Annotated in this window: 34 protein-coding genes and 2 pseudogenes (1 of these 36 cut by a window edge); 24 read left to right on the top strand and 12 right to left on the bottom strand. The window is 28.6% G+C overall.

What is annotated here, in order from left to right; translation table 11 throughout:
- Positions 1-207: 207 nt before the first annotated feature.
- The 5 genes from CLSA_RS18160 to CLSA_RS18140 all read left to right on the top strand — a co-directional run bounded on the left by CLSA_RS18160 (position 208) and on the right by CLSA_RS18140 (position 5,405).
- Positions 208-1,881 (top strand): GH3 auxin-responsive promoter family protein, encoded by a 1,674-nt coding sequence (locus tag CLSA_RS18160; RefSeq protein ID WP_022748665.1) that lies wholly within the window; start codon positions 208-210, stop codon positions 1,879-1,881.
- 657 nt (positions 1,882-2,538) lie between these two features.
- Positions 2,539-2,730, top strand: a complete 192-nt coding sequence (locus CLSA_RS18155) for a leucocin A/sakacin P family class II bacteriocin (protein ID WP_022748664.1) — start codon at positions 2,539-2,541, stop codon at positions 2,728-2,730.
- Positions 2,731-2,814: 84 nt separating this feature from the next.
- Positions 2,815-3,147, top strand: a complete 333-nt coding sequence (locus CLSA_RS18150; protein WP_022748661.1) for a bacteriocin immunity protein — start codon at positions 2,815-2,817, stop codon at positions 3,145-3,147.
- 23 nt (positions 3,148-3,170) lie between these two features.
- Positions 3,171-3,707 (top strand): PedC/BrcD family bacteriocin maturation disulfide isomerase, encoded by a 537-nt coding sequence (locus tag CLSA_RS18145; protein ID WP_022748658.1) that lies wholly within the window; start codon positions 3,171-3,173, stop codon positions 3,705-3,707.
- Between the two features lie 372 nt (positions 3,708-4,079).
- Positions 4,080-5,405 carry a glycosyltransferase gene (locus CLSA_RS18140; RefSeq protein WP_022748654.1) on the top strand — a complete coding sequence of 442 codons (1,326 nt, stop codon included), beginning with the start codon at positions 4,080-4,082 and terminating at the stop codon, positions 5,403-5,405.
- Between the two features lie 231 nt (positions 5,406-5,636).
- On the opposite strand, the gene CLSA_RS24145 is transcribed toward CLSA_RS18140, so the two are convergent.
- Positions 5,637-5,774 (bottom strand): TRIC cation channel family protein, encoded by a 138-nt coding sequence (locus CLSA_RS24145; protein ID WP_022748651.1) that lies wholly within the window; start codon positions 5,772-5,774, stop codon positions 5,637-5,639.
- 67 nt (positions 5,775-5,841) lie between these two features.
- Between CLSA_RS24145 and CLSA_RS18130 the strand changes: the two genes are divergently transcribed.
- From CLSA_RS18130 to CLSA_RS18090, 11 genes and pseudogenes are all read left to right on the top strand, one after another.
- Positions 5,842-6,651, top strand: coding sequence for a DUF2935 domain-containing protein (locus tag CLSA_RS18130; RefSeq protein ID WP_022748647.1), 810 nt, complete (start codon positions 5,842-5,844; stop codon positions 6,649-6,651).
- Positions 6,652-7,142: 491 nt separating this feature from the next.
- Entirely contained in the window at positions 7,143-7,766 is a 624-nt protein-coding gene (locus CLSA_RS18125) for a class I SAM-dependent methyltransferase (protein ID WP_022748644.1), read from the top strand.
- Positions 7,767-7,862: 96 nt separating this feature from the next.
- Complete coding sequence (locus CLSA_RS18120) at positions 7,863-8,312, top strand: MarR family winged helix-turn-helix transcriptional regulator (protein ID WP_022748641.1); 450 nt, start codon at positions 7,863-7,865, stop codon at positions 8,310-8,312.
- A gap of 362 nt (positions 8,313-8,674) precedes the next feature.
- Entirely contained in the window at positions 8,675-13,015 is a 4,341-nt protein-coding gene (polC, locus tag CLSA_RS18115) for a DNA polymerase III subunit alpha (protein WP_022748638.1), read from the top strand.
- A 1,726-nt stretch (positions 13,016-14,741) separates the two neighbouring features.
- Complete coding sequence (locus tag CLSA_RS18110; protein ID WP_022748631.1) at positions 14,742-22,616, top strand: non-ribosomal peptide synthetase; 7,875 nt, start codon at positions 14,742-14,744, stop codon at positions 22,614-22,616.
- 171 nt (positions 22,617-22,787) lie between these two features.
- Positions 22,788-25,238: pseudogene (locus tag CLSA_RS24655) on the top strand (condensation domain-containing protein); the annotation flags it as partial.
- Between the two features lie 240 nt (positions 25,239-25,478).
- Positions 25,479-26,792 (top strand): annotated as a pseudogene (locus tag CLSA_RS24650) (non-ribosomal peptide synthetase); the annotation flags it as partial.
- A gap of 246 nt (positions 26,793-27,038) precedes the next feature.
- Positions 27,039-28,466 (top strand): condensation domain-containing protein, encoded by a 1,428-nt coding sequence (locus CLSA_RS24645; RefSeq protein WP_442855442.1) that lies wholly within the window; start codon positions 27,039-27,041, stop codon positions 28,464-28,466.
- Between the two features lie 226 nt (positions 28,467-28,692).
- Positions 28,693-29,373, top strand: a complete 681-nt coding sequence (locus CLSA_RS18100; protein WP_022748621.1) for an MBL fold metallo-hydrolase — start codon at positions 28,693-28,695, stop codon at positions 29,371-29,373.
- A 300-nt stretch (positions 29,374-29,673) separates the two neighbouring features.
- Entirely contained in the window at positions 29,674-30,048 is a 375-nt protein-coding gene (locus CLSA_RS18095) for a CopY/TcrY family copper transport repressor (RefSeq protein ID WP_022748616.1), read from the top strand.
- A gap of 3 nt (positions 30,049-30,051) precedes the next feature.
- Positions 30,052-31,896, top strand: coding sequence for a M56 family metallopeptidase (locus CLSA_RS18090; protein ID WP_022748611.1), 1,845 nt, complete (start codon positions 30,052-30,054; stop codon positions 31,894-31,896).
- A 291-nt stretch (positions 31,897-32,187) separates the two neighbouring features.
- Here CLSA_RS18090 and CLSA_RS18085 read toward each other — a convergent pair whose 3' ends face one another.
- Positions 32,188-32,697, bottom strand: coding sequence for a hypothetical protein (locus tag CLSA_RS18085; protein WP_022748604.1), 510 nt, complete (start codon positions 32,695-32,697; stop codon positions 32,188-32,190).
- Positions 32,698-33,905: 1,208 nt separating this feature from the next.
- On the opposite strand from CLSA_RS18085, the gene CLSA_RS18075 reads away from it, so the two are divergent.
- On the top strand, positions 33,906-36,377 hold the full coding sequence (locus CLSA_RS18075) for a GxGYxYP domain-containing protein (RefSeq protein ID WP_022748600.1): 2,472 nt from the start codon (positions 33,906-33,908) through the stop codon (positions 36,375-36,377).
- Positions 36,378-37,746: 1,369 nt separating this feature from the next.
- Here the strand turns inward: CLSA_RS18075 and CLSA_RS18070 are convergent.
- Positions 37,747-38,781: a sensor histidine kinase gene (locus CLSA_RS18070; RefSeq protein WP_022748596.1), complete on the bottom strand. Its 1,035-nt coding sequence runs from the start codon at positions 38,779-38,781 to the stop codon at positions 37,747-37,749.
- Positions 38,774-39,451 (bottom strand): response regulator transcription factor, encoded by a 678-nt coding sequence (locus CLSA_RS18065; RefSeq protein ID WP_022748592.1) that lies wholly within the window; start codon positions 39,449-39,451, stop codon positions 38,774-38,776. Before CLSA_RS18065 ends, CLSA_RS18070 begins: the two co-directional genes overlap by 8 nt.
- 396 nt (positions 39,452-39,847) lie before the next feature.
- Here CLSA_RS18065 and CLSA_RS18060 point away from each other — a divergent pair, with 396 nt between their 5' ends.
- The 3 genes from CLSA_RS18060 to CLSA_RS18050 all read left to right on the top strand — a co-directional run bounded on the left by CLSA_RS18060 (position 39,848) and on the right by CLSA_RS18050 (position 44,741).
- On the top strand, positions 39,848-41,185 hold the full coding sequence (locus tag CLSA_RS18060) for an efflux RND transporter periplasmic adaptor subunit (RefSeq protein ID WP_022748588.1): 1,338 nt from the start codon (positions 39,848-39,850) through the stop codon (positions 41,183-41,185).
- A 12-nt stretch (positions 41,186-41,197) separates the two neighbouring features.
- Positions 41,198-44,299, top strand: coding sequence for an efflux RND transporter permease subunit (locus tag CLSA_RS18055; protein ID WP_022748586.1), 3,102 nt, complete (start codon positions 41,198-41,200; stop codon positions 44,297-44,299).
- A 232-nt stretch (positions 44,300-44,531) separates the two neighbouring features.
- The gene (locus tag CLSA_RS18050; RefSeq protein WP_041716347.1) at positions 44,532-44,741 is read left to right on the top strand and encodes a hypothetical protein; all 210 of its coding nucleotides are present in this window, start codon (positions 44,532-44,534) and stop codon (positions 44,739-44,741) included.
- 611 nt (positions 44,742-45,352) lie between these two features.
- Here CLSA_RS18050 and CLSA_RS18045 read toward each other — a convergent pair.
- The 8 genes from CLSA_RS18045 to CLSA_RS18015 all read right to left on the bottom strand — a co-directional run bounded on the left by CLSA_RS18045 (position 45,353) and on the right by CLSA_RS18015 (position 52,534).
- Positions 45,353-46,798: an MDR family MFS transporter gene (locus CLSA_RS18045; RefSeq protein WP_022748582.1), complete on the bottom strand. Its 1,446-nt coding sequence runs from the start codon at positions 46,796-46,798 to the stop codon at positions 45,353-45,355.
- 361 nt (positions 46,799-47,159) lie between these two features.
- Positions 47,160-47,597: a MarR family winged helix-turn-helix transcriptional regulator gene (locus CLSA_RS18040; RefSeq protein ID WP_022748579.1), complete on the bottom strand. Its 438-nt coding sequence runs from the start codon at positions 47,595-47,597 to the stop codon at positions 47,160-47,162.
- An 89-nt stretch (positions 47,598-47,686) separates the two neighbouring features.
- Positions 47,687-47,827, bottom strand: a complete 141-nt coding sequence (locus tag CLSA_RS23215) for a hypothetical protein (RefSeq protein ID WP_155738332.1) — start codon at positions 47,825-47,827, stop codon at positions 47,687-47,689.
- A gap of 966 nt (positions 47,828-48,793) precedes the next feature.
- On the bottom strand, positions 48,794-49,999 hold the full coding sequence (locus CLSA_RS18035) for an MFS transporter (RefSeq protein ID WP_022748575.1): 1,206 nt from the start codon (positions 49,997-49,999) through the stop codon (positions 48,794-48,796).
- 16 nt (positions 50,000-50,015) lie between these two features.
- A complete protein-coding gene (locus tag CLSA_RS18030) occupies positions 50,016-50,450 on the bottom strand; it encodes a MarR family winged helix-turn-helix transcriptional regulator (RefSeq protein WP_022748572.1) in 435 nt (144 codons plus the stop codon).
- A gap of 407 nt (positions 50,451-50,857) precedes the next feature.
- Positions 50,858-51,079 (bottom strand): hypothetical protein, encoded by a 222-nt coding sequence (locus CLSA_RS18025; protein ID WP_140395241.1) that lies wholly within the window; start codon positions 51,077-51,079, stop codon positions 50,858-50,860.
- Between the two features lie 111 nt (positions 51,080-51,190).
- Positions 51,191-51,655 carry a GreA/GreB family elongation factor gene (locus CLSA_RS18020; RefSeq protein ID WP_022748568.1) on the bottom strand — a complete coding sequence of 155 codons (465 nt, stop codon included), beginning with the start codon at positions 51,653-51,655 and terminating at the stop codon, positions 51,191-51,193.
- A 192-nt stretch (positions 51,656-51,847) separates the two neighbouring features.
- Positions 51,848-52,534, bottom strand: a complete 687-nt coding sequence (locus tag CLSA_RS18015) for a DNA alkylation repair protein (RefSeq protein ID WP_022748565.1) — start codon at positions 52,532-52,534, stop codon at positions 51,848-51,850.
- Between the two features lie 169 nt (positions 52,535-52,703).
- On the opposite strand from CLSA_RS18015, the gene CLSA_RS18010 reads away from it, so the two are divergent.
- From CLSA_RS18010 to CLSA_RS17995, 4 genes are all read left to right on the top strand, one after another.
- The gene (locus tag CLSA_RS18010) at positions 52,704-53,258 is read left to right on the top strand and encodes a sigma-70 family RNA polymerase sigma factor (RefSeq protein ID WP_022748562.1); all 555 of its coding nucleotides are present in this window, start codon (positions 52,704-52,706) and stop codon (positions 53,256-53,258) included.
- Positions 53,259-54,461, top strand: coding sequence for an anti-sigma-I factor RsgI family protein (locus CLSA_RS18005; protein WP_022748559.1), 1,203 nt, complete (start codon positions 53,259-53,261; stop codon positions 54,459-54,461).
- 328 nt (positions 54,462-54,789) lie between these two features.
- Positions 54,790-55,767: a glycoside hydrolase family 18 protein gene (locus tag CLSA_RS18000; RefSeq protein ID WP_022748556.1), complete on the top strand. Its 978-nt coding sequence runs from the start codon at positions 54,790-54,792 to the stop codon at positions 55,765-55,767.
- Between the two features lie 388 nt (positions 55,768-56,155).
- Positions 56,156-57,671, top strand: partial view of an AAA family ATPase gene (locus CLSA_RS17995; protein WP_022748553.1) — the 5' end (the start) only. The gene runs 4,394 nt beyond the window's last position; only the first 1,516 of its 5,910 coding nucleotides appear in the window; the start codon lies at positions 56,156-56,158; its stop codon lies off the right edge, out of view.

The following is a 57,671-nucleotide window of genomic DNA, read 5'->3' as shown; positions in this document are numbered from 1 at the left end:
AAGCATAAATCTAATTCATAATTAGTTTGTTTATATAACAAATTTAAGCAATAGATAACTAATAAGTTGGTCCATTGCTTTTTTCAAATACAAGGAAATTATGATAAATCTAAATATAACTCTAATCTCAAAGTTTTTTATGTATATAACAACTTTGAGGTTTTTTCATATATTAGCCATAGAGAAATAATTAGGACGTGTTTTATTTTGAGTATAATAAGTAAAGTACTTTCCAAAATTTCAATAGAAGGAGGGAGGATAGTTGAAAAAAAGTTTAATAGAATAACAAAAAACTGCGGAAAAGTAAATGCAGAGGTGTTATATAAAATATTAAAGCAAAACTGTAAAAGTGAAATTGGAGAGAAATTTGATTTTGAGCATATTAAGTCTATAAAGGATTTTAAGGAACAAGTTCCATTAACTGACTATGGTTATTATGAAAATTATATAGAAAGAATGGCGAATGGAGAAAAGAATATTTTAATAAGTGATGAGATAGATTATTTTGGACATACATCAGGTACCACAGGAAAGCAGAAGTTAATTCCAGTTACTAAGCGAAGTAGAAAAATTGCTTCAAAGTATATGGCTTTGCTTGTTAATAAATTTTCTTATAACAACTTTAAAGAAAATTGGAATTATGGTAGAGGTCTAATGATAGCTGATATAGTTATGACAACATATACAAAGGCTGGAATTCCAATATGTTCAGCTACTTCTGGAGGGATGAAGGGCATAAAATATATATTACCACATATATATACTTCACCAATTGAAGTTATGAAAATAAAGGATAAGGAAGCAGCATTATATCTCCATTTATTATTTGGATTATTAGAAGTTAGACTCTTATATATAAGTGGAGTTTTTATCTCAAATGTTTTAGACTTATTTAGAGTTTTAGAGAGCAGATATCAAGATTTAATAACAGATATAAGAAAAGGAAGTATAAATAGAAACTTAAATATTGATGAAGACGATAGAAAGAATTTAAATAAGTTTCTTTCTCCTAATGCAGGTAGAGCAAATGAATTGGAAAGTGAATTTAAAAAAGGATTTAAGGGTATAAGTAGGCGAATATGGCCAAGTATGTGTTATATTGCAACTGTAGATGGAGCAAACTTTTCCATATATGATGATAAAGTAAATTATTATACCGATTCATTGCCAATTTATTCTCCTGCTTATGGTTCAACTGAGGCTATGATAGGTATTAATCCATATGTAAAGAAGATAAGGTATGTAATTACTCCAGATACAGTTTTTTATGAATTTATTCTTATTAACGAAGAAAATGAAGAGAGTAAATGTACATTTTGTTTAGATGAACTAAAAGTAGGAGAAAAATACGAAATAGTAGTTACTAATTATGCGGGACTTTATAGATATAGAATTGGTGATGTTATTAAAGTAGTGGATTTTTATAACAATACCCCAGAAGTTGAATTCCTATATAGGAAGAATCAAGTTTTAAATATGGTTGCTGAAAAGACTAATGAGGAGCAGTTAACTAGTGCAATAACAAATACAGTAAAAAAATTAAAATTAAATTTAGTAGACTACACTACAAGGGCAGATAATTCAATTACACCAGGAAGATATATTTTTTATTTTGAATTTAAAAGTAGTTTATCTGGTCATAATATTGGAGTGTTAGAGAAAACACTAGATAGTGAATTAAGAAAATCAAATTTAGCTTATGATAGGGCTAGAAATAATAAGAGATTAGGAATGGTTAAAGTAATACCTTTGTCACCTGGTAATTTTAATTTGATAAAAGAATTTTTGTTTAGCAAAGGAGTATCTAAAAATCAAATTAAGATTCCAAGAGTTATAAATAATAATGCAAATATATTGAATATTATAGATAAGCAGCTTTAAATGTGACTTATGTGATGATGTACTGAAAGAAGCTGTATTTTTTCGGCTACACTTTGGACATTTTTTAACTTCTGCTCTGAGTTCAATAACTTTAACTTTTATTTTTGGTATATTGACAACTTGTTGGATAATATGATTTTCTGGAATTAAATCCTGCAAAGACTCTCCATATATCACATTCATGAACTTGTGTATTTGTATTTCATCAGGATTATGATTTAGTTCAAGTGTAAGTTATTCATGACCTTTTTGGGCACCAGGATTTTTACATGATTTAGTTATTAAACTTTTAGTTTTCTTTGTAAATCCATCTGTTGATGGAGGCTTACTGCTAATATAAAGATATTTTTTTAAAAAGTAGTAATAAAATCAGATTTAAGGTATTTTAATAGCTTAATAGTTATATTGTTTTTATACTTCATACACTATATTGGATAAAATTTCAATATTATTAGCATTAAACGTACACTTTATGGAATAAAAAAAAATTTTGGGAATAAGTAGGATCGTACTATAAATTATTTCCATTTAAGTATAGTTTTGTACGTTTGGTTCTGTAAATATTTACTTTATTTCATTATTATGTAAAAATATAATTGTTAGTAGCTGAATAGTTACTAATGTTAAACTATAATTTTGATTAAGGAGATGTTAACAATGGAAAAATTTACAATGCTTACAGATGCAGAAATGGAGATTATATCTGGAGGTAAGTATTACGGTAATGGCGTTAGCTGTGACGACAATGGATGTACTGTAGATTGGGGTAAAGCTTGGAATTGCGGTGTTAATAGATGGGCTGCAGCAGCTGCTACTGGTGGAAAAGGCGGAGATATTGGTAATTGCTAAACACTTACTTTAATATTTGATGTTGATGAGGGATTGGAGATTTAACTTCTATCCCTTATTAATTTATAATGGGGGAAATCGTGAATGAAAAAGAAAGAGGATGAACAAACAGCAATTAGTCTATTTGATACTTTTAAAAGATTGATTTTGGAGAAAAGTTTACAAGATGACATATATTGCCAGATTATAGAAGTTTTAAATCTTGCAATTAAACGCGTTGCAAATGAAAGCCAAACACCACAACTTGAGGCACGATCAGTATTTCAAAACATTCACACAATATGTTTTGTAGATAAAATAAAATTAAATGCAGAAGAAGCTGATGTTCTCAAGAAGATAGACCAATTCTCACATTCTAAAGGGATTTGGGGAGAAATGAATACTTTGAATATTTCAAATATGTGGCTTGGCAAATAATATTAGTAAGGAAGTAAAATTATATGAAAAAAAGAATGATTTTTGCGGCTACTTTAACACTTATGTGTAGCTTTTTTGTAGGTATTGGAGGTAATGCAGTTCATGTTTATGCAGCTACTCAACCAATATCAAGCGAACCAATAACTTTAAGTCAAACAACAGCTACTATAACAGAATCTGATTATGAGAAGAACATCAAGGGTGTAAATCGAATATCACTAAAAAAATATTTGTCTAAGGTGAATAGTGGCAAAAAGTTTATTGTCTTTATTGGCTTTAAACAGTGCTCACACTGCAGAAAATTTTCTCCTATAATGAATCAGTTCTTAAAAAATGTTAATCAGCCAATATACTATTTAGATTATGGCCCTACTGGTGCATTTAAGAACGCATCACAAGAAGAAAAAAACGATTTTTACAACACTTTCACCAAACCATATAAATTTCTTGGTTCTCCAACAGTTGCTCTTTTTTCAAACGGAAAAGTAGTTTCAATGACAGTTGGTGATGACACTACTCTAGCTGATTTGAATCAACTGGTTAGCGATGGTGAAAAATAACTATCAGTTCTCACTTTCACAGATCAAAAAGCCGTTATTATATACCGGCTTTTTTATTTTATATAATTTCTTATATTTATTAGAGCAAGTATTATTTTGAATAGAGCCTTGAAATGTACAACATATTTTCAGTAGTTAATACTCAATCAAAATCAAATAATATTGACTTTATCATATTAATTCGATCTCTATAATATTTCACCATAAACTACTATTATGTATGAGTATCATACTATAAATACATTTATTTATAGAAAAAGAAGTTGCAAATAATAAATTGACATACATTTTATGGCATAATATTCTAATAATATAATAGCTAAGACGAGGAAGATATATAATTTAAATTGGGATGATATTGGAGGGAAAAGTATGGAAATGAAAAAAAGTTTAAAAATTGTATTTTCAGTTATACTTTCAGATGCAGGAGAAGCAACTCGTTCAATAGAAATTGCAGATGGAATTAGAAGTCTTTGTCCAGAAGATTACGAATTAGATGTGATTTTTTTATCTACAGGAAGTACATTTGAAGAAAAAGTAATTTCAAATGGATTTAAGATTCATAAGTGTTCACCATCACTTCCAGGAGTAGGATTTCGTGAAGATTTTAAAACTACAGAGACTAATATTATAGGAGATGTACAACTTGCAGCTGAATTGTTAAAAGGTGAAATAGATGCATTTGAGGAGTTGAAACCACATATTGTTATTCATGGATTTAATCCTATAGCAGGTCTTGCAAGGAGGATGGTTGAAAAGCCAATACCAGGAATCTGTTATATGCCTACACCCTTCCAAAAAGATGTGTATCTTACTACACTTATGAAAGATGTTCCAGATAATATTAAGTTTTTGACATACCTTCCTTTGTGTTTTCGCAAGGCAATTATGAAATCAATTCCTAAATCTTTAAAGCTAAGAGTTCCAGCTTTTGTACAATCTAATATTATTGAAGCTCTTAAGGAATTTAAGTGGGAGGGGGAACCAGTAAAAACTTTGTTTGATATGCTTAAGGCAGATTTAACAATAATAAATGATTTTGAAGAATTTAATAAAGATCATAAGCTCCCACAAAATTTTAAAGTTGTTGGGCCATTATATGCACCTGCAGCTAATGATGCACAAGTAGATGAGAATATTTTAAAGATTTTTAATCATGAAAATAAAAGATTAAAAATTTTTTGCACTCTTGGGAGTTCTGGGGATAAGGAATATTTATTTGAAGCGATAAAAGCTCTTACACAAGGAATTGGGAAGGAATGGAGAGCTGTAATTTTAGCACCGCCATCTGTATGTCCAATTAATGAAGCAAAAGAATGTGCAGGGGATAGTTCTAATGTTTATATAACAGATAAATTTGTACCAGCACCTTTAGTAAATGGTCTTGGTGATGTAGTTATATCTCACGGTGGTCAAGGAACAGTACAAACTGCTATTGCAAGTTGTACTCCAATTGTTGGGTTTGCAATGCAGCCAGAACAACAAATAAATCTAGATAATGTAGCTATGAGAGGTGCGGGAATACGTATACCGAAGCATAGATGGAATGTAGATAATATACAATCTGCTGTAAAAACTATAATTAAAGAACCTTCATATAAAGAAAATATGAAAGTTTTGGAGAAAGCATTACAATCTACAGATGGAAAGAAAAATTCAGCTCAGGCTATATGGAAATATATATTAGATGAACTATAATATTATTTCAAAGTATAGTATAGAAAACTTATGTTTTAGACTTATGTGATGAACAACTAAAATTATAGATAAGCTTTCGGTCAGTTACCACATAAGTCTATTTTTTATTGATAAAAGTTAATTAATAACTGGTAGATTAATTTTTTTCATATAGCAAACCATTCTTGTTGAAAAAATAGCTACTAATGATATATGTTGAGCAATGTGAGTACCGACTATAGGATATAAACATCATAGTAATAATGAGTCAATAATACCTGCAACACAATAAATATCAGTTTTAAAAATTTCGGGTTTTCTATTGGTAATTATATCTCTAAGCATTCCACCACCAAAACCAGTTATACTTGCAGTAAATAAAAAATGCATTAATAGTGTGTCATCATATCATATATTATCATAAACTGATAAAGAAAAATTGTTTTGGAGGATTCAATTGGAACGTGATAATATTAAGGAAATTGCACTTTTTGAGCATCATTTTTGGTTACAAATTTTAGGCGATCATTCGAGATTTATTTTAAATGCACTTTCACCAAATGAAACATTTTTTATTGATGAAGCTAATAAATTCATTGATATATTTGATAATTTATTAGAAAAATCTAATAATAAAATTTCTGATGAAGATATTTCTAGGTTAAATTATGAATCATATTCTGCTGCAATGAATATTAGAAAATTAAAGTTATCTATTATTGCTAAACATATTGAAGGGAAGATTAATATAAGCCTTCCTCCAACATTTATGAATCATATGGTTAATGAATTGGAAGAATATATTTTTATTTTAAATGATTTAATAAATGGGAAAAAACCTTGTTATAGAGATATTCATCTTCACTTGCTTTGGTTACCTGACGGATCAGGTCATGCTTCAACATTAGCAGATAATTTAGATATGACAGAGAAAAAATTAATTAAAAAAGCAAAAGTATATTCAAAGATGTTTACTAACTTTTACTTAAAGGCAAAAGAATTTAGTGGATATACAAGGACCGGTATTATTGAATTTCCAGCATTGAAAAAACTTGATGCAGATGTTGATGAAGCAATGAATTATTTTAAAGACTTTTTAAAAAAGTTAGAGGAATATATTTTAGAAAAGCAAGTTCTTGGCGTAATATCGCCTTTAACTACTGACCATATGTTTAGAGAAGAATGTTATTATTTAACAAAACTTTCGATGGTTTCGGATACAAAACCACCAGAGTGTGATCCAACAAAACCTAGAATTAAAGTGTAAGAAAAGAATATTAATAAATAACTTGTAATTTAGACTTATGTAATAATTAACCGAAATAATGGGAATTCTTTAGCTCGGTTGCTAGATAATTCAGCTGTGGATTTCTAACAGCAGAAGTTGTCCCATTCTTGCATGCTCCTTAAACAAGTTGAGGACAAGCGAGAATAGAACAACTTCTGCTGAAGAAATCCTACAACTAAATTATCAACGCAACGCTACGCAAAAGAATTCCCCTTATTTCTAGTATGGAAATACATTCTAATTATAAGTTTAATTCTTAAATTGGATATCTATAGAAGATGTGATTAAACAAAATTTTACAATAATCAAATTGTTATAAATTAATATGTTAATTAGCTATTTCTTACATAATTTGTTGCATAAAATAAATTATTTAATAGTTGATTTTTACTTTATATGGTAGTAGTATATCAGTATAGTACGAATATCGTACTATACTGATATGGAAATATTATTAGGGAGATGGTTATATGCAAAATAATAAGAATATTTTTAAAGAAAATTCAAAAATAAATTATAATAAACAAGCTGAGTTTTATGATGAACGTGGTGATGGAAAATTTGTAGCTCCAATGTATGGTGAAATTATTAATAGAATACTGATTGAAAAACCTAAAAAGTTATTAGATGTTGGATGTGGAACTGGAAATGTATTAATGAAATTGAAGACAAATGAAGAAGTACAGTTATATGGACTAGACATCTCAGAAAAAATGATTGAAACAGCTAGGAAAAGACTTGGAAATAAAGCTGAATTAAAAGTAGGGGATTCAGAGAATATGGCATGGGAAGATAATTTTTTTGATGTTATTGTTTGTAATGCATCGTTTCATCATTATCCAAATCCAGAGAAAGTTTTGTTGGAAATGAAAAGGATGCTGAAGAATGATGGTACGTTAATTATTGGAGATCCAACTGCACCCGTAATTTTTAGACCAATTATTAATATATATTGCAAGGTTTCCAATAATGGTGATTACAGAATATATTCAAAAAGAGAAATTGAAGAACTTTTAATGAGATGTGGCTTTGAACCTATTAACTTTAAAATGATTAATTGTAAAAGTTTTGCTATTAATGCTAAAATAAAATAAGGCACATGAAAGAAAATAACAAGTCGAAAATGTCACAAGTATTTGTTATTTTCTTTAATGTGCCTAATAAATATAAACAAGTTTTGGAGTGAAGATATGGATAAAGAATGCAAAAGACAAATAAATGAATTAAATATACTTTGGCATGAGATGTTAATGAAATCTAACTATAAGGATATCCAATCAAAATATTCTAATATACAAGGTCTAAGTACTAATGAATTGACTATAATTAAAATTATCTCGCAAAAAGAAGAGGTTATCATAAAGGATATTTTAGAAGTATTAAATATCCCTAAAAGTACATTGACGAGTATAATAGATAAATTAGAAAAGCATAATTTTATTATTAGAGCTATTAGTAAACGAGATAGACGTTCTTATAAATTGGAACTTACACAAAAAGGAAAAGAAGTACAAGATGAACACATTAGATTTGAAGAAGAAGTGTATGGAAAGATAATGACTTCATTAGATACTTATGAAGAAAGGGAAGATTTCTTAAAACTTATAAGAAAGATTGCGGCTAATATTTGTTGCCGATAATTACCAAAGCATATATATGAAGAAAAATTGTTATGGGTCTTGATGATATTGTTTGATTATGAGAAAATAATCAAATGGTATAAAAATATTTCGTTAAATTACTACATAACTTTAAGTCATAAGTTTTTTACTTGTACTTTTTAGAAAGGAATATATTTAATATCTATTTTATAGATGTAAGCAGCCATAAGCTTAATCTATGTAATGCGTAATCAAGAAAATAATAGACCAATATTCTTGTTTGTTTTACATCATACTAAGTTGAATATTTGGTTTATTATTTTCTTTGATTGTGCCTAAGTATTAGGCACAATCAAAGAAAGAACATGCTAAAAATTTTTAAAAGAGGGTTAAGGATTATAATGAAAAAAGTAAATGAAATTTTTAGTGATTATGAATGTGATGGAAATATAAATACTGCGGTTGTACAATCTGTAACTTTGCGTAAAAAAACTAAAGTTTTAGAAATGGAAATTAGCTCAGATAAATACATTGAAATGATAGAGCTTGAGAGTTTTAATGAGTTTATAAAGCAAAGATTTTCATTAAATGATTCTAAAATCGCTATAAAGTATAGTGATGGAATAAATATAAGACCCATAGAAGATGAATTAAAAAATATTGTATTGCTATTGGAAAATAAGTATCCTGCTTTAAAGGCAGTGCTGAATAAAAGTGAATATGAAGTAGTTGGAAATGCTATAAATTTTAATTTTAAGGTTCCAGCAGCAGGTTTTTTGAAAATCATGGAATATGATAAAAAAATAAATGCGATTATAAAAAGTTTCTATGGTACTCAATATAAAATAAACTTTGTTGATAAGATAAGCAGTGAAGAATTAGAAAAGATGGCAGAAGATAGGCGTGCAAAGGAAGCTACGTTTATAAAAGAAATTAAAAGCACACAAAGCGTGACTGTTTCTGAGCCAGTTAAAAAAGAGGAAGAAAAGAAACAGGAAATAAAAGCCGAAGGTGATGGAAAGAAAGGAAATCCATTCTTAATTTTAGGTAGAAGTGCTAATATTAAGGACCCTATAGTGAAGATTAATGATATAACACCTGATGAAGGAAGAGTAGCTATAGAAGGGGAAATATCAAATATAGAAGCAAAGGAATTAAGAAGTGGAAAAATGTTAATTTCCTTTGATTTATATGATGGTTCAAATTCCATGACTTGTAAAATATTTTGTAAGCCTACTGAATATGATCAAGTATTCTCTAGAATTAAAAAAGCTAAAGGACTTAGGCTTGTTGGAAATGCAGGTTATAGTAATTTCTCTCATGAAGTTGAGCTTATTGCTAATATTGTAATTGAGACACAAGGAATTAAGAGAATTAAGAGGATGGATAATGCAGAAGTTAAGAGAGTTGAACTTCATATGCATACACAAATGAGTCAGATGGATGCAATGACAAGTGCTGGTGATCTCATTAAAAGAGCCATGAGCTGGGGAATGAAATCAATAGCTATAACTGATCATGGAGTGGTTCAATCATTTCCTGAAGCACATAAGCTTCTTGGAAGAGATAATCCAGATATGAAAGTTATATATGGAGTTGAAGCTTATTTAGCCCCAGATAAAAAGCCATCTGTAACAAATATCAAGGGACAAAGTATTGATACAACATATTGTGTTCTAGATTTAGAAACTACAGGATTCTCTCCAGTAACAGAAAAAATTACTGAAATAGGAATCATGAAAGTCAAGGATGGAAAGGTAATAGATAAATTTAGTACATTTGTAAATCCTAAAAAGCCAATTCCATTAAGAGTTGTTGAAGTTACCAATATAACTGATGATATGGTAAGAAATGCTGAAACTATAGATAAGGTATTTCCTAAAATGCTTGAGTTTATTGAAGGAAGTGTTTTAGTTGCTCATAATGCTGAATTCGATATTAACTTTTTAAAGCATAATGCAAGAGTTTTAGGTCATGACTTTGATTTCACTTATATAGATACATTGACTTTAGCACAAGATATTTTCTATGATTTTAAATCTTATAAATTAGGAAGAATTGCTAAGAATCTTGGGATAAAGGTGGAGGTTGCTCATAGAGCTCTAGATGATGTTGATACAACTGTTAAGGTGTTTAACATAATGATTGAAAAGCTTAAGGAAAGAGGAGCACAAACTATTGAGGATATAGAAGTATATGCTTGTGATGAGGAATCTAAGAAGGTAGCATATAAGAAAGTTAAAACTTATCATGCAATAATATTAGCAAAGGATTATGTAGGATTAAAGAATTTGTATAAGCTTGTATCATATTCTCATTTGGATTATTTCTATAAAAAGCCACGTATATTAAAGAGTATGTATGAAAAATATTCTGAAGGTTTAATCCTTGGTAGTGCGTGTAGTGAAGGTGAATTGTTTAAATCAATTCTCTTAGGGAAATCAGAAGAGGAAATAGAAAAGATTGCAAGTTACTATGATTATTTAGAAATTCAGCCTCTAGGAAATAATGATTATTTAGTAAGACAAGAGCAAGTGCCAAATAAAGATTACCTAAAGAAAATTAATAAGAAAATTATAGCACTAGCAGACAAATTAAATAAACCTGTAGTTGCAACAGGCGATGTTCATTTCATGGATCCTGAAGATGAGATATATAGACGTATAATGGAAGCGGCGCAAGGATTTAAAGATGCAGATGATCAAGCGCCATTATATTTAAGAACAACTGAAGAGATGCTTAGAGAATTTGATTATTTAGGAGAAGAAAAAGCTTATGAGGTTGTAGTTACAAATACTAATAAGGTAGCAGATATGTGTGAGCAAATTAGTCCTATTTCACCAGAGAAGTGTCCACCGCACATAGATGGTTGTGAGCAGACAATTAAAGATATTGCATATGAAAAGGCACATGAACTGTATGGAGATCCTCTTCCAGAAATAGTTCAGGCTAGGCTTGATAAAGAGCTGGATTCAATTATAAAAAATGGATTCTCAGTAATGTATATCATCGCTCAAAAGCTGGTATGGAAATCAAATGAAGATGGATATTTGGTAGGATCCAGAGGATCAGTTGGTTCTTCTTTTGTAGCAAACATGACTGGTATAACAGAAGTAAACGCACTTCCTCCTCATTATAGATGTCCTAAATGTAAATATTCGGATTTTGAAGATTACGGTGTTTTAAATGGTTTCGATTTACCTGATAAAGTATGCCCTGTTTGTGGTGAAAATCTTCATAAGGATGGAATAGATATACCATTTGAAACATTCCTAGGCTTTAATGGAGATAAAGAGCCCGATATAGATTTAAACTTCTCAGGAGAATATCAGGCAAAAGCCCATAGATATACAGAAGTTATCTTTGGTAAGGGTACAACATTTAAAGCTGGAACCATAGGTACTATAGCAGAAAAAACAGCCTTTGGTTATGTGAAGAAGTATTATGATGAAAGAAACCGTCCAATAAACAAGGCAGAAACAATGAGAATAGCAGCAGGTTGTACGGGTATAAAAAGAACTACTGGACAGCATCCAGGAGGAATAATAGTTGTTCCAAAAGGACGTGAAATATTTGAATTTTGTCCAGTGCAGCATCCAGCAGATGATGCTAATTCGGATATTATAACAACACACTTTGATTATCACTCTATTGACCAGAACCTTTTGAAGCTGGATATACTAGGGCACGATGATCCGACAGTTATAAGAATGCTTCAAGATTTAACAGGGGTTAATCCACATGAGATACCTATGGATGATAAGGCAACTATGTCTTTATTCTTCTCTACAGAAGCTCTTGGGGTAACTCCACAGCAGATAAATTCGCAGGTAGGAACGTTTGGAATACCTGAGTTTGGTACTAAGTTCGTTAGAGGAATGCTTGTAGATACAAAGCCAACAACTTTTGCAGATTTGTTATGTATATCAGGACTTTCTCATGGTACAGATGTATGGCTTGGAAATGCTAAGGACTTAATTGACAATGGAGTAATTACTAGCATAAGTGATGCCGTATGTACAAGAGATGATATTATGGTTTATTTAATTAAAAAAGGACTTCCACCTAATACTGCATTTAAAATAATGGAAACTGTCCGTAAGGGTAAAGCATTAAAGGAACCTAAATTCCCAGAATATGAAGCAATGATGAGAGAGCATGATGTGCCAGAATGGTATATAACATCATGTAAGAAGATAAAATACATGTTCCCTAAGGCCCATGCTGCAGCTTATGTAATGATGGCCTTCAGAATAGCCTGGTTTAAGGTTCATATACCTAAAGCTTATTATGCAACATATTTTAGTATTAGAGCAAAGGCCTTCGATGCAGAATTTATGATTTTTGGAAAAGAAAAAGTTAAGGCAAAAATGCAGGAAATTCAAGCTCTTGGAAATGATGCAGGTCCTAAGGATAAGGATATGTATGATGATTTAGAGATAGTTCTTGAAATGTACGAGAGAGGAATTAGATTCCTGCCAATTGATTTGTATAAATCTAAGGCTACAAGATTTCAAGTTGAAGAGGATGGAATAAGACCGCCGATAAACAGTATATCAGGTATGGGAAATGTGGCTGCAGAAGGTATAGCTAATGCTGCTAAAGAAAAATCATTTAATTCCGTAGATGACGTAAAGAAACGTTCTAAAATAGGAAATGCAGCTATAGATTTACTAAGAAAATTTGACTGCTTAAAGGGACTTCCTGAAAGTGATCAGATGAGCTTTTTTGATGGACTTTAGATTTATGTGGAACTAACCGAAAGAAAGAGGGACTATTTTACTCGGTTGCTATATAATTTAGCTGTGGATTTCTTCCAGTAGAAGTTGTACCCATTCTTGCATGCTCCTCAAGCAAGTTGAGGACATGCAAAAATGGAACAACTTCTACTGAAGAAATGCCTACAGCCAAATTATCAACGCAACACTACGTGAAATAGTCCCTCTTTCTTTCTGGAGTTGAATATATTTCAAAGATAAAATCTAGCTCGTAGTTTGTTTATCTATATAATAATTAATAAGGCACATTCAAAAAAATAATTCAAAATATCAAAATATAGTTATAAAAATAGCAGATTCAAGGTGAAGGTTTGCCTTGAGTCTGTTATTTTTTGATTTAATCAGGTTATTTAAATTGCTATATTTGTGTTATTGAAAAATGATGTAATGAGTATCTGAAATGGTTACTTTTTAATGCACTAAAATATACATATAAAAATGAAAAGATTATAACAGCTTTATTTGATTACAATCTTCTCATTTTTTGAATTTAGGATAAAAATTGAAATGACTTGGAATAAAAGCTATAGATGAACTTATTAGTATATAAATCCATCTATAGCTCTTTAAATAAAGAAAATAACAGTTTAACTCACACCAATAAAGATACCTTAATATCTAATTATAATCTTTCGACTATAATTAAACAGTTCACTACCAATATTGATACTTTGTTCAACTACATAAGATACTTACACGACCATATATAACCTCACGGCTATATATGATTATTACATCACCAAATGCAATCTTAACTCGACACTAAAAAATAAGTTGGAATCCCATTATAATAAATATTAAATCGACTATAATAAGACTTTTCCTAACTTTATAGAATCTATCATCACTAAAATATAAGACTTTAAACTCATATAGAAGTTCTGAAATATACATCATTTTGTGATATACATCTTTGCTCACTGTTAAGTTCTTTATGATAGTAGAATACCACGAAATAGAAAAGTTAATACCATGAAATTAATGGAAAAACAATTAATTATAAATAATAAGCAGATAATAAAATTTTAAGATTATTTGTTTATTTTTCACAAGGAATCGCCAAATAATTGATGTGACATTTCAATTGTGTGGCGATTTATATTTTTAAGTTAAAAAGAAATATCACTTCTAATTAAGATTTAATCATTTAGAATATATTATTAAAAATAAATATATTATGTAAAGTATTTGCTTTTAATGATTCATTTTATATGTTTAGAGAAAAAAGCATGTATTTTGATTTAATATTATTATATAATGTGGAAAATCTCAGACGGGGTGCACATTTATTTTTGGGGACTATTAGGCAATTATGTCGAGTAGATACATAATGTGCAAAATTAACTATTTTTATAAAATAATTGTTTTTTTATCAATCCAATGCAAGTTGTTGTATATCGTTAAACGCCTTAAGGTCATTTTATATAGAATTTTATTGAAATAACTTCAGGCGTTTAATTTAGGTACGTGAAAATAAATAACAAGTCCAATTTGCCATGAATATTTTTCATCAGGCGAGGAGGCAAATTGCCCTCATATCGGGCCTATTAGGTCAATTTGTCGGCGTAGCATGATGGAAAATAGGTTGGAAAATGGACTTGTTATTTATTTGAATGTGCCTCATATAAAAATTTTTCTAAATTTAATGCATAAGTAAGTAAGTAATATAATAAAAAGGAGTGGTAAAATCATGTCTGAAAATCAAAGTGTGAATGTTTTAAAAGAAGAAAACCTATATCCATTAACATCATATCAAAGGGATATTTGGATTCAACAATGTTTATATCCAAATAGACAACTCTATAATATTGGAGCAAATTTTGTTATTGAAGGAAGTATAGATTACGATATATTTCAGAAGGCTATTAATATTTTAATTAAGGGAAATGATGCCCTACGAATAAATATTATAAAGAAAGATGACCAATATTATCAAAAAATTCAGCCAGAATTAAATTATCATGTTGATTTTCATGATTTTTCAAAAGCGAAAGATCCAATAAAAGAAAGTTTAGAGTGGATTGAAAATGAAACTATAAAATTATTTGATATGTACAATAATTTTTTATTTAAGTTTAGTTTATTAAAGGTTAATGAAAATTTATTTTATTGGTTAATGATACAGCATCATGTAATTACAGATGGATGGGGATGCTATATTGCAATGAGCAAGGTAGTTGATATTTATAACCGTCTTATAGATGAAGATAATTTAAGAGATGTAATTTTAGAAGGAAATATAAATGAACAGAAAAGTAATTCTTATATCAATTTTATTAGAGATAATATAGATTATTTGAAATCAGAGAAATATAAAAAGGATGCTGATTTTTGGAAAGAATATTTTAAAGAAGTACCTCAGCCTTTTATAAATAGAAGTGCTAAAAAAATACAAGGAACAATTACAAGTTCACGAAAAAAACTAATAGTAAAATGGGATGTATATGAAAAAATCGTTGAATATTCAAAGAAAAATGGATGCTCAACATTTCATTATATGTTAGGAATATTATATATGTGTTTTAGCAAGATATATGATAAGAATGAGTTGGTTATAGGAATACCTATACTAAATAGAAAAAATGCAGAACAAAAAAATATGTTGGGGCTTTTTGTAAATCTAATTCCTTTAAAGATAAGTAGTGATAAAAATGAGAGCTTTGATTCAATTTTAAATAAAATAAAAAAAGAGCTATTACGATGTTATAGACATCAAAAATTTCCTTTAGGTGAAATTTTTAAATTAGCTAATAGTGATTCTGAAAATAAAAGAAATATTTTTGATATTACCTTATCTTATGAAAAATTTGATTTTTATAAACGATTTGCAGGTCATAAAACAGTTACACATGCCTTAATGAATAAGAGTGAAGAAAATGCATTAGCTATGTTTGTAAGAGAGTATGCTGATGGAGAAGATGTAGAAATAGATTTTGATTATAGATTTGATGTATTTGATTCAAATTTTCCTATTGAAAATGTTATGTCATATTTCAAGATTTTACTAGAAAGTGTTGTGAATTATCCTTGCAATGCAATATCTCAATTTGAAATATTAAGAGATGAGGAAAAACAAAAAATACTTTATGATTTTAATGATACAAAAGCTAATTATTCAAGAAATAAAACAATGCATCAATTATTTGAAGAGCAAGTAGAAAAAACACCTGATAATTTGGCAGCTGTATTTGAAGGAAAAGAAATAACATATAGAGAGTTAAATGAAAGAGCAAATCAATTGGCAGTTTTTCTTAAGAAGAAAGAAATAAATACAGGTACGCCAGTCGCCATAATTGTTGAACGTTCTATGGAAATGCTTATAGGGGTAATGGGAATATTAAAATGTGGAGGAGCTTATGTACCTATAGATCCTAAATTCCCTATAACAAGAATAAAAACAATAATAAAGAATAGTAATATTTCTTGTATTGTGACACAAGGTGAACAAATTGAACTTATAAAAGAATTACAAAAAGAAAATAATGATATAAAAAGTGTAATTTGTATTGATATTCAAGAAGATGAGAACTTTGAAAATGAGAATATTGTGACAGCAAAAGAACTTGTAAATCTTCCAAAAGAAAACTTAGGTGAATTAAGTACTTCAGAAGATATAGCTTATATAATATATACTTCTGGCTCAACAGGAACACCAAAGGGAGTAGTTATAAAACATAAACCTGCAATAAATTTGATTGAATGGGTAAATAAGAAATTTAACGTAGGTGAAAAAGATCAAGTATTATTTGTTACCTCTTTCTGTTTTGATTTATCAGTATATGATATGTTTGGAATTTTAGCTGCTGGAGGTTCTATAAGAATTGCATCTAAGGATGAGGTTAAGGATTCACAAAAATTACTTAATATTATTTGTGAAGAGCCAATTACTTTTTGGGATTCTGCACCAGCAGCACTTCAACAGCTTGTGCCATTGCTTCCAAAAGACAAGGAAGTTGTTAAGAATGGTAAGTTGAGATTGATTTTCCAAAGTGGAGACTGGATTCCAGTCACCCTTCCAGGAATAATGAAGAAAGCTTTTCCAGGTGTAAAGGTAATTAGTTTTGGTGGAGCAACAGAAGCAACAATATGGTCAAATTATTATGAGATAGAAAAAGTAGATCCTAATTGGATAAGCATACCATATGGAAAGCCTATTCAAAATGCAAAGTATTATATATTGGATTCTAATTTAAATCCATGTCCAATGGGAGTAGCTGGAGATTTGTATATTGGAGGAGAATGTTTAGCTGAGGGGTATGCAAATGATTTAAAGCAAACAGAGGAAAGATTTATACCAAATCCATTTGTACAAGAATGCAATGAAAAAATGTACAAAACAGGAGATATGGCTAGATGGATGCAAGATGGTAACATGGAATTCTTAGGTAGAAAAGACCATCAAGTTAAGATAAGAGGCTACAGAATAGAAATTGGAGAAATAGAATATCAATTGTTGCAACATGAATCTATAAAAGAAGTGTTTGTTATGGCAAGAGAAGATGAAAGTAAAAATAAATATCTTTGTACATATATAGTAGCAGAAGATGAGTTGACTGTAGCAGAATTAAGACAATACTTATCACATTTATTACCAGCATATATGATTCCTTCATATTTTATACAAATTCCTAATATGCCAATAACAAGTAATGGAAAGATAGATAGAAAGGCATTGCCTATGCCAGATGGAAGTTTAAATACTGGAAAAGTGTATGAAGAACCTACAAATGAAATTGAAGAAAAATTAGTACATATATGGAGAAAAGTTTTAGGAATAAATAAGTTGGGAATTAATGATAACTTTTTTGATCTTGGTGGAGATTCATTAAATGCTGTAAGAATCATAGCAGCAATAAATAAAGAGTTAAATGTTGAAATTTCATTAAGAGATATGTTTGATTTTAGTGAAATAAAAACATTATCAAAACAAATTCAGCAAAAAAATAAAACTGAATTTAAGTTAATAGATGCTATAGAAGAAAAAGACTATTATGAATTATCTTCTGCACAAAAAAGGTTATTTGTTATAAAACAATTTCAAGATACAAGTATAAATTATAATATGCCTTCTGTAACTATTATTGAAGGAAAACTTGATACAGAAAAGTTTGAAAATGTGTTTAAAGAGCTAATAAAAAGACATGAGTCATTAAGAACCTCATTTGAGATTATAGATGGAATTCCTATGCAAAAGATCTATAAAGAAATTGATTTTAAGATGGAGTTTATTGAAAAAGATGAAAAAGAACTTGAAAGTATAATAAAGCAATTTTTAAAACCTTTTGTGTTAAATGAACCTCCACTTTTAAGAGTGACTTTAGTGAAATTAAAAGAAGAAAGATATGCTATGCTTTTAGACATTCATCATATAGTATCAGATGGAGTGTCTATGGAAATTTTATTAAAAGAAATTGGATATTTATATGAGGGCAAAAAATTAGACGAATTAAAAATACAATATAAAGATTTTTCGGAATGGCAAAAGAAGTTTTTTACAACAGAAGCTGCTAAAAAGCAAGAAGCGTATTGGTTAAAAGAATTTTCAGGAAAAATACCAGTGCTTAATATGCCAACAGATTATCAAAGACCATCAGAGCAAAGTTTTGAGGGAGATAAAATAAAGTTTAGATTAGATAAGACAGTGACAGATAAGTTGAAAGAGATAGCTGCCAAAACAGATGCAACATTATATATGACAATTGTTGCAGCATATAATGTATTGCTGTCAAAATACACAGGACAAGAAGATATAATTGTAGGATCTCCTGTGGCAGGAAGAACTCATGAATCATTTCAAAATATAGTTGGAATGTTTGTAAATACAATAGCTTTGAGAAATTTTCCAAAGTCAGATAAGAAATTTATAGAATTTTTAACAGAAGTAAAGAAGAAATTTTTAGAATCATACGAAAATCAAGATTATCAATTTGAAGAGCTAATAGTCCGTCTTGATGTAGAGAAAGATTTTAGCAGAAATCCTTTGTTTGATACAATGGTGGCTTGGCAAAATGTAGATATACGTGAAGCTGATATATCTGGTTTAAGTTTTGTTCCATATGATTTTAATTCCTCAATAGCAAAGTTTGATTTAACACTGCTTGTATATGAAAGCAAAGAAGGATTAGAATGCACTTTTGAATATTGTACAAAGCTATTTAAAAAGGAAACTATAGAAAAATTTGCAGCAAGTTTTGGAAAGGTATTAACTCAAATAGTTGAAAATTCTAAAGCGACAATATTACAAATAGAAATTGTTGAGGAGTCTGAAAAGAAAAAGCTTCTTTATGATTTTAATGATACAAAAGCTAATTATTCAAGAAATAAAACAATGCATCAATTATTTGAAGAGCAAGTAGAAAAAACACCTGATAATTTGGCAGCTGTATTTGAAGGAAAAGAAATAACATATAGAGAGTTAAATGAAAGAGCAAATCAATTGGCAGTTTTTCTTAAGGAGAAGGGAATAAATGCAGGTATGCCAGTAGCCATAATTGTTGAACGTTCTATGGAAATGATTATAGGGGTAATGGGAATATTAAAATGTGGTGGAGCTTATGTACCTATAGATCCTAAATTCCCTATAACAAGAATAAAAACAATAATAAAGAATAGTAATATTTCTTGTATTGTGACACAAGGTGAACAAATTGAACTTATAAAAGAATTACAAAAAGAAAATAATGATATAAAAAGTGTAATTTGTATTGATATTGAAGAAGATGAGAACTTTGAAAATGAGAATATTGTTACAGCAAAAGAACTTGTAAATCTTCCAAAAGAAAACTTAGGTGAATTAAGTACTTCAGAGGATATAGCTTACATAATATATACTTCTGGCTCAACAGGAACACCAAAGGGAGTAGTTATAAAACATAAACCTGCAATAAATTTGATTGAATGGGTAAATAAGAAATTTAACGTAGGTGAAAAAGATCAAGTATTATTTGTTACCTCTTTCTGTTTTGATTTATCAGTATATGATATGTTTGGAATTTTAGCTGCCGGAGGTTGTATAAGAATTGCATCTAAGGATGAGGTTAAGGATTCACAAAAATTACTTAATATTATTTGTGAAGAGCCAATTACTTTTTGGGATTCTGCACCAGCAGCACTTCAACAGCTTGTGCCATTGCTTCCAAAAGACAAGGAAGTTGTTAAGAATGGTAAGTTGAGATTGATTTTCCAAAGTGGAGATTGGATTCCTGTCACCCTTCCAGGAATAATGGAGAAAGCTTTTCCAGGCGTAAAGGTAATTAGTCTTGGTGGAGCAACAGAAGCAACAATATGGTCAAATTATTATGAGATAGAAAAAGTAGATGCTAATTGGATAAGCATACCATATGGAAAGCCTATTCAAAATGCAAAGTATTATATATTGGATTCTAATTTAAATCCATGTCCAATGGGAGTAGCTGGAGATTTGTATATTGGAGGAGAATGTTTAGCTGAGGGATATGCAAATGATTTAAAGCAAACAGAGGAAAGATTTATACCAAATGCATTTGTACAAGAGTGTAACGAAAAAATGTACAAAACAGGAGATATGGCCAGATGGATGCAAGATGGTAATATGGAGTTCTTAGGTAGAAAAGACCATCAAGTTAAAATAAGAGGCTACAGAATAGAAATTGGAGAAATAGAATATCAATTGTTGCAACATGAATCTATAAAAGAAGTGTTTGTTATGGCAAGAGAAGATGAAAGTAAAAATAAGTATCTTTGTGCATATATAGTAGCAGAAGAAAATTTGACAGTGGCAGAATTGAGAAAATATTTAGGAAATTTATTACCATCATATATGATTCCTTCATATTTAATACAAATTCCTAATATGCCAATAACAAGTAATGGAAAGATAGATAGAAAAGCACTGCCTATGCCAGATGGAAGGTTAAATACTGGAACAAACTACGAGGAACCTACAAATCAAATTGAAGAAAAATTAGCAGGTATATGGAATGAGATTTTAGGAATAAGCAAGATAGGAATTAATGATAATTTCTTTGATCTTGGTGGAGATTCAATAAAAGCAATACAGATAGTATCTCGTATGAATGCAATAAATTTAAAAATAGAGATAAAAGATTTACTTAAAAATCCTACAATAAAAGATCTATCTAAGAAGGTAAGAGTATCAACTAAGCAAATAGAACAAGGAGCTGTAAGTGGACAAGTACCTTTAACACCAATACAAAAGTGGTATTTAGAGCAGAAAACAGAGGATATAAATTATTTTAATCAAGCTGTTATGCTATATAAAAAAGATGGATTTGACTCAAATATTGTTAAAAAAGTATTCAAGAAAATACTTGAACATCATGATTCTTTGAGAATGAGATATAAGAAAGATGAAAATGGAATATTGCAGTATTGCAACCCTATAGAAGAAATAGAAATAACAATTACAGAAAGAGATTTCAGATATAATTTGGATTTTGAACAAGAAATCGAAGAAGAAACAAATAAAATACATAGAAGCTTAAATTTAAGCGATGGTCCATTGTTTGGGTTAGCAATTTTTAAAACATTTGAAAGAGAATATTTGTTAATTGTTATCCATCATATGGTAGTAGACGGAATATCATGGAGAATACTATTGGAAGATTTAGCTTCAGGATACAAACAAGAATTATCTAATAAAGAAATACAGTTCCCTAAAAAAACAGATTCCTACAAAGAGTGGGGTGAAAAGCTTGAACTTTATGCAAATACTAAAAATGCATTGAAAGAAATAGATTACTGGGGAGCAATAGAAAATACACAGGTTGAATCTTTGCCTAAGGATAAAATTATAGATAAAAATATGGTGGCTGATAGCAAAGTAGTTCATGTGACATTATCAGAGCAAAAAACAGAACAGTTATTGAGAGATGTAAACAAAGCATATAACACAGAAGTAAATGATATATTAATAACTGCTTTATGTTTAACTGTGAAAAATTGGACAGATAAAGATAATGTAATTATAAATTTAGAAGGCCACGGAAGAGAAGAAATAATAGAAGATATAGATATTACAAGAACAGTAGGATGGTTTACGTCGATGTATCCTGTAATATTTGATATGTCAAAATCAGAAGAAATATCCTACCAAATAAAAAATATAAAAGAAACTTTAAGAAATGTACCAAACAAAGGAATAGGATATGGAATATTAAAGTATTTAACAGATGGTTCAAGCAAAAAAGGAATAGAGTTTAATAAAAAAGCAGAAATATGCTTCAATTATTTAGGGCAGTTTGATATTCAAGAAGATACGGAAATGTTTAGTATTTCATCTTTATCTACAGGAGAATCTATAAGCGAAAAACTAGAAAAAGAATTCGCTATTGAGATAAATGGAAAAGTATTAGAAGGTAAGTTAGCGTTAGATATTAATTATAATAAAAATGAATATTATGAAGAAACAATAAATACCTTTGCGGAAAATTATATAAGAAATTTGGAAAATATATTAGATCATTGTGTGGATAAAGATACTGTTGAATTAACTCCAAGTGATTTTGGGGATGAGGATATTCTTTCTATTGAAGAACTTGACAATATAAATAGTTTATTTAACTAATTTAGGCACATTCAAAAAAACAACAAGTCCATTTGCTAGAATGTTTTTTATACGAGGAATCTCGGCTCACATTCGCTCATTGCGTGTTCTTTGAGTAAGCGACCATAATTAAATCATAGATAATAACAGGGAAAGTTCGAAGAGTGAAATATAAAATTTCGATTCTCACTTTTGAGATGTCGGCTTAACTCATTCATAGCAAATTGGACTTGCTATTCATTTTCATGTGCTTTATGTAAAGAGAGGGGCTGTATTAAATTGAGAAAAAATACTAAAATTCAAAAAATATATTCGTTAACACCAATGCAAGAGGGAATGTTATTTCATGCTATGAACGATAAAAGCTCAAGTGTTTATTTTGAACAAATTTTGCTTCATTTAGATGGGCAGCTTGATGTAGATATATTACAAAAAAGCTTTAATATATTACTTCAAAGATATGATATTTTAAGAACTGCTATCGTATACGAAAAGATTGAAAAGCCAAAGCAAGTTGTATTGGCAGAAAGAGCTTCTGAGATAGTTTTTAAAGATATATCAGATTTAAATGAAGAAGAAAGAAAAGATTATATAGAAGAATTTAAAAAAGATGATATTAAAAGAGGTTTTGATTTAACAAGAGATACACTTATAAGAATATCAGTAATAAAGAAAGCTCCTAAGTCTTATGGGCTAGTGCTAAGTTTTCATCATATTATAATGGATGGATGGTGTTTAGCAATTGTTTTTAAAGAATTATTTGAAATATATGTATCTTTAAAAGAAAATCAAGAATTAGCTGAAAAAGAAATTCATCCATATAACGACTATATACAATGGTTTTTCAAACAAAATAAAGAAGAGGCTATAGCGTATTGGGATAAGTATCTTGAAGGGATTGAAAAGGAATCTATAGTTCCTAATTTTGCAAGTACTGTTAGTGAAGAAAAATATGTACTTAGGGAACATGTATTTGAAATAGAAGAAGAAGCTACAGAAAAATTAAAACTAATGGCAAAAGATAATAAAGTAACAGTAAATACTGTTTTTCAATCATTATGGGGATCAATGCTTCAAAAATATAATAATACTAATGATATTATATTTGGTTCTGTAGTATCTGGTAGACCGCCTGAGATAAATGGAATTGAAGAAATGGTAGGACTATTTGTAAATACAATTCCAGTTCGAATAAACTGTGATAAAGAAATGAGCTTCCAAGAATTAATAAAAAAAATTCACGAAGAAGCAGCATTATCAACTGGATATCATTATGTTCCATTATCAGAAATACAATCTAATACAGATTTAAAGAATAACCTTATAAATCATTTAGTTGGTTTTGAAAATTATCCTTTACAAGATGATATTAATAGTTTTTTTGGTAGTGAAGATTTATTAGGATTTAAAGTTAATGATATTGATATATTTGAACAAATAAATTATGACTTCAATATAATTGTAGTTCCAGGAGATAAATTAAAAATTCGTCTTAGTTATAATGAGGCCGTTTATACAAAAGAAGCTGTAAAAAATATAGAAAACCATATGAAGCAAGTTTTACATGAAGTTATTGAAAATCCTAAAATACAAATAAAGGATATAGAAATAATAACAAAAGAGGAAAAACAAAAAGTATTATTTGATTTTAATAATACAGAAAGCTTATATCCTCAAGATAAAACAGTTCATGAGTTATTTATGGAACAAGCTAAGAAAAATCCAAATAAGATTGCAGTAGTGTTTAAAGGTGTTGAATTCACATATAGGGAACTAGATGAAAAATCAAATAGATTAGCAAATTATATTAGAGAACAAGAAAATACGGGGTCTGATTTCCTAGTAGGAATTTTAATGGATAGCAGCGAAAAAATGTTTATTGCAATATTAGGTATATTAAAAGCAGGTGGTGCCTATGTTCCAATTGATCCAGAATATCCAGAGGAAAGAATAAAATATATAATTGATGATGCTAAAATAAAGCTTATGCTATCTACTACGGAACATATAAGAGTATTGAACAGGCTACAGTGGGAATGTGAAAATTTTAGTACATATGTATGTCTAGATGAAAGAAATGTATATGAAGTTGAAGAAAAAGAGAAAAATGAGTTAATGAATACACGTCTTTGGCAACAGGTTGCAGATGATGCTGTTGATGATATAGAAGCTGGAGGATGGAAAAATAGTTACACTGGGGAAGATTTATCAAAAGAAGAAATGGATGAATACTCAAGTAATATATTTGAAAAACTAAGACCTTATTTAAATAAAGATGTAAGAGTATTGGAAATAGGTTGTGCATCAGGTTTAAGTATGTTTAAAATTGCTCCACTAGTAAATATGTATTATGGTACAGATCTTTCTGATAGTATAATAGAGAAAAATAGGAACAAGGTAAAAGAAGAAAAGATCTCAAATATAAAATTAGCTTGTCTTCAAGCAGGCGAAATAGATAAGCTTGATGATAATAACTTTGATATTGTAATTATAAACAGCGTAATACAATGCTTTCATGGACATAACTATTTAAGAAAAGTAATAACTAAGGTAGTGAATAAGTTAGGCGAAAAGGGAATTCTATTTATTGGGGATGTAATGGATCAAGATTTAAAAGCAGAATTAATTGAATCATTAATAGAATTTAAAAACTGTCATTCTGAGGAAAACTATAGAACAAAGACTGATTTTTCAAATGAACTTTTTGTTTCAAGAAACTTTTTTGAAGATATAGCTATGGATATTAAGGAAATAAAAAGTGTAAAATTCACTGATAAAATGCATACAATTGAAAATGAATTAACTAAATTTAGATATGATGCTCTATTTGAAATTGATAAAAAAGAGGAAAAGAAACTTATAGTTCCAAAACATAAATATCAATTAGGGAATAGTATTTTAGAAGAATACAGTAATCAGCATACTAAATCAGAAGTTAAAGTCAATGACTTAGCATATGTAATTTATACATCAGGTACAACAGGCAATCCAAAAGGTGTAATGATAGAACATAGATCTTTAGTTAATTTATGTTTTTGGCATAATGAACACTTTGAAGTAAATGTAAATGATAGAAGCACAAAATATGCAGGAGTTGGTTTTGATGCTTCTGTATGGGAAATATTCCCGTATCTTATTGCTGGCACAACTATATATATAATTGAAAATGATATGAAATTAGACATAAAAAAACTAGAAAAATTTTATAATGACAATGCTATTACTATAAGCTTTCTGCCAACTCAAATTTGTGAGCAATTTATGGAAGAGTGCAATTTCAAAAGTTTAAGAAAAGTTTTAGCTGGAGGAGATAAGTTAAAGAATTATTTCAAAAAAGAATATGATTTAATTAATAATTATGGACCTACAGAAAATACAGTAGTTACAACAAGTTTTGTAGTGAATAAAGAATATGCAAATATTCCAATAGGAAAACCTATATCAAACAGTAAGATATATATTTTAGATAAAAATCAAAATATACAGCCAATTGGAATACCAGGGGAACTATGTATTTCAGGAAAAGGATTAGCAAGAGGATATGTTAACAATGTATCTTTAACAAAAGAAAAATTTATATCAAATCCATTTGAAGATGGAGAAAGAATGTACAAGTCTGGTGATTTAGCAAGGTGGTTACCAGATGGAAATATAGAGTTTTTAGGAAGAATAGATAGTCAAGTTAAAATTAGAGGATTCAGAATAGAATTAGGTGAGATAGAAAGCCAAATTCTAAAATATGAAAAAGTAAAAGAGGTAGTAACAGTTGTAAAGGAAACAGGAAAAGATGACAAAAGCATTTATGCATATATAGTCTCTGATGAAAAATTACAAATTCAATATTTGAAGGAATTTTTATCAAAAACACTGCCATCTTATATGATTCCAGCATATTTTATACAACTTGAAGCAATGCCATTAAATGCAAATGGAAAAATAGATAAAAAAGCTCTATTGAAAATAGCATATAAGGTAAATGAAGATATATCTTTTGAAGAATCTCGTAATGAGTTAGAAGAAAAAATTGCAAGTATATGGAAGGATATATTGGGAATAAGTAACATTGGAATAAACGAAGACTTTTTTGAATTAGGTGGAGACTCGTTAAAAGCAATAAGATTTGTTTTAAAATGTGAGCAAATTGGACTAAATTTAAAAATAAATGATATATTTAAATATTCAAGTATAAAGAAACTCTCAGAGTATTTAGGTATTGTTGATAACAAAAATAATTTAATTGAGACTGCTGAAGAAGCTTCAGAAGCTATAACGTGTAAATTTGGAGTTAAAAGTAAACTTATAAAGTATAATGTTGAAGAAAAAGAATATTATGTTTTATTTATAGATGACTCAGTATCAGTAAAAGTAGAAGAGCTAATAGGATTTATAAAAGAAAAAATCAATAAAAACATATGTCCACATTATATAAAGCCTATATCTACAATGAAATTAGCACAGAAGACTTCAATGCAGATGCATTCAATGCAATTTTCAGAAAATGTGGCTTTAAAAACTGGACTTCTAACAGATGTAAGTAAAGAATTAATGGAAAAGGTAAAAGAGGAAGAATGTAATTTTAATAATTCTATACTTAAACAGAATGTAGTAAGAAAGTATGGAATTGCTCCTTGTCAAAAGTTCCATTTAGAGTATTTGGAAAAGTCAGGAACTATTATTAAAATTGAACGCTATTTAGATATTAATCTTTTACATAAAGCAATATTACATTTAATTTCGAAACAAGGATTATTAAGAAGTATACTTGTAAAAGAGGAAGAAGAATATTTGTGGCAGGAATATAATGTTCCAGAAAAGCTTTCAATTCCTTATGTAGATTTATCAGAGTATGATCCAGAGTTTAACAAGGAATTTCTTAAAATTAACATAGGACAGTATTTTACAAAAGGATATGAAAAAGAAAAATCACTTTTATATAAAATGTTACTAGTAAAAGAAAATTTAAAAGATTATCTTTTAGTATTACCTTTCTCACATGCTATATTTGATGCTATGAGCAGTGAAATTTTATCAAGAAAAATATTTGAATATTATGATGCTCTTGAAAATGGAAAAGATATTACTGATGCAGAAGTTGAAAGTTATGAAAGTTATATAGAACAGGTAAAACAAGGTTCTAAATCTATTACAGAAGAAGAAGTAATAAATGTTTTTGGGTTAGAAGAATTTGAAAGGTATTTATCAAAAATAGAGGATACATCTTCAAAATGCGGTATTGCAAAAGTAACAGCTTTTAATTACGATATAAGCTTAGAAGAAATACAAAAGTCTAATTTTGGGGGTGAGTCTTCAGAAATACCATTAGAACTTGTAAATAGTGTTTGTCAAAAACATTTTTCAATTCCTAAAGTTCCAATATATATGATTGGATATGGAAGAAAATACGAAGAAAAAACGTACTTCAATACAATTGGAGAATTTATTGATTTGATTCCTATATTAGGATGTAATGATGGTAACGACAAAAGAAAATTAATGGAGCAAGCTCAAGATAAATTAAATATATCATCAAAGCATGGAATTAACTTTTTCAATTTAATATTTGGAAAGGAAATCTCAGAAAGTGATAAGAAAATGCAATACCTTATGAAAAAGCATTCTTTAGAACATTCTATAGTATTTAATTTTCAAGGCAAATTTGAAAAAGAAGAAGATCAATTTATTAATGATTTAATATTAGGGGAGAACACTAATTATGAAATGCTGGGATTTGTTCCAAGGATGCAGTTTAACGCAAGATGTTATAAGGATATGGTTAGAATAACAGTATTTTTAGCTTTTGCTAGTGAGGAAGAAAAGATTAGAGAACTGCTCAATACAGAATTAGAAAATATTCTAAAAAGTACAATGTAGATATATTTTTTAATCATATAAGAGAAAATAATAAAATATTGAAAATAAAGCCTGAACAATATAAAGTATTATTGTAAGGCTTTGTTTTTATAGAGAAAAGTAACTAAAAGATATAAAATGGCATTTGCTCAGAGGGAGATGATATTACAAATAAAATCAATTATATTACGCAAGAAGAATTAATTAATAGTTTTATATTTTATGATAGAAATGGGTGTTAAAATACATGAATGATAAATTTTTAAGTGTAGAAATAAGAACACAAAATTTAGATATGATTAATTATACATATTTGATAATAGATAATTATACAAAGAAAGCAACGATAATAGATCCAGCATGGGAGTTTGATAAAGTGACTTCTATAATAAAAAAATATGATGCAAATTTGGTTAGTATATTGTTAACGCATTCTCACAATGACCATGTTAATTTGGTGGAAAAGTTAGTGGAAAAGTTTGATGTAGATGTATATATGTCAAAAGAGGAAGCATCATTTTATGAATACAAAACCCGAAATTTGAAGTTAATTAATGATAATGAAATTATTATTTTAGGAAATACTCAAATCAAATGTATTTTAACTGCTGGTCATACACATGGTAGCATGTGTTTTTTTGTTGAAGATCAAAAGTTATTCACAGGGGATACTCTCTTTGTTGAAGGATGCGGTCGTTGTGATTTGTTTGGAGGCTCTGCTGATGAAATGTTCAATAGTATAAAAAAAATAAAGAATGGGATTCCTCAAAATGTAAAGATATATCCAGGACATTCATTTGGGTTTAAGGGTGGTGTTGAATTAAAAGAATTGGATAAGTTTAATTTTTATTATAATATTGAGTCTAAAGATAATTTTATAATGTTTAGAATGAGAAAAAATCAGAATATGAATAATGTGTTCAAGTAAATTAAGGCACATTCAAAAAAATAACAAGTACATCTGCCAAGAAAAGTTCCGTATTGCAGCATAGCTGCTCTTTTCTAATGTGCCCATTTTTCATCATGCTACGTCAGCGGATTCCTCTAATAGCCAGCTATTAGACAAATCCACTTCCTTGCTTGATGCAAAATAATCAGAGCATTTTGGACTTGTTATTTTCTTTCATGTACATAAATATTTGTATAATATATATATTGACAATTAAGGATTACAGTAGTAATCTAACTATAGATTACAATTGTAATTCTAAGTAAGGGAGTGGACATTATGAATGAAATACCCAAAATATCAGAAGCAGAATGGGAAGTAATGAAAATTGTTTGGGCAGATTCGCCTAAAACTTCAAATCAAATTATTGAAGCTTTAGAAGACACAAAGGATTGGAAACCTAAAACAATAAAAACATTAATAAGTAGATTGGTTAGTAAAAATGCACTTGGATTTAATGAGGAAGGCAGAAAATATCTTTATTATCCATTAGTAAATGAAAATGAATGTATTCGTGCAGAGAATGAAACATTCTTAAGCAAAGTTTATAATGGTGCTATCAAAAATATGTTAGTTAGTTTTATAAAAGAAAGTGACTTAAGCAAAGAAGATATAGAAGATCTTAAAAAGATACTAGATGAGAGGAATAAGTAATATATGTATGCAGTGATGAGTTATTTTGATCAGTTGTTTAAAATAATATTTCAAACTTCTATTACAACTAGTATACTAATTGGCTTGATTCTTATTTTTAGAAAATTTACTAAAGGAAAATTAGGAGTGAAATTTAATTATGCATTATGGTTTCTTATACTATTACGTTTAATAATATTTAAGTTACCTGAGAGTAATTTCAGCATATTTAATTTTCTAAATAAACTAGGTAATATGTCTTGGCTAGTTTTTAATAAGAAAATACCTTCTGGGGATATATTGCAGCAAGGTATCAGTAAATCTAGTGTTATTTCCAACCATAATGTTATTCTTAGAAGCATAAGTTCTATGGATTTTAGTAACAATGATGTTATGACTTCTAGTTTATCAAGTATAACTATATTGAGTTTTATATGGCTTATTGGAGTGTTAGTTACTATAATATATATTTTTTTAGTATATAAAAAGCTAAGAAAAAGAATTTATACCAAGAATATATCAAATAATACTGAATTTCTGACTATATTAAACCAGTGCAAAAACATAATGCAAATTAAAAAGAATGTATTAATAGTTGAAACTTCAATTATAAAAACTCCTGCATTATTTGGTTACTTTAAGCCAATAATTCTAATTCCCAAGAATATTCAAGACATAATAAGTACTGATAAATTAAGATATGTATTTTTTCATGAGTTATCTCATTTAAAACGTAAGGATGTGATTACAAACTGGATAATTACTTTATTAAAAGTAGTCTATTGGTTTAATCCAGTTGTTCAATATGGTCTTGGAAAAATGAAAGAAGACATGGAAATATGCTGTGATTCCCTTGCGCTTTCTTACACAAAAGATGAAGAAGTTAAAGAATATGGTTTTACTATTATAAATATGATAGACCATTTTTCAAATTCAATTCCTTTAATTGGAACAACTTCTATAGTAAATAATAAATCTGAAGTAAGAAGGAGAATTATTATGATAAAATTATTTGATAAAAAAGCTTATAGATTTTCTGCAATGGCAGTTGCCTCGTTGTTTATAATTGGTGGCATTGTGCTTACTGATGCAAAGACAGCTAGAGCTATTAACAGCAATAATAATGGAGCTGTAAATGTAGATAAAACTGACTATCCTTTTGTGAATGATCCTAATATAATAGGTGAATGGCAAGGTGTAGATTTTGTTGATAACATAGACGATTTTAATGTAAATAGCAAGAGTTGTGAAGATGATTTATATGTTAAAGAATTGAACTTTACAGATGACGGTAAGGTTTCTAAAACAGTATTTACATGGACAAAGGATCATATTTTAAACGATGTAGATAAGACTGATAGCAGTTATGTAATTAAAGACATCGATGGTTCAACTTATATGTTTTTCCAATGGAAAAGCGGAGATTATACTATTAGAGGTATGGAACCTAGCTACTATGTATTGAAAAAGGTTAGTTCTACACCATCACTTACAACTAATATGTCTGGAAAAGAAGTAGAAACAAGAGCGGATAAAATTGATTATCCATTTGTAAATGATCCTGAAGTACTTGGAAAATGGGAAAGTGTTGACTTTGTTCAAAATATGGACAATTTTAATCCTGATGTTAAATCATGGCAGGGAGATTTGTATCTAAGTGATTTAGTCTTTGATCAGAATGGTAAAATTAAAGATAAAAATATAACTTGGACAAAAGATTTAGTCATAAATGCTAATGATAAAACTGCATCAAAGTATGCAATAAAAGAAATAAATGGTTCAAAATATATGTTCTTTGAATGGAAAAATGGTGATTACATTGAAAGAGGTGAAACTCCTTGGTATTATGTTTTGAAGCAAGTTAACTAACAAAAGGAAATAACATTAAAAATACAAAAAAACATTAAGTTAAATAGTCATTCGTACTGAATGGCTATTTTTTGTTTTTGATTAGTTTTAATGTCTACAAAAGTACAAAAAATTAAGTTTCAAAGTTAAGTGGTATAAATGTTTTTAACAGTATCAAATGGTAAAAGTGTTACACATTCTTATAACATATTATTTGTTGATTCGGATAGTTTATTTTATTGCATTGATTATTTAAATATAAAGGAGAGAGTTAATGCAATTTAAGTTTAACCCTCCTAAGTTTTGCAAAAATTATACTGATGTATTTATGGTACTATTAAAGTTTTGCGATTCACTGCTTCCTAAAGAATCAATAGTACTATAAATATCATATGGATTAGAAGATAGGATCGAAGAAAGGTTTGATGTAAATGTACCATTTTCTATAGAAGTGTATTGAGATAGAAGGTTTTCAGTTAAATTATCATAAGAAGAATTGTTACTTTTTAATAAAGAGATTATATTTGAGTCATTGGAATTTAAACCATCAGTTGGTACAGTAGTATCTGAAGGCATAGTAATATTGCCATGACTGTCATATGAAATTGGAATACCATAGTTTGGTTCTATTTGTGAATAAATATTTTGAAGTTCAGTGTTGGTATTTTCACCAGAATAATTCTCTAAATTATAATTTTCATTTATTGTAGAATCAATATTATCTACTAAAGGAACTTTAGAAGCAGAAGAATTATTTTCTGGATTTATATTGTTCCAAATAGAATTCATATTATATATATTCATTGTGCTAGATATATTCATTATAATATCACCTCAGCTTTATTATATATTTGGTAAAGTGTAATTTAAAGTGTTTTTATAAATTATTATGTACTTTTTTAGACTTGTTGTTTTATGCAAAAGTAATTGGATTGAATAGTCTATTTTTAGGTCTATGTATATATGAGAAAGTGAACATTATATGTGCTTTCTAGTAATAACATGTTTTGAGAAAAGTTTAAATAATTTAATTCATATTTTAATAGTATAAATTGCAATTTTATCATTTATGGGAATTCTTTTGGAAAAAGGATTAAATATTGCATATTATTATAAAGAAGAAAGAGAATCTTAATATACAAAGTATTTTCTTTCTTTTTCATTTTATTCTAAGTTAAATCTAATTAAGGTAATAAACATAAGAAATGGAGTATATAACTTGCATAGAAGTGATTTCATTATCTTATACTATAGATATCCCAATTAATACTTAAACTTATGTGGTAGTTAACCGAAATAGAGGTGATGGATTTGTTTCGGTTACTGAAAATTTTGATAGATGCTTCTAAGACTGCAAGTTGTACCCACAATGCTTGCTTCACAGACACTCTGTGAACAAGCATATATGGAACAACTTACAATCTAAGAAGCATAGCTATCAAAATTTTTTGAGGTAACACTACACAAATGCATCACCTCTATTTCTACTTTTGGATATATATTTAAAGCATAAGTGTTATTTATAAATTGTATATCTATATAGATATATAATTTAAGACGGAGATCAATGAAAAAGTCCCAATATTTTTTGAATAAATTATTTAGCAAAATAAGTAAGGCATCAGAAGAACTTCTAATAGCCTTGTAACAACTTTTTAGACATAAATGACCTGAAAAAATATACATATATAACCCAATTGGTAATGTTTTTTAGTTTTTCAGTGGCCTCTTTAAGATGTGGGCTTATAATTAGAATGTGTTTCCATACTAGAAATTTCATACATTTTTGTGAAACAGGCATTGAAATTGAACTGTGAAGGTTCTTAGTACAAGGTTGTACCATTTTTGCTTGTCCTAATTTTATATTAGGAGCATGCAAAAATGGGAACAACCTTGTACTTAGAAACTTTCAGTGAAAATTTCATGGTCCTGTAGAACAAAAATGTATGGAATTTCGGTTAGCTATCACATAAGCTTAAATTAATTTCAAGTTGTTTATATATAAATTTATACGAAAGAAGGAATTATAATTGCAAAAAAAATTTAAAAAGTCTATATCTATTTTATTAGTATTACTAATATCTATTTTACTGTCTTTTTCAATAAATAAAAGTATTATAGCTAAAGTGTCTAATGAGAATGATGTACACCTTATTTTAGATTCCTTAACCTACAATGATATTCTTTCGAAAAACTTTCGTAAGACTTCGGATTTAACGTCAATAAAAGACAATAAAAATTTAAATCTTAATGGATTAGATAAATTAAATATTTCTGGTAGTCAGCAGTTTTCTGGAAATAATATTCCTCTTTTAATAGAGGCAATAGGAACATCAGTATCTATAACAGTAGTTGATTTAAGGCAAGAATCACATGGATTTATAAATGGATTTTCTGTAAGCTGGGCTAATTCAAGAAATAATGCTAATGAGGGATTAACTAAAGAACAAGTTTTAGAAGATGAATCTAATAAACTAAAAAGTATTAAGTTAAATGAATCTATAGCTTTTTATAATCATCCTGATAAAACTATAGTTGCAGAAAAGGTTCAAGATGAAAATGAGCTTACTAAATCTAAATCATTATCTTATAATCGAATACCTGTTAGAGATGGAGGGATACCTTCTGATGATATGGTTGATTATTTTGTAGAATCTATAAAAGCTCAACCAAAGGATTCATGGCTTCACTTTCATTGTAAAGAAGGTATAGGAAGAACAAGCACATTTATGATTATGTATGATATGATGAAAAATTATAAAGACATTGGTGCTGATGATATTATTAATAGACAATTAGCATTAGCAAAGTTTGATGATTCTGATACTAAATCTTTTCATAATAAAGAAAGGATGGATTTCTTGAATAAGTTTTATAACTATTGTAAAACACATGGAGATTCTTTTAATACAAAATGGAGTGAGTGGAAGAAAGCATCTGCATCTCTTAAGTTAGATACTTTAAGAGTAGCTCGTATATTAAATAAAAATTCCAACTACATGAAGAATCCTGTGATACCAAAATTTTTATATGTTGTCTCACAAGATTCAATGACACCAAGTGAAAGAACAATGGTAGTTAGCCTCCAAGGAGTGGTTAATTGCCATTGTTCTTCTCAAATATATACACTTAATTCATCTCAGCCTGATTATAAAATATGGTTAGATGATTTAAAGGAGAATTATAAAGTCTCATATAAGATGATTTCAGATCCCTTTGAATTATTAAATATTTATAAGCAGTATATAGATGGATATGTACTTTATAGTAGTAAAGAATCTAAAGATCCTTCAATAAATAATGCTTGTTCTCTTGCATCTTTAAATAAATCAATTGTTGTTGATGAAGCTATAGAATGTAAAGTGAAAAAATATGGCATAACACAAGTGAAAGGTGATTGTAGAAATACAGATGAAAGCTGGGCTTACAACAACTTATGGAATAAGGGATTAAATCATTCAATAGTTATACAACTTTCTCCAGACAAATCTGCTTCATTAAGAGATTATGCTATAATGTCTAAATCTTTAGTGTTTTATGAAGATAGTGTGGACAAGACAGTCCTTAGAGACAAAATATTTTCTTCTATGGAAGGGAATTCTATTTGTTTAGGATGGGGACCTGATGAATTTACTAATGTAAGTACTGCATCAAAATATGGTGCAAGCATAGTTGCCTCTGATTGGTCTTATAATTTGACTTCTTTAAGTGCTTTTCCCTCAAACACTATAAGTAAAAAATCTTCAGCAGTAATTCCAAAAGAAAAAAATGTTCATTATGTAACTTTCATAATGTCTGATGGTGATAATGCTCAATGGAATCTAGGAACTAATTATGGTTGTAAAAAATGGTTTGGTAACTCTGACAGAGATAAGCTTGCTTTAGGATGGTCTATGTCTCCATCGTTATATTATTTAGCACCTACTGTTTTTAATAAGTATTACAATAGTATAAGTAATGAAGATACATATAATAACTTTATTGTTTCACCTTCAGGAAATGGATATATGTATCCAAGTAAGTTTGATAAAAGCAAATTAAAAGGATATATTAATACATTAAATGATTATATGAAGAAAGTAGATGAAAAATATTTAGCAGTAATAGATGATGATAGTTTTAATAATGTTAAACTTTGGAATAATTTCACTAAAGAATCCAATATTCAAGGTTTATTTTATCTTGATTATCATAGACATGATAATTTTAAAGGAAAGATTTTATGGTCTAATAATAAACCAATAGTATCTTGTAGAGATTTACTTTGGGATAAACTTGAAGATGAGGAGCAGCTAGTAAAAAACATTAATGATAGAGTTGAAAGTGGTGAGATCAATATATCTACGCCAGAAGCGTATACTTTTGTTTATGTTCATGTTTGGAGTAAAGATGTCAGCAATGTTGAAGAAGTTGTAAATAAGTTAAAACAAAATCCAAGTGTAAGAGTAGTTACTCCAGAAACATTTATGGAATTAATAAAAAGAAATATAAATAATGCGTGACTTAGAGTTATGGATCAACTTACCGAAATAGAGGTCATGTATTTGTTTCGGTTACTGAAAATTTTGATAGATGCTTCTAAGACTGCAAGTTGTACCCATAGTGCTTGCTTCAAAAATATGTTGTGAACAAGCACATGTGGAACAACTTACAATCTAAGAAGCATAGCTATCAAAATTTCTAACGTAACACTACATAAATACATGACCTTTATTTCTATTTTTGGATATATATTAAAAGCATAAGTGTAATTCTTAAATTGCATATCTATATTTTGTTGCGGTTGCTAGATAATTTGGCTGTGAATTTCTAACAACAGAAATTGTACCCATTCATGCATGCTCCCAAGGCAAGAGCTCACAGAGAAAGTTCCAAGAACGAAATGTAAAATTTCGTTCTTGGAACTTTTGTGACAAGCAAGAATGAAATAACTTCTACTGAAGAAATACCTACAGCTAAATTATCAACGCAACACTACGTAAAATAATCCCTTTACTTTCTAGTATTGAACACATTTCAAAGTTTAAGTCTATATACGGTTATTTATTTGAATGTGCCTTAATAAACTTTTATAAATTCATGTTATTAGTGATTATTTATAGCTATAAAATATATTTGATTTCGATTATTTACCACATAACTTTAATTCATATAAAATAAAAACTGTAAATGAGCCTATAAAAATATAAACCCACCTACAGTCCTTAAATAAGAAAAGTAACAGTTTAACTCACACCAATACAGATACCTTAGTATTTAATTATAATCTTTCGACTATAATTAAACAGTTCACTACCAATATTGATACTTTGTTCAACTACATAAGATACTTACACGACCATATATAACCTCACGGCTATATATGATTATTACATCACCCAATATAATCTTAGCTATAACCCTATAAAATAAGTTGGAATCCTATTATAATAAATGTTAAATCGACTATAATAAGACTTTTCCTAACTTTATAGAATCTAATCATTACTAAAATACAAATTTTTGAACCTGTATTTTAGTAATGTAAATATACATCGCTATTGTGATATATATTTTTATTTTGCTAAACTGTTAAATTCCTTATGATATTAGCATAACCAAAGTAAAGGAGTTAATACTATGAAAATTTTAGAATTTTAAGAGTATTTTGTATAAAGATATTAAGAAAAAGGTAGCTGAATTCTATAAAATATAAAAATTTGATTTTTATAGATATGCAATTTCGGTTAGTTACCACATAACTCTAAATTCCAAATAGTTTATCTATATAGGGTTCCTCATTGAGAATTTAATATATCACAAACAGAGAAATATGTATCTAATTTCGGCTGGGATTCACATAAACTCTATTCTCATTGCGGAACCATATAATTAACATGGTAATTTTACAATAAAAGTGGAGCCTTTTCCTTCCTCACTTTGTACTTCTATTGTGCCATTACATAAATCGATAATTCTTTTTACAAGGGCTAATCCTAAACCATTGCCTTCAGAAGAGTGTGATTTATCTCCCTGATAAAATTTATCAAATAGATGTTTTTTAGTATCATTTGACATACCGATTCCAGTATCTGAAATAATGGTTGTAATGCAGTCTGTCGATTGTTTAAGTGTGCATGTAATTGTGCCATTATTTTGAGTGAATTTTATTGCATTATCTAATAAATTTTGCCACACTTGCATTAGCAATTCTTCATTTCCACAAAAGGTTATTGAATCTAAATCAAGATTTAAATCAATATTCTTGCTAGTCCATTTTGACTCAAGAAGTAACAAAGTCTGTCTTAATTGTTCATCTAATTTAAATTTACGCTTTTCTAGAATGAGTTCCTGATTTTCAAGCCTTGAAATTTGTAAAATAATTCTAACTAAATTCGAGAGTCTTTTTGTATTATTAAGGATTTTATGTGTATATTCTTCTTTTTCTTTTTCTGTTAAATTTTTATCTTGTAAAAGCATTGAATAGCCTTCTATAGAAGCTAGAGGAGTTTTGAATTCATGGGATACATTGGATATAAAGTCATTACGAAAAGTTTCAATATTATTAAGCTCATTCACCATAACATTAAAATTGCGTGTCATTATTTCAATTTCTTCTACACCATATTTATTTCCATCAAGCTTAATGTCAAAATTACCTTTGCTAACTTCCATTAACGCTTCGCTAAATCTTACAAGTGGAGTTAATATCCTTTTTCCTATGATAGCTGAAATAATTGTTCCCAAAATCACACTAACCAGATATAAATTAATAATTGGCCAAATTATTATTCCGTCACGAGGTTTAAAAAGACTTAGGTGAAAGAAAATTGCTATGGCAGCAGAAATCACACCTGATATAAGCATAATTAAAAAAATAATAAATGAAAAAAGTAATATTAGTTTTAATGAGTGTTTATTATTCATGTTTTTTTACCGCCTTATATCCAAGCCCTCTTACAGTTGAAATTTCAAAATCATAATTATTCTTAAAACGATCACGTAATCTATTAATATGTACATCTACTGTTCGAATATCTGTTTCTGAATCAATTCCCCAAATTTCATCCATAAGCTGTTGTCTTGTGAATATACGACTGGGATAACTAACAAGTTTATATAAAATATAGAATTCTTTTTGAGGAAGTACTATTATTTCGCCTTGGTGGTGTACAGATAGTGAATCATATTCCAACAAAGTTTCACCAATCCATTGTTTTCTTTCATTAATAATTTGTGCTCTTCTAAGTAATGCACCTACTCTGAGTACCATTTCATTTACATCAATAGGTTTAACCATATAATCATCAGTTCCAAGTAAAAAACCGCGTTGTTTATCTTGGAAGCTTTCTTTAGCTGTAATTATTAATATTGGAATGTTAAATTCTGAATCTTGAATATTTTTAAGTAGCTCAAAGCCATCCATATTAGGCATCATAACATCAGAAATAATTAAATCAATATATTCCTTATCCAAAATATCAAGTGCTTCAACGCCATCTTTTGCGCAAGTTGTTTTGTATCCATTTTTTACTAAAATGGTGGAAAATAATTCTGAAAGTTCTTTGTCATCTTCTGCAATTAAAATATGAAACATTTAGATAACCCCCTTATTTGTACAAAATTATACTATGTTTTAAATATTTTTTAAAGGTGATTAATTTTCACGTTCCTAAAGTTTCAGACTTTGTATTAAAAATATATTAATTATTTAATAAAAAATGGAAAATAGTATTAATGTTGTATATAATGTTAAATTATAAGACAATAACTAAAACATAAAGTAAACAGAAAAGTTTAACTTGAGTTAACAATTATGTGCTACACTACATATTAAATGTTCAGAGGAGTGTTGAATACATGTGAAAACAGAAAAGTATGAAATCACTATTATATATACATAAGGGAAAACTACGTTCAAAGGCAAGTTATTGTTTTTATAAATTATTAAGTGAAAAATGAATATTTGGTGTTAAAACTTGGGAGGGTAAAAATGAAAAAAGTAAAAAAGATTGTGTTATATGCTGTTATTGTTATAGCTGTAATAGGTTGTGGAGTAGTAGCTAAAAATAAACTAGCATCCAGTCATAAAAATACAGCGGCAACAGCAGCAGAACCAGTTAAAACTGCAGTTGATGTACAACAGGTTAAAGCAACACAAAAGAAAACTGGAGATACATATAAAGCAACTTTGGAAGCATATCAACAAGGGGTTATAAGTAGTAAGATATCGGCAAAAGTTCTTACGGTATCAATTGAAAATGGACAGTATGTAAATCAAGGAGATGTAATAGCAAAATTAGATGATCAGGATATACAAAACAGTATAAAAACTGCACAAAGTCAAATACAAGTAAATGAGCAACAAGTAAATGCAGCAGAGCAACAATTAAATGCAGCACAAGTTTCCATGGAAAAACTTAAAATTAATGTAGATGATGCTAAACGTAATTATGATAGACAAAAAACTCTTTTTGATAATAAAGCTATATCCCAGTCAGAACTTGAAGCGGCTGAGAAAGCTGTAAACACTACTCAAGCTGATTATGATTCAGGAAATGCAAGTATTGAAAATTCAAAAGCAAGTATTCAAACATCAAAAGCTAGTTTGGAAGCACAAAAAGTAGCTTTGGCGAATTATCAAGATAATTTGAAAAATACAGTAATTACAGCTCCTATAAGTGGAATAATAAGTGATAAAAGCTTAAATGTAGGACAAATGGCATCACAAGGTTCAGTGCTTGCAAAGATTAATGATATATCATCTGTGTATGCAACTATACAAGTGCCACAAGAGAAAATAAATAGCGTAAAAATAGGACAAGCAGCTACAATTACTGTTGATGGAAGTGATAAAACATATGATGGTACCATGAAAAATATGGACTTATCCGCAGATGCTACATCAAGAGTTTTTAACTGTAAAGTTCAAATAGAAAATAGCGATAAATCATTACATCCAGGTGTTTATGGACAAGTACAACTTTTAAGTGAGGAAGGTACTTCTGTTATTACTGTGCCAATAAGTGCTTTAGTTGGAAATGAGGGAGATTATTCTGTTTTTATAAATGATAATGGAACAGCCAAAAAACAAAAAATTACTATTGGGGAAACTGATCAAAATAGTGTAGAGATAACTGATGGTATCAAAGAAGGAGACCAAGTAATTTGTACAAATACAAGTTCTTTGCAAGATGGTCAGGAAATAGATGTAGCTTCTGTACAAGACAGTGATTCTAACCAATCAGATTCTACAACACAAGATAGTAATGCGGCACAGCAGACGGATTCAACGCAAGATGGTGATACAAAAGAAGCAGTTTCAGAATAGGAGGGATGACAAATGAATATAGCTAATATTAGTATTAAAAGACCTGTATTTATATCAGTTGTAATGATTACCCTTACTATTTTGGGTTATGTATGCTATCAAAAGTTAGTGCTTAATGATATGCCAAATGTTGATCTGCCTTACGTTACAGTCGCAGTTACAGAAAGTGGAGCAACACCTGAAGAAATTGAGACAAAAATAACAAAACAAGTAGAAGATGCAGTTCAACAAATTTCTGGAGTTCAGAATATAACTTCCACTGTAAACTCAGGTTCTTCACAAACTATGGTCGAATTTGACTTAAGTAAAGATAGTGAGATAGCAGCACAAGAAGTTAGAGATAAGGTTTCAAGTGTTCGAGGACAATTTCCAACTGATGCTAATGATCCAGTTATTTCTAAGCTTGATATGTCAGCATCATCAATCATATCAATAGCTGTTTATGGTTCAGATGATAATCAAGAAATGGCAGATTTTGTAGATAATACTTTGAAGAAAAAGTTATATACAGTATCTGGTGTTGGAGCAATAAATGTATCTGGTGAGGATACAAGAGAAATTCATATAAAATTAGATAATAATAAATTATTACAATATGGTCTTACATCAAGTCAGGTGTTAAGCAGTATTAAAAATGATAATATTGATCAATCTAGCGGAAAAGTTACTGATGGAGATAGTGAAGTTTCAATTACTACAAATAGTAAAATACAAAAGGTAGAAGATTTTAAAAATATTTTAGTATCTAATAAAAATGGTACAGAAATTAGAGTGAAAGACGTTGCAACAGTTGAAGATGGGATTGAGGAGAAAACAAGTCAGGCTTATTATCAAGGTAACCCATCAATTGGTATTGATATACTTAAACAATCTGGTTCCAATACTGTTGAAGTTGCAAAAGACGTTAAGACAGCATTAAATGAAGTTCAAGCTTCATTACCTAAGAATATGCATGCAGATATTGTTAGTGATAATTCAACATCAATACAAGATACAGTAGATGATGTTATGCAAACTATTAAAGAAGGATGTATATTAGCAGTTATAATTGTATTCTTATTCTTAAATGAATGGGAAAGTACTCTTATAAGTGCATCATCTCTTCCAATTTCAATTATAACTACTTTTATTTGCATGAAAGAGATGAACTTTTCATTAAATACAATGTCATTAATGGCATTATCACTTGCAGTAGGGCTTTTGATTGATGATGCTATAGTTGTTATAGAAAATATTGTACGTCATCTGCATATGGGGAAAAATCCAATTGACGCAGCTAGGGAGGCTACATCAGAAATTGGATTTGCAGTAATAGCAACAACTTCAGCTGTTATTGCGGTATTTTTACCTATAGCGATGATAGACGGAATACTTGGAAAGTATTTCATTGAATTTGCACTTACAATTGTTTTTAGTATGGCAGTATCATTGTTTGTATCATTTACTCTTGTTCCTATGATGTCATCAAAAATGCTTAGGGCAGGAAAAAAAGAAAGTAAAACATTTATTGGTAAGTTTTTTAGAGGGTTTAATAATAAATTTGATGCTTTTTCAAAGAAATATTCTAAACTTTTAGCATTTCTTCTTCGTAAGAGATTAATAGTTTTAGCTCTTTGTGGAGTTATGCTTGTAGGCAGTATTTCTCTTGTTTCATCGCTAGGCTTTACAATGATGCCTACAACTGATAAAGGGCAGATAAATGTTAGTGCCAATTTTGATTCGGGAATAACTTTAGATACCGCATCACAAAAAACTAAACAGCTTGAGGCGATTATTAGTAAGTATCCAGAAGTTAAATATATGTATTCAACAGCAACTAAGAGAAGTGCATCAATTTCAATTACATTAGTGGATAAGAAACAACGTAAGGATAGTGCAAAAGATATAGCTTTAAAGCTTAGTAATGATTTAAAAGTATTACCGGGAATGGAAGTTTCGGCATCAGCTGCATCAATGGGAGGTGGCGGAGGATCATCTAAAGATGTAACTTACAATATTGTTGGTGAAGATAGAGAAAAGGTTCAAGCTTTTGCTGAAAAAATAAAAGCAGAGATCTCCAAGGATCCACAAGCAACTGATGTTGGTACTAATACTAAATTAGGTACTCCAGAAGTTAAGATGACTGTAGATCGTAATAAAGCTGCAGATTTAGGTGTTAACAGTTCAGAAGTTGCAAGTACATTAACTACATTATTTAATGGTTCTACTGTGACTAAATATGATGGTGGAAAAGATAGATATGATGTTAAAGTAATGCTACAGGATGATCAACGTAAAAATCTTAACAATCTTGATGGAATTTATGTTTCAGGTTCAAAGGGTTCAACTAGTAAGTTGATTCCTATAAATCAAGTAACTAAAAAAGTTATTGGAACAACTTCTTCAACGCTACACAGATACAATAAGCAGGCACAAGTTGAACTTTCTTGTAATGTGAAAGGTTTAGCTACAGGTACTTTTAAAGACAAATATTTGGCTAAAATACAAAGCGAGCTACCATCAGGAGTTTCATTATCGGTTGGAGGATCAATGGGAAGTTTGCAGAAGAGTATGGTTAGTTTGGTTCAAAATGCAATCTTATCAATTCTTTTATTATATTTAGTTATGGCAGCACAATTTGAAAGCTTTGTTGATCCTATATCTATAATGTTTGCTTTGCCACTTGCAATTATTGGAGCTATAATAGCATTATTTGTCTGTGGAAATCAATTAAGTTTGGTAGCAGTAATTGGTATTGTAATGCTTATGGGACTCGCGGCTAAAAATGGTATCTTGCTGGTCGATGCTGCAAAGGAAAGAATTGAACAAGGTATGCCAAGAAATGAAGCACTAGTAGAAGCGGGACTTGTAAGAATACGTCCAATAATCATGACTACTTTAGCAATGATATTTGGTATGATTCCTACAGCAATAGCTAAAGGATCAGGTACTGAAATGCGTGCACCAATGGCACAAGCAATAATTGGAGGATTAATTACTTCTACAATTTTGACATTGTTTGTAATACCAATTGTATATTCATTACTTGATGATTTAAAAAGAGCATTTAAAAAGCTTCGTCACAGAAAATCTACAAAGATAAAAGTTGATGAAGGAACAAATTTAGGATTATAGAATTTATTCAATTTAAAGGAGACTATGCTAGAATTTAATTTTAGCATGGTTTCTTTTAGTATAAAAAAATACTAGTGTGTAGTAATGTGAAACATTGATAAAAAGGAGAATAAAAGAATTATTCAAAATGGTAATTTTTATTTTGAGTTATATGTTTGGAAACATTGGTGTTTTGCTTATAAAGCTATGTAGTATATAATTAAATGAATAGACAATTCTGGGGGGGATGATTATGAAGGAGAAGGTTTATAAATTTCTAAAGATAAATAAGGTTTGGATATTCTTTATATTAGCAGTTACATTGAAGCCGATTTTATTTGAATATAAAAGTTTCTATGTTTCTCAAATACAAATATTAATTATATATTCGTGTATAGTATTATTATATGCTTGCATAATATTGGTATACAAATATCTACTTAAAAGAAATTCTAAGAAATAAATATTACATAATTAAATTTATAAAAAATTTATTCTGTTGAATAATATATAAACCAACTAATAATAGTCAAGTAATTCTTAAAAAATATTTTTTGAAAAAGAGTATGATGAACAAACTGTTTTAAAATACGAACGGTTACACCTTAATTAAGGTGTCTTGAATGGTACATTAAATTGATAAAATTTGCTAAAGAATTAAGGGTAAGGTGTATTAAATATCAAAGAATAAAATGTTCGCCTTTTTGTATATATGTCTAAATTACTGCACAAGTCTAGTTAATTAATTAAATTTATGAAATAGCTATATTATTCAATAATATATATATTATATGCTAAATTTAGACTTTGAAATATATATCAACTAGAAATAAGTATGACTCTTTTACGTAGTGTTGCGTTGATAATTGGGCTGTAGGTATTTCTTCATCATAAGTTGTTTCATTTTTGCTTGTCCCTAACTTGTTTAAGGAGCATACAGGAATGAGTACAACTTCTGATGGTAGAAATCAACAGTCTAATTAACTAGCAACCGAGTAAAAGAGTCATACTTATTTCGGTTATCCACCACATAATTCTAAATCCAAATTATAGCACTAATTTTATATTTAGAGATTAATAATTTTCAGTAGCGGTAAAATTATTACGTTTTATAAATAAAGATAAGATTACAGCAACTAAAAGGAGGAATACTTGAATTATAAAAACATTATGAACACCAAAAACTAGAGATAAAGCTTGTGAATGTGAGTCATTAGGATTAGCTACAGACATTAAATAACTTTTTTGATTTGATGACATAATGGCAACAAATAAAGAGGTCCCAAATGCTCCTGCTATTTGTTGTAATGTATTCATTATAGCTGTACCATGGGGAGCGGATTGGAGAGATAACTGATTCAAACTGTTTGTTTGAGTTGGTGTATTTATGATTCCTACAGCGAATAATGATAAACAATGTAAAGCAATTATTAAAGGAATTGTTATTTTGAGTGATATTGTAAATGAAAAAGCACAAAATACAACTGCTGAAATTATAAATCCTGGAATGATTAATACTTTTGCACCAAATTTATCATAAAGATGTCCTGAAATAGGTGATACAATTCCATTGATAAATCCACCAGGTAGCATAATAAGACCAGCAGTAAAAGCGGTTAATCCTAAAGCACCTTCAAGAAACATTGGTAAAATAAGCATAGTAGCAAAGTTGACCATATGCATGATTATAATGAGTATAGTTCCGATAGTGAACATAGGATATTTAAAAGGATGCATGTCCAACATAGGATCTTTCATATGAATTTGACGTAGTGTAAATGTAAATAATGCAATACATCCTAAAATTATAGGTAAAGCCATTGTAGCAGCAGAATTACCAATGTTGCTAACACCGTATATAAAGCCTCCAAAACCAACAGTAGATAATAGAATAGAGAGGATATCAAGATGAGGATTTGTTAATTTAGTTACATTTCTCAAATAAGTATATCCAATTATTAATGCAATTATGGAAAAGGGAATTATGCCTAAGAATAACCATCTCCAACTGAGTGATTGGAGAACTAAACCAGAGAGTGTTGGACCAATGGCTGGAGCACAAAACATTACAAGATTGAATATACCTAATGCTTTACCACGTTTTTCAACGGGATTAATAATTAATAAGGTATTTATTATGTTAGGTATCAATACTCCAGTACCAATAGCTTGAATTAATCTGCCTATTAATAAAATAGAAAAGGCAGGAGAAACGCTACATATTATTGTTCCTACTAAAAATATAATTACAGAAGCTAAGAATAATTGCCTTGTTGTAAAAGTTTGAGTGAGAAAAGCAGAGATTGGGATAGAAACACCCATGATAAGCATGTAACCTGTGCTTAGCCACTGAACAGTAGTTGCAGATATATTAAATTGTCCCATTAAATTTTTTAAAGCCATATTTAATACCGTTTCATTCAACATGCAAAAAAAACCAGCTAATATAAGTGCTATAGTAATTGGTACTACTTTTATTTCATTGTCTTCACAAACAATTTGTTTTAATTCTTGTTCCATTTTTTCTACCTCCATTAATACATTTTAAATTAAATGATATAGCAATTATTTGTATATAAATAATTGCTATACTAATAATATACCTGAAAATATTTCCTGTCAAATGAATTTTTGTAAATATATACAAATTATTCGCGTTTTATTTTAGAATATAAAAAATGCGACTAACGTTTTCATATTAGTCACATTTCAGATAAGGCACGTGAAAATAAATAATAAGTGCAATTTGCAATGGATATTTTTTCATAAGACAAGGAAGTGAATTATCCTCATAGCTGGTCTATTAGGGGGATTATTAAAAATAGGCTAACAAATGGACTTGTTATTTTTTGAATGTGCCTAAGTTTAAGTATAAAGTTGTTTATTTATAAAGGTTGCTTATATTGTTGTCTATTTTAGTAAGAACATTTATATATATTTTTAAATCTTCTTCAGAAATTCCAGTTAAGATTTTCTTAAATATATCATCAATATGAGGAATAAGTTTTTCTGTTAAAGTCAAACCTTTCTCAGTTATATGAATAGAAAAAGAACGTCTATCTTCTTTACTCACATGCCTTTTAACAAGAGATTTTCTTTCTAATATATCAAGCATCCTTGTTAATGTAGGCTGATCTTTATTTACAGCTTGTGAAAGAACTTTTTGATTTATCTTATTTTTTTTAGAAAGTGTAAGCAATACTTGCCACTGTTCAGCAGTTATATCAAAAACCCCTAATTGTGAATTTAAGAAATAAATCATCTTTTTGTTAACTAAATTTGTAAAATTTCCAATGCTTTGGTCATAAGATTCAAACATAAAAGTCCCTCCAAGTAATTACCATAATAAATATTGGTATAATAAGTTAATTATATATTTTTAAGTACTAAAAATGCAATACATTTTAACTATAGATAAATAACTTTGAATTTAAACTTATGTGATAACTTACCGAAAGAAGCTATATTCTTTTTCTCGGTTGCTACATAATTTTGGTGTGGATTTCTATCAGCAGAAGTTGTACCAATTCCTATATGTTTCTCAAACAAGTTGAGGACAAGCAAGAATTAGACAACTTCTACTGAAGAAATGACTAAACCCAAATTATAAATGCAACACTCCGAAAAAGAATACAGCTTCTTTCTAGTATAGAATATATTTCGAAATTTAAAACTAGTATATATATATCTAGATATACAAATTACAGTATTAGAAGCATGGCTGTCAAAATTTCCTAAAGCAACACTACACAAAAGTATGATGTCTATTTCTACTTTTGAATATATATTCAAAGCATAAGTGTGATTTATAAAGTGTTTATTCATAGGCATAAGGTTAAAACGTTATAATCCATTTCAATCATAAAAATTAAAGTTTAAATAGAATGGAACTTTTATCTTATCAGATAACTTATGACTTTGTTTGTGATATTGATAATTCCGAAAGGGAAACTAATTAGTTAAACGGAGAATTATAACTGATGTAATTTAAGTAAAAGACTTATTTAACATAAGAAATTTATATTCCTTAATGGAGCGGGAAAAAGCAAATATAAGAAGACAATAAAAGTTATATACATAAAGCTTAAATGGATTTTGAAAAAAGTGAGTACTTTAAAGAAAAATCTAAAGAGTGGTAGTTCTTACAGTAGCAATACATTAATATGTCATATAGAAACTTACAACGAATTTTTATAAGTTTTGCAGAATAAAAATGTATTTAATAATAGGCATATATTTTAACAACTAAGTTTATATTTTGAAATATATTGTATATTAGAAATAAGTGAGATTCTTTTGCGCAGCGTTGCATTTATAATATAGCTGTAGGATTTCTTCAGAAGAGGTTGTTCAATTTTTGCATGTCATTAACTTGATTAAGGAGTATGCAGGAATTGAACAACCTCTTCTGGTAGAAATTCACAGCTATATTATATAGCAAAGCGAGCAAAAGAATCTCACTTATTTCGGTAAGTTACCACATAACTTTAAATATTAAGTTTTATCTTCTATACTTTAAGAAATTTCTTCTTCTAGAGCTTCTGATTCATTAGCATTGGCTACAAAAATATTATAAGAGTATACTACTAAAAGTAATACTATGAAGATGCTAGAGAATCTATACATTATTGCGTAACTTTTATGTTCAGCAATAAAACTTAGAAGAATTGATCCAAATGTATAAGATAAATCCATGGAAGATAAGAATGTTCCGTTTGCAGCACCTTGTCTATTAGAAGGTGATCTGTTTACAGCCCAAGCCTGCAAAGATGGTTGTGCAGCACCATATCCAAGACCATAGAATAAAGAAGATACTACAAGCATTAATGTAGAATTTGCGTATGATAGAATAATAAGTCCTATAATTAAAGAAATTGCACTAGGTATTATTATTACAGCATGTCCTTTTTCATCAAATATTTTTCCGACAAAAGGTCTTGTTATTAAAATCATTGCAACAAATCCAATAAAGTAAATTCCAATTGAAGATATATTAATTTCTTTTCCGTATAACATTATATAACTCATAATTCCGCATAATGTGATCACAAGAAGGAAGCATAATAAAGATGGTAATGCTGCTTGTTTTTCAAATGCATCTGCTAATGAGAATTTTTTTGATAAATTAGATTTTACAGAAGTTTTCTTAGGCAGATTAACTTGACTGAGAAACAGTACACCAATAATTACTAGAGCTATTGAAATAAAAACAATATTTTTAAAGCTAGATAGGTTCATTATTTCTATTGCAATTAGTGGAGATAAAGCCATAGAAACTATCATTGAAAGAGAATAGTATCCCATACCTTCACCACGTTTTTCTTTTGGGACAATATTAGAAAAGATTGCAGCAGCACCAGTAGAAGCTAGTCCCCAACCTATTCCTTGAATAACACGAACAACTATTATTGCATCTAAAGGCAGATAATTATATGATAATGTACTTGCTCCGAGAATTATACCACCTAAAAAGAGTAAAGGCTTAACTTCAATCTTATCCATAATATTACCTATAAATAATCTAACAAGTAAAGAAGTGATTGAAAATGTACTTACAACTAGACTCGCTTCTAAGCTACTTCCACCACATAGTTTTGCATATGCAGGTAAAGTAGGAGTTAACATATAAAAAGCTAAGTATATAAATAGATTTGCAAACAGCATAAAAATGTAATTTTTGGTCCAAAGTTTTGTAGAATTTGAGTGCGATTTTATTTCCATGTAAATTCCTCCTATATTATTGCAATTTGTTTATATTATTATCAATTTTTAAAAGAACTTCATTATAAATCTTTAATTTTTCATAAGATATGTCTTCAAGTAAATTATTGAACAGTTCATCTAAAAATGGAATAACTTGTTCTGTAATGTTTAAACCAGTTTCAGTTATATGTATTTCAAAGGATCGTCTATCCTCTTTACTTGGATGCCTTTCAATAAAATTTTTTCTTTCAAGTATATCTAATATTCTAGTTAAAGTGGATTGATCCTTTCCCGAAAGTTTTGCCAAAAGCTTTTGGCTTATTTTATTTTGTTTAGATAAATTTAATAAAACAACCCACTGCTCAGTCGTGAGATTAAACTTTTCTAAATTACTATTAACATAGTATATTAATTTTTTTGAAATTTTGTTTGTCAGCATTCCAATGTCTTGGTCATAAGATTCAAACATATTATGTTACCTCCATAAATAAAATTGATGCGACAATAATTGATATACAATTAGTTGCTACAACAATTAATTATAAACATTAATAGACAAGTTTTCAAGGATTATGTGTAATTAAATACATTTTTCTTCCATAATATTATGAAAATTTTTTGTGAGATTCTAAATTAAGATTTGAATCTGTTGTTATATGCTCCTTTGTTTATTAAGGCACATGAAAATATGGAATAGCTGTGTTGAAGAAATGCTTATGGGCAGATTTTTGATGAAGCATTGCTCAAAGGGATTCACATTAGTTTTAATGCAGAATATATAAAAAAACATATTATTGGACTTTTTATTCTCTTTTGTGTGACTTAAAGTGGATTGTATACTAGAAAGAACTGGTCATCTTTTGCGTAGTGTTGCATTTAGAATATAGCTGTAGAATTTCTTAAGTAAAAATTGTTCCATTCTTGCTTGTCATCAGCTTGCTGAGGAGCATGCGGGAATGGAACAACTTTTACTGGTAGAAATCCACAGCTATATTCTACAGCAACCGAGCAAAAGATGACCAGTTCTTTCAGTAAGTTACATCTTAATTTAGGCACAATCAAATAAATAACAAGTCCATTTGCCAGTCTATTTTCCATCATGCTGCGTCGGCAAATTGACCTAATAGCCCGCTATGAGGGCAATTAGCCTCCTTGCCAGATGAAAAATATCCATGGCAACTTTGGACTTGTTATTTATTTTCATGTGCCTTAAAGTATTTCTAATATTTCTACTGTGTAATTTTCTCCTGGAGCATTAACTTCGACTATATCTCCAGCTTTTTTTCCAGATAAAGCTTTTCCTAAATCTGATTCTATACTTATAAGCATATTTTCAGGGTCTAAATCCATAGTAGTTACAAGTGTTACAGTAATTTCATCATCGTCTTCTATAAATTTAATTCTAGCTTTACCATTAATTCCAAGCATGGATTTATCAAGATCTTTATCATCTATGATAGTTGCTGTTGAAATCATAGTTAATAAATATTGTATTCTATTATCATTTTCTCTATAGTTTGCACAAGCTTCTTTGTATTCAGCATTTTCTGATCTATCTCCATGTGCAGCAGCAACTAATTTTTCCTTTGCTATTTCAGCTCTTTTTACAGTCATTCTATAATCTAATTCTTCTCTAAGCTTTTTAACATTTTCTTCTGTCAATGTATTATTCATACAAAACTCCACCTCTTAAAACATATTATGTTAATATTATATAATATATAGAAAAAAATAAAAGGCAAATTGATTAGTACTTTTATTTTTTTACATTAAAGCATTTTATATAAAAGTTACAGTTATTAAATAGGAATGTTTGAATTTTAAAATAGATAGATTGCAAAAATAGATCTCATTTTTGCAATCTATCTATTTTTTTCGTTTCATACTTCGAATAATAGATTTTGTTTCTTTACTTACACGAAAAGATTCCGTTATTTTTTGTAATGTTTTATTATAAGTAAAATCATCTAAGTTATTATTCTTTAAATAAATCATAGTTCTATCTGGATATTTAATGAAACAAATTGAAAGAGCCCAGGCAACTGCCATTTTTACATAGTAACCATCATGTTTTATTTTATTAAGTAAGATAAGTACTTGATCAATATACTGATCAACGATATAAAAATCTAATAACATTACAATTCCAAAACGAAGTTCAAATTCTTTTTTTGACTCTAAATATGTTTTTAAAAATTCAAACACACGGTTCATATTTGATTTTGTAAATTTTAGACTTGTACAAAAACTATCACATACAGCCCAATTATCAATTTTAGGTACAAAATTAGTTATATGAGTAAGAATTTCTTCGATATCTGCTTTTGCATATCCAATGACCAAACCTTGTAGCATTGTTTCTTCAAAATAGTCAGTTGGACAGGTGCGTAGAAAATTGCGCCAATCATCTTTAGATATTTCTTTAGCAAGTTTTCTAAGAAGAGGAAGACGTACTCCTACAATATTATTAATATTAGGGCATAATTTTCTTTGGAATCTTTGATATTCAGGATCTGAGAGCTCAAAAATTTTTTCTTTGATTATTTTATTCATAGTATATTACCTCATTTTAGGAATTTTTAAAATATCTCAATATATAGAATATATTATATCGGTTATGACACACACTTAAAATATAATTTTATTTATTTTTTTGTCAGATTTGTTTAATTAATTACGAACTGTATTATGTAAATCGAATTTGATAGAAAGAAGGTGCACTTTGATTTCTGATATTCAATTACTTGAGCTATTGTATAGCAAGCCTGAGCAAGGCCTTAAAGTTATGATGGATAATTATATGTCACTCATTTATACGATAATATTTAATAAGCTCTCAGGACTATATTCAAAAGAAGATATAGAAGAATGCGTGAGTGATGTCTTTTTTGAAGTATTTCATTATAAAAATAGAATTGATTTAGAAAAAGGATCAATAAAATCATTTTTGGCGGTGATAGCAAAGAGAAAAGCTATAGATATGTATAGAAAAAATAAGAATAATATTCATGTTCCTATAGATGATACAGCAGAAGTTTTATATACTTCTGCCGATGATGTAGTGGATTCAATATTATCAAAAGAAAGTAATTCAGAATTAATAAATGCTATAAAGTCTTTAGGAGAGCCAGATAGTGAAATAATTATAAGAAGATATTATTTCAACCAAAGTTCAAAAGATATTTCTCAGAATGTAGGTCTGAAAGTTAATACTATTGATAAAAAGATGTCTAGGGGCATACAAAAATTAAAAAAGGTATTAGGAGGGATTTTATAATTGGATGATAGATTATTTGAATTATTAGATAATTTAAATATTAAGGATACCAAATTATTATTAGATGAAGATATTAATTTGGAAATAGATTCTTTTACTAGGAAACGTATAGAAAAATCTGTAATGAAAAAAGCAGGTTATTATAATAAACAAATTACATTTAAAGATAAAATAAGTAACATTTTAGGAGGAAATTTAATGAAAAGAAAGATAGCTTTAGCGTTAGGAGCTTGTATAATTTTAGGATCTGGTGGAGGAGCATATGCATATACTAAATCTCCAGTAGCTTATGTAAGTATGGATATTAATCCAAGTGTTGAATTAGGAGTTAATGCTTTTGACAAAGTAGTTTCAGTCGAAGCTTATAATGAAGATGGCAAAAAAATATTAGAAGATACTAATTTAGAAAATTATGAAGTTAAAAATGCTATAAGTACTTTATTAGAACATGCAATTTCAGCAGGGTATATAAGCGAGGATGGTTCGTCTAAAATTGAAATTACTACATCTACAGACAAACAAAAAGTTGCTGATAAGTTAGATGATTCTTTAAAAGATGTTGCTGACGAAACTCTAGATAGCAATGATGTTAAAGCAAATGTTGAAACTGAAAATGTTGCGCTTGCAAGAAGAGATGAAGCAAGAAAACTGGGAATAACACCTGGTAAATTAAATCTTATACAAAAGCTTCAAGAATTAGATCCATCTGCAACTGTAGAAGATTATAAAGATAAATCTGTAAAAGAAATACAAAAGAAAACTATAGAATTAAGAAAAGGTAATACTGCTGATGAAACTACTAATGATGCTAATCAAACTACTAATGATAATGAAGTAAATTCTGATGCAGCAACTGAAGAAAATAATACTTCTTCTAATGATAAAGATAATAATGATAAAGCTAAAAAAGAAGAAAATAGCAATGTAAATAAATTAAACAATGATACAGATACTGAAAATGTTGCAAGTGAAAAGGAAAATAATAGCAGCAACAATGGCAAGAATAATGATATTAACAATGGTAAAAGTAATAATAACAGTAGTAACAGTAGTAATAATAACAGTAGCGAAAATTCACAAGCAAGCATTCATAGAAATATAAGGTCTGAAGAAGGTGGAAACAACGGTAATTCTTCGAAATCTGAAAGGGGTGATAATGGTAATTCCAACGCACAGAATAAAGAAAAAAATAAAAAAAATTAACCAGACCAATTGAAGTGTTCAAATGCTCATTTTGAAATTAACCTAAAGAAATAGAACTAAAAACAATACCAAGTATAGATAAACAAGCTCTAAACTAGATTTTAAGTATATTCTACCTAGAAAATAAGGTGAATCATATCATAAATCTAAGTCTCAAGTTTGTTTATTTATATTTTAAAAAATTATATAAACTAAATTGATTAAATAAGCATAATATATACGTAGATTAAATTAATGTTTTAACATTATTCAATGGATTATAAATATATGTTTTTTTGTTTGATTTGGATATCTATAGAAAGCTATAGATTTCTATTGGGAGGGAAGTATGAGATTTATAAGGAAATTTTGTTCAGGTAGAAATGATGCTAAGTATAGGGTAATAGCATATGTATATGGTACTCCAAGCACTATGAATGTATCAGAGTTAACTCATGCTAATTATGCATTTGGGCATATTGTTAATAATAAGGTTTTTATTTCAAATGGTGATGAGGTACTAAGGTTAGTTTCTTTTAAAGCTTATAATCCCGATTTGAAAGTTATTATTTCAATAGGGGGATGGGGAGCAGACGGCTTTTCTGATGTGGCTTATTCAGTAGAATCAAGAGAAGCATTTGCAAATAGTTGTTTAAATATCTTGAACATTTATGGAGTGGATGGAATTGATATTGATTGGGAATATCCTGTTAGTGGTGCGTGTGGATTGATTAAATGCCGTCCAGAAGATAAGTATAATTTCACATTTTTACTTCAGAGTATACGAGATAAGATAGGAAATAATAAGATACTTAGTGTGGCAGCAGGTGCAGATAAGTTTTATATTAACAATGTAGAGATTAATAAAATAGTAGATATATGCAATTATATAAATTTAATGACTTATGATTTTGGTCAGGGAACTCATAATTCAAATCTTTATCATACATCTTCGGGTTATGATCCGGGTATCAGCTGTGATGAATCGGTAAATATGTATCTTAATGCTGGTGTTCCAGCTAATAAAATTAATCTTGGAATTCCATTCTTTGGATATTACAACAATCATTCTCTCTCGTATTTCACTCTTGTTAATGAGTATATAAATAAAAATGGGTGGACGAGATATTGGGATGATGAAGCTAAAGCTTCTTATTTGAAAAATAACAGTTCTTTTATAACTTATGAAGATGAAGAATCAATAAAATATAAAGCTGATTATATAAAATCAAAAGGTCTTGGAGGAGCAATGTTCTGGGAATATAATCAGGATTATATGGATATGCTTTTAAATTCACTTTGGACGGATTTAAATAAAAAAAATTAATTTATAAAGTATCAGAATATTGTTCTGATACTTTAATGTAGTATCAGAATGATGCTTTTTGTCGCAGAATGTCATGAAAAAATTAGAGGTTTTCTTGAAGAAATAGAGAATACTGTAATTAAAAAGCGTATCAAATAAAATACCAGGTTAGTATATGATATATACATATATATTGTAATTTTAATTTTGTATAAGAATTAAGTTGTTGTTATATAAAATTAAAATTTAGACATAGATATTATGTTTTTTATGCATGATTATTTTAATTAATAAACTATGTATGATTAGCATTACCTGACTAAATACAAATTAATTGCTCACTTGTTATTTTGTTTCATATGCTTAAATATTTCGTAAAATTAATGTTAAAGAAAGGATTTAAAATCAAATGTATATAAAATTAAAAGATTATGAAATATTAGGTGAATTATATAGTGGATTAAGATCAAAGATTTATAAGGGAAAGAGAATTTCTGATGGATATCCTATTGTTTTAAAAATGATGAATGCAGAATGCCCTAATAGTGAAGATATTAAATCGTTTCAGAAAGAGTTTGAAATAGGAAGTAGAATTAATAGTAATAATGTTATTAAGTATATTGATATTGTGAAATTTAATCATTCATTGGGAATTGTTGAAGAATATTTTAGTGGCGAAACTATAGATAAATTTAATAAAGTTAATATTAAAGAATTTTTATCAATTGCGATTGGAATTTGTAATGCTTTAAAGAAGATCCAAGCAAAAAATATTGTTCACGGGGCTATTAATCCTTCAAATATATTATATGATGGAGAGACTGGAGAGATAAAAATTATTGATTTTAGTAATGCTAAATGCTTACAAAATGAGAGTTATATAGATGAGAATAATAATATTTTTCAGGGCTCCCTAAATTATATTTCTCCAGAACAAACTGGAAGAACAAATAGATCTATGGATTATAGAAGCGATTTCTATTCTTTAGGAATAACGTTTTATGAAATGTTAACAGGAAGACTACCATTTAAATCAGAAGATACTATGGGCCTTATTTATAGTCATGTAGCAAAACAACCTGAGAGTATAACAACATTAATTTCTGATATACCAGAAGTTGTTTCTGATATTGTTTTAAAATTAATTGCAAAAGATCCTGAAGAACGTTATAAGTCAGCTTCAGGTTTAAAGAAAGATTTAGAAAAGTGTGTTATTGCAATAGAAAATAATGAAAGTATGAATTTTGAATTGGGCAAATATGATTTTTCGGGAGAGTTTTGCATACCTCAGAAATTATACGGACGTGATAAAGAAATTAAAGAGTTAATAGAGTCATTTGATAGAGTTAGAGAAGGAAGTATGGAAATACTGTTAATAGCAGGTTCGCCAGGAGTAGGAAAATCTGCTTTAGTTAATGAAATTTCTGATAGCATTAAGCAAAAAAATGGATATTTCCTTTTTGGAAAATTTGAACAGTTCCAAAATGACATACCTTATAGCACAATAATTCAATCGCTAGATAAATTTATTAAGCAGTTACTTGTAGAACCATCAAGTGAGCTAAAGAAATGGAAAGAACGTATTTTAAAATGTGTTGGAAACAATGGACAAGTGATAATAGATGTTATTCCAACTTTAGAGCTAATTATAGGAAAGCAGCCAGAAGTACCTCAATTAGGCGCAATTGAAACTCAGAATAGATTTAATTTGGTGTTCGGAAATTTTATGAAAATAATAGCTACAGAGGAACATCCATTGGTAATGTTTATTGATGATTTACAATGGGCAGATTCTGCTAGCCTTAATTTCATAAAGATGATGATGATGGATAAATCTAACAAATATTTATTAGTAATAGGAGCATATAGGGATAATGATCCTAATCTACTTCGTCCAATAATGTCATGGATGTATGAAATTATTC

Origin of the sequence: Clostridium saccharobutylicum DSM 13864, from assembly GCF_000473995.1 — a bacterium.
GTDB classification, from domain to species: Bacteria; Bacillota; Clostridia; order Clostridiales; family Clostridiaceae; genus Clostridium; species Clostridium saccharobutylicum.
Note: the sequence above shows the minus strand (reverse complement) of the source record. Positions and strands in the feature narration are given on the sequence as shown.

Coding starts and splice junctions, on each gene's coding strand:
- CLSA_RS18155 (WP_022748664.1), top strand. CDS start 2,539: ATGGAAAAATTTACAATGCTTACAGATGCAGAAATGGAGATTATATCT.
- CLSA_RS18150 (WP_022748661.1), top strand. CDS start 2,815: ATGAAAAAGAAAGAGGATGAACAAACAGCAATTAGTCTATTTGATACT.
- CLSA_RS18145 (WP_022748658.1), top strand. CDS start 3,171: ATGAAAAAAAGAATGATTTTTGCGGCTACTTTAACACTTATGTGTAGC.
- CLSA_RS18140 (WP_022748654.1), top strand. CDS start 4,080: ATGGAAATGAAAAAAAGTTTAAAAATTGTATTTTCAGTTATACTTTCA.
- CLSA_RS24145 (WP_022748651.1), bottom strand. CDS start 5,774: ATGCATTTTTTATTTACTGCAAGTATAACTGGTTTTGGTGGTGGAATG.
- CLSA_RS18125 (WP_022748644.1), top strand. CDS start 7,143: ATGCAAAATAATAAGAATATTTTTAAAGAAAATTCAAAAATAAATTAT.
- CLSA_RS18120 (WP_022748641.1), top strand. CDS start 7,863: ATGGATAAAGAATGCAAAAGACAAATAAATGAATTAAATATACTTTGG.
- polC (WP_022748638.1), top strand. CDS start 8,675: ATGAAAAAAGTAAATGAAATTTTTAGTGATTATGAATGTGATGGAAAT.
- CLSA_RS18110 (WP_022748631.1), top strand. CDS start 14,742: ATGTCTGAAAATCAAAGTGTGAATGTTTTAAAAGAAGAAAACCTATAT.
- CLSA_RS24645 (WP_442855442.1), top strand. CDS start 27,039: ATGAAATTAGCACAGAAGACTTCAATGCAGATGCATTCAATGCAATTT.
- CLSA_RS18100 (WP_022748621.1), top strand. CDS start 28,693: ATGAATGATAAATTTTTAAGTGTAGAAATAAGAACACAAAATTTAGAT.
- CLSA_RS18095 (WP_022748616.1), top strand. CDS start 29,674: ATGAATGAAATACCCAAAATATCAGAAGCAGAATGGGAAGTAATGAAA.
- CLSA_RS18090 (WP_022748611.1), top strand. CDS start 30,052: ATGTATGCAGTGATGAGTTATTTTGATCAGTTGTTTAAAATAATATTT.
- CLSA_RS18085 (WP_022748604.1), bottom strand. CDS start 32,697: ATGAATATATCTAGCACAATGAATATATATAATATGAATTCTATTTGG.
- CLSA_RS18070 (WP_022748596.1), bottom strand. CDS start 38,781: ATGAATAATAAACACTCATTAAAACTAATATTACTTTTTTCATTTATT.
- CLSA_RS18065 (WP_022748592.1), bottom strand. CDS start 39,451: ATGTTTCATATTTTAATTGCAGAAGATGACAAAGAACTTTCAGAATTA.
- CLSA_RS18060 (WP_022748588.1), top strand. CDS start 39,848: ATGAAAAAAGTAAAAAAGATTGTGTTATATGCTGTTATTGTTATAGCT.
- CLSA_RS18055 (WP_022748586.1), top strand. CDS start 41,198: ATGAATATAGCTAATATTAGTATTAAAAGACCTGTATTTATATCAGTT.
- CLSA_RS18050 (WP_041716347.1), top strand. CDS start 44,532: ATGAAGGAGAAGGTTTATAAATTTCTAAAGATAAATAAGGTTTGGATA.
- CLSA_RS18045 (WP_022748582.1), bottom strand. CDS start 46,798: ATGGAACAAGAATTAAAACAAATTGTTTGTGAAGACAATGAAATAAAA.
- CLSA_RS18040 (WP_022748579.1), bottom strand. CDS start 47,597: ATGTTTGAATCTTATGACCAAAGCATTGGAAATTTTACAAATTTAGTT.
- CLSA_RS18035 (WP_022748575.1), bottom strand. CDS start 49,999: ATGGAAATAAAATCGCACTCAAATTCTACAAAACTTTGGACCAAAAAT.
- CLSA_RS18030 (WP_022748572.1), bottom strand. CDS start 50,450: ATGTTTGAATCTTATGACCAAGACATTGGAATGCTGACAAACAAAATT.
- CLSA_RS18025 (WP_140395241.1), bottom strand. CDS start 51,079: ATGGAAAATAGACTGGCAAATGGACTTGTTATTTATTTGATTGTGCCT.
- CLSA_RS18020 (WP_022748568.1), bottom strand. CDS start 51,655: ATGAATAATACATTGACAGAAGAAAATGTTAAAAAGCTTAGAGAAGAA.
- CLSA_RS18015 (WP_022748565.1), bottom strand. CDS start 52,534: ATGAATAAAATAATCAAAGAAAAAATTTTTGAGCTCTCAGATCCTGAA.
- CLSA_RS18000 (WP_022748556.1), top strand. CDS start 54,790: ATGAGATTTATAAGGAAATTTTGTTCAGGTAGAAATGATGCTAAGTAT.